38 protein-coding genes and 2 tRNA genes are annotated in these 47,935 nt (G+C 71.2%); 31 read left to right on the top strand and 9 right to left on the bottom strand.

All coding sequences use genetic code 11. The annotated features are described in order from the left end of the window. Positions 1-238: 238 nt before the first annotated feature. The 4 genes from ACFVDP_RS26745 to obgE all read left to right on the top strand — a co-directional run bounded on the left by ACFVDP_RS26745 (position 239) and on the right by obgE (position 3,933). Positions 239-1,564 (top strand): phospholipase D-like domain-containing protein, encoded by a 1,326-nt coding sequence (locus ACFVDP_RS26745; RefSeq protein ID WP_383494557.1) that lies wholly within the window; start codon positions 239-241, stop codon positions 1,562-1,564. Between the two features lie 194 nt (positions 1,565-1,758). Then, a complete protein-coding gene (gene rplU, locus ACFVDP_RS26740) occupies positions 1,759-2,079 on the top strand; it encodes a 50S ribosomal protein L21 (RefSeq protein ID WP_383494554.1) in 321 nt (106 codons plus the stop codon). An 11-nt stretch (positions 2,080-2,090) separates the two neighbouring features. Continuing rightward, positions 2,091-2,348 (top strand): 50S ribosomal protein L27, encoded by a 258-nt coding sequence (gene rpmA, locus ACFVDP_RS26735; protein WP_026245994.1) that lies wholly within the window; start codon positions 2,091-2,093, stop codon positions 2,346-2,348. A 136-nt stretch (positions 2,349-2,484) separates the two neighbouring features. Then, positions 2,485-3,933 (top strand): GTPase ObgE, encoded by a 1,449-nt coding sequence (gene obgE / locus ACFVDP_RS26730; RefSeq protein ID WP_383494549.1) that lies wholly within the window; start codon positions 2,485-2,487, stop codon positions 3,931-3,933. A 65-nt stretch (positions 3,934-3,998) separates the two neighbouring features. Here the strand turns inward: obgE and ACFVDP_RS26725 are convergent, their stop codons facing one another. Beyond that, the gene (locus ACFVDP_RS26725) at positions 3,999-6,107 is read right to left on the bottom strand and encodes a hypothetical protein (protein WP_383494547.1); all 2,109 of its coding nucleotides are present in this window, start codon (positions 6,105-6,107) and stop codon (positions 3,999-4,001) included. Between the two features lie 263 nt (positions 6,108-6,370). On the opposite strand from ACFVDP_RS26725, the gene proB reads away from it, so the two are divergent. From proB to ACFVDP_RS26700, 5 genes are all read left to right on the top strand, one after another. After that, positions 6,371-7,522: a glutamate 5-kinase gene (gene proB, locus ACFVDP_RS26720; protein WP_383494544.1), complete on the top strand. Its 1,152-nt coding sequence runs from the start codon at positions 6,371-6,373 to the stop codon at positions 7,520-7,522. A 191-nt stretch (positions 7,523-7,713) separates the two neighbouring features. Further along, positions 7,714-8,205: a hypothetical protein gene (locus tag ACFVDP_RS26715; protein WP_383494541.1), complete on the top strand. Its 492-nt coding sequence runs from the start codon at positions 7,714-7,716 to the stop codon at positions 8,203-8,205. Positions 8,206-8,385: 180 nt separating this feature from the next. Continuing rightward, complete coding sequence (locus ACFVDP_RS26710; RefSeq protein WP_383494538.1) at positions 8,386-9,672, top strand: glutamate-5-semialdehyde dehydrogenase; 1,287 nt, start codon at positions 8,386-8,388, stop codon at positions 9,670-9,672. A 77-nt stretch (positions 9,673-9,749) separates the two neighbouring features. Continuing rightward, positions 9,750-10,337, top strand: a complete 588-nt coding sequence (locus tag ACFVDP_RS26705) for a hypothetical protein (RefSeq protein WP_383494535.1) — start codon at positions 9,750-9,752, stop codon at positions 10,335-10,337. 88 nt (positions 10,338-10,425) lie between these two features. Continuing rightward, positions 10,426-11,505 (top strand): hypothetical protein, encoded by a 1,080-nt coding sequence (locus ACFVDP_RS26700; RefSeq protein WP_383494531.1) that lies wholly within the window; start codon positions 10,426-10,428, stop codon positions 11,503-11,505. 21 nt (positions 11,506-11,526) lie between these two features. Here ACFVDP_RS26700 and ACFVDP_RS26695 read toward each other — a convergent pair whose 3' ends face one another. After that, positions 11,527-12,642 carry a M48 family metallopeptidase gene (locus ACFVDP_RS26695; protein ID WP_383494528.1) on the bottom strand — a complete coding sequence of 372 codons (1,116 nt, stop codon included), beginning with the start codon at positions 12,640-12,642 and terminating at the stop codon, positions 11,527-11,529. A 99-nt stretch (positions 12,643-12,741) separates the two neighbouring features. Between ACFVDP_RS26695 and ACFVDP_RS26690 the strand changes: the two genes are divergently transcribed. From ACFVDP_RS26690 to ACFVDP_RS26660, 7 genes are all read left to right on the top strand, one after another. Beyond that, entirely contained in the window at positions 12,742-12,870 is a 129-nt protein-coding gene (locus ACFVDP_RS26690; protein ID WP_351444222.1) for a hypothetical protein, read from the top strand. A 146-nt stretch (positions 12,871-13,016) separates the two neighbouring features. Then, a complete protein-coding gene (locus ACFVDP_RS26685; protein ID WP_383494524.1) occupies positions 13,017-13,181 on the top strand; it encodes a hypothetical protein in 165 nt (54 codons plus the stop codon). Positions 13,182-13,225: 44 nt separating this feature from the next. Beyond that, on the top strand, positions 13,226-13,888 hold the full coding sequence (gene nadD / locus ACFVDP_RS26680; protein WP_383494521.1) for a nicotinate-nucleotide adenylyltransferase: 663 nt from the start codon (positions 13,226-13,228) through the stop codon (positions 13,886-13,888). Positions 13,889-13,913: 25 nt separating this feature from the next. Beyond that, positions 13,914-15,644, top strand: a complete 1,731-nt coding sequence (locus tag ACFVDP_RS26675) for an LCP family protein (RefSeq protein ID WP_383494518.1) — start codon at positions 13,914-13,916, stop codon at positions 15,642-15,644. A 160-nt stretch (positions 15,645-15,804) separates the two neighbouring features. Beyond that, complete coding sequence (gene rsfS / locus ACFVDP_RS26670; protein ID WP_383494515.1) at positions 15,805-16,263, top strand: ribosome silencing factor; 459 nt, start codon at positions 15,805-15,807, stop codon at positions 16,261-16,263. Further along, entirely contained in the window at positions 16,260-16,907 is a 648-nt protein-coding gene (locus ACFVDP_RS26665) for a histidine phosphatase family protein (RefSeq protein WP_383494513.1), read from the top strand. The genes rsfS and ACFVDP_RS26665 overlap by 4 nt, the downstream gene beginning before the upstream one ends. 142 nt (positions 16,908-17,049) lie before the next feature. Beyond that, positions 17,050-17,122: transfer RNA gene (locus tag ACFVDP_RS26660), tRNA-Ala, on the top strand. Positions 17,123-17,142: 20 nt separating this feature from the next. Here ACFVDP_RS26660 and ACFVDP_RS26655 read toward each other — a convergent pair. Further along, positions 17,143-18,045 (bottom strand): helix-turn-helix transcriptional regulator, encoded by a 903-nt coding sequence (locus tag ACFVDP_RS26655; protein ID WP_383494510.1) that lies wholly within the window; start codon positions 18,043-18,045, stop codon positions 17,143-17,145. 105 nt (positions 18,046-18,150) lie between these two features. Here ACFVDP_RS26655 and ACFVDP_RS26650 point away from each other — a divergent pair, with 105 nt between their 5' ends. The 3 genes from ACFVDP_RS26650 to ACFVDP_RS26640 all read left to right on the top strand — a co-directional run bounded on the left by ACFVDP_RS26650 (position 18,151) and on the right by ACFVDP_RS26640 (position 20,180). Continuing rightward, on the top strand, positions 18,151-19,617 hold the full coding sequence (locus tag ACFVDP_RS26650; protein WP_383494507.1) for an MFS transporter: 1,467 nt from the start codon (positions 18,151-18,153) through the stop codon (positions 19,615-19,617). A gap of 88 nt (positions 19,618-19,705) precedes the next feature. Next, a complete protein-coding gene (locus ACFVDP_RS26645; RefSeq protein ID WP_383494504.1) occupies positions 19,706-19,936 on the top strand; it encodes a hypothetical protein in 231 nt (76 codons plus the stop codon). Between the two features lie 10 nt (positions 19,937-19,946). Continuing rightward, positions 19,947-20,180, top strand: coding sequence for a hypothetical protein (locus ACFVDP_RS26640; protein ID WP_383494501.1), 234 nt, complete (start codon positions 19,947-19,949; stop codon positions 20,178-20,180). On the opposite strand, the gene ACFVDP_RS26635 is transcribed toward ACFVDP_RS26640, so the two are convergent. Continuing rightward, entirely contained in the window at positions 20,149-21,339 is a 1,191-nt protein-coding gene (locus ACFVDP_RS26635; RefSeq protein ID WP_383494498.1) for a glycosyltransferase 87 family protein, read from the bottom strand. The two genes, ACFVDP_RS26640 and ACFVDP_RS26635, sit on opposite strands and share 32 nt — an antisense overlap. Positions 21,340-21,497: 158 nt before the next feature. Between ACFVDP_RS26635 and ACFVDP_RS26630 the strand changes: the two genes are divergently transcribed. Continuing rightward, positions 21,498-21,570: transfer RNA gene (locus tag ACFVDP_RS26630), tRNA-Ala, on the top strand. Between the two features lie 53 nt (positions 21,571-21,623). Here the strand turns inward: ACFVDP_RS26630 and ACFVDP_RS26625 are convergent. Both ACFVDP_RS26625 and ACFVDP_RS26620 read right to left on the bottom strand, forming a co-directional pair. Further along, positions 21,624-23,198: an NADH-ubiquinone oxidoreductase-F iron-sulfur binding region domain-containing protein gene (locus tag ACFVDP_RS26625; protein WP_383494495.1), complete on the bottom strand. Its 1,575-nt coding sequence runs from the start codon at positions 23,196-23,198 to the stop codon at positions 21,624-21,626. Continuing rightward, positions 23,195-24,529, bottom strand: a complete 1,335-nt coding sequence (locus tag ACFVDP_RS26620) for a cytochrome b/b6 domain-containing protein (RefSeq protein ID WP_383494492.1) — start codon at positions 24,527-24,529, stop codon at positions 23,195-23,197. The genes ACFVDP_RS26625 and ACFVDP_RS26620 overlap by 4 nt, the downstream gene beginning before the upstream one ends. Before the next feature lie 407 nt (positions 24,530-24,936). Between ACFVDP_RS26620 and leuS the strand changes: the two genes are divergently transcribed. From leuS to holA, 8 genes are all read left to right on the top strand, one after another. After that, positions 24,937-27,861, top strand: a complete 2,925-nt coding sequence (leuS, locus tag ACFVDP_RS26615; RefSeq protein WP_383494489.1) for a leucine--tRNA ligase — start codon at positions 24,937-24,939, stop codon at positions 27,859-27,861. A gap of 152 nt (positions 27,862-28,013) precedes the next feature. After that, a complete protein-coding gene (locus tag ACFVDP_RS26610; RefSeq protein WP_383494485.1) occupies positions 28,014-28,763 on the top strand; it encodes a hypothetical protein in 750 nt (249 codons plus the stop codon). Between the two features lie 84 nt (positions 28,764-28,847). After that, complete coding sequence (locus ACFVDP_RS26605) at positions 28,848-29,696, top strand: DegV family protein (protein ID WP_383494482.1); 849 nt, start codon at positions 28,848-28,850, stop codon at positions 29,694-29,696. 289 nt (positions 29,697-29,985) lie between these two features. Continuing rightward, a complete protein-coding gene (locus ACFVDP_RS26600; RefSeq protein WP_383494479.1) occupies positions 29,986-30,921 on the top strand; it encodes a helix-hairpin-helix domain-containing protein in 936 nt (311 codons plus the stop codon). Then, the gene (locus ACFVDP_RS26595) at positions 30,918-33,572 is read left to right on the top strand and encodes a ComEC/Rec2 family competence protein (RefSeq protein ID WP_383494476.1); all 2,655 of its coding nucleotides are present in this window, start codon (positions 30,918-30,920) and stop codon (positions 33,570-33,572) included. Before ACFVDP_RS26600 ends, ACFVDP_RS26595 begins: the two co-directional genes overlap by 4 nt. Positions 33,573-33,830: 258 nt before the next feature. Beyond that, a complete protein-coding gene (locus ACFVDP_RS26590; protein ID WP_383494473.1) occupies positions 33,831-34,712 on the top strand; it encodes a YceI family protein in 882 nt (293 codons plus the stop codon). A 31-nt stretch (positions 34,713-34,743) separates the two neighbouring features. Then, positions 34,744-34,989, top strand: a complete 246-nt coding sequence (locus tag ACFVDP_RS26585; RefSeq protein ID WP_383494470.1) for a hypothetical protein — start codon at positions 34,744-34,746, stop codon at positions 34,987-34,989. 74 nt (positions 34,990-35,063) lie between these two features. After that, a complete protein-coding gene (holA, locus tag ACFVDP_RS26580) occupies positions 35,064-36,047 on the top strand; it encodes a DNA polymerase III subunit delta (protein WP_383494467.1) in 984 nt (327 codons plus the stop codon). Between the two features lie 273 nt (positions 36,048-36,320). Here holA and rpsT read toward each other — a convergent pair whose 3' ends face one another. Further along, the gene (gene rpsT / locus ACFVDP_RS26575; RefSeq protein ID WP_383494464.1) at positions 36,321-36,587 is read right to left on the bottom strand and encodes a 30S ribosomal protein S20; all 267 of its coding nucleotides are present in this window, start codon (positions 36,585-36,587) and stop codon (positions 36,321-36,323) included. A gap of 236 nt (positions 36,588-36,823) precedes the next feature. On the opposite strand from rpsT, the gene lepA reads away from it, so the two are divergent. Then, a complete protein-coding gene (lepA, locus tag ACFVDP_RS26570; RefSeq protein WP_383494461.1) occupies positions 36,824-38,689 on the top strand; it encodes a translation elongation factor 4 in 1,866 nt (621 codons plus the stop codon). A gap of 235 nt (positions 38,690-38,924) precedes the next feature. Continuing rightward, positions 38,925-40,814: an AMP-dependent synthetase/ligase gene (locus ACFVDP_RS26565; RefSeq protein ID WP_383494459.1), complete on the top strand. Its 1,890-nt coding sequence runs from the start codon at positions 38,925-38,927 to the stop codon at positions 40,812-40,814. A 33-nt stretch (positions 40,815-40,847) separates the two neighbouring features. Here ACFVDP_RS26565 and ACFVDP_RS26560 read toward each other — a convergent pair whose 3' ends face one another. Continuing rightward, positions 40,848-41,426 carry a response regulator gene (locus tag ACFVDP_RS26560; protein ID WP_383494457.1) on the bottom strand — a complete coding sequence of 193 codons (579 nt, stop codon included), beginning with the start codon at positions 41,424-41,426 and terminating at the stop codon, positions 40,848-40,850. Positions 41,427-41,438: 12 nt separating this feature from the next. Next, on the bottom strand, positions 41,439-45,644 hold the full coding sequence (locus tag ACFVDP_RS26555) for a HAMP domain-containing protein (RefSeq protein ID WP_383494454.1): 4,206 nt from the start codon (positions 45,642-45,644) through the stop codon (positions 41,439-41,441). A 75-nt stretch (positions 45,645-45,719) separates the two neighbouring features. On the opposite strand from ACFVDP_RS26555, the gene ACFVDP_RS26550 reads away from it, so the two are divergent. Beyond that, positions 45,720-47,789: a SpoIIE family protein phosphatase gene (locus tag ACFVDP_RS26550; RefSeq protein WP_383494451.1), complete on the top strand. Its 2,070-nt coding sequence runs from the start codon at positions 45,720-45,722 to the stop codon at positions 47,787-47,789. Positions 47,790-47,935 lie beyond the last annotated feature (146 nt).

Here is a 47,935-nt window from a genome sequence, read left to right as displayed (position 1 = left end):
GAGCCGGTCGTCGAGGCGCCCACGGCGCAGGAGACGCCCGAGCCCGTGGTGGAGCAGGCCGCCGAGGCCCCGGCCCCGCGGACGCGCCGTCGTGCGTCTGTAAGGAATGACGCATTTCGCCCCCCGCCCTTGGAGCGGGGTCAACTACCTGTAAAACTCAAGCAGTAGCGCATGTACATGAGAAGCAGGGGTGCCCGTTGGGGAGACGGCCGCGCTCGTGCTCAGGGGAGGGAACACGATGACGCACGTGCGTCTCAGAGGTACGGGCAGACACCGGGCGGCCAAGCCGGTCAAGGGCGCCCGGCAGGCGGTGGCCCTCGCCACCGTGCTCTCGGCGGCGGGAGTGCAGGCGGGCATCGCCGCGGACACCGCGTCGGCGGACACCAGGACCTGGACCGAGGGGCCCATCTTCAACGACCCGCTGGGGACGGTGGACGCGCAGTACGCGATCCGCACCCGGCTCGTCGAGCTGACGGACGCCGCGCTGCCCGGCTCGACCATCAAGGTCGCGGTCTACCACGTGTGGGAGCAGACGATCGCGGACGCGCTGATCCGGGCCAAGGCCCGCGGCGTGAACATCCGGATCGCGCTCGACTCCTCCAGCGTCAACGACCGCCCCACGAACACCATCTACAGCCAGCTGAAGACGGCGTTCGGCACCAACATCGCGGCGGCGTCCTTCGTGACGCTCTGCCCGAAGGACAAGTCGTGCCTGGGTGACCCCAAGTTCGGCAAGTCGATCATGCACAACAAGTTCTGGCTGTTCTCGGCGGTCGACGGCGCCAAGAACGTCGTCGTGCAGACCACGGCGAACTCCACGCCGTCGGCCAGCACGCGCTTCTTCAACGACGCGCTCCAACTGCCGAACAACCCGGTCCTGTACGGCGCCTACTCGGACTACTTCGACGACATCGCCGCCAAGGACTGGAAGAACTGGGACTACCGCACGGTCAGCAACGGCCACTACAAGGCGTACTTCTATCCGCGGGCCGGCACCACGAACTCCACGGACACCCTGTACTCGGTGCTCAACAACGTCTCGTGCACCTACAAGGACGCCGCGGGGGCGACACAGCACACGGTCGTACGGGCCGCGATCTTCCAGATCACCCGGCAGGCCATCGCCGACAAGCTGGTCGCGCTGAAGAAGGCGGGCTGCACCGTCTCCATCGAGTACGCGACGTCGGACAGCGGCACCTGGAAGTCGATGCACGCCAGCGGCGCCCCGCCACGGCGCTGCTACAACGACGACCGGGACCCGCTGAACCCCGGCACCAAGCTCGGCACGCCGTTCATCATCCACACCAAGTACGTGGCGATCGACGGCATGTACGACGGCGCCCGCAACAAGGTCACGTTCACCGGCTCGCAGAACGCCTCGAACCCGGCGCTGCGCGAGAACGACGAGGCGTACGTCAAGATCGACGACGACTCCGTGCACGACACGTACCGCACGCACTTCCTCAAGGTGTGGAACGTCGCGTACCCGGGGACGAACGACAACACCAACCTCTGCAAGGGCGTCAGCACGCTGCCGCAGGACGGTGAGCCCAAGACGACCTGAGGGTCCGGGGAAGGGGCCGGTTTGACCCTTCTGAGGGGTGCCCCGTAACCTTGACCGTCGGCGTGTCCATCGACGCGCCTCACTCCCGTAAACCTTCTTCCTCCAGATTTTCGGCAGAGATGCCGAGATTCCGGAGAGGCCGCCTCGTGCGGCTGGACTGCGGGGGTCCCGTTCCGAGCGAAAGAGAGATCCGCGTGTACGCCATCGTGCGCAGCGGTGGTCGCCAGCACAAGGTTGCTGTCGATGACATCGTTGAGGTTGACAAGCTTCCCACCGCCAAGGTTGGCGACACCGTAGAGCTCTCTACGCTGCTCGTCGTCGACGGCGACGCCGTGACCAGCGACCCGTGGGTGCTGGCCGGCATCAAGGTCCAGGCCGAGGTCGTGGACCACCACAAGGGCGCGAAGATCGACATCCTTCGCTACAAGAACAAGACCGGTTACCGCCGTCGTCAGGGCCACCGCCAGCAGTACACGGCGATCAAGGTCACTGCGATCCCCGCGGCTGCGAAGTAAGGGACTGAGACATGGCACACAAGAAGGGCGCATCGTCCACTCGGAACGGGCGCGACTCCAATGCTCAGCGGCTCGGCGTGAAGCGCTTCGGCGGTCAGACCGTCAACGCCGGTGAGATCCTGGTCCGCCAGCGCGGCACCCACTTCCACCCGGGCAACGGCGTGGGTCGTGGCAAGGACGACACGCTGTTCGCGCTCGACGCCGGTGCGGTGGAGTTCGGTACCCACCGTGGCCGCAAGGTCGTGAACATCGTTCCGGTCGCCGCCTGAAAGGCAGCTCCACCGGTTTAGTTTTCGCGAGGCGGACCTCACTTCCCTTCCGGGAAGCGGGTCCGCCTTTCGCGTGTTCTTAAATAGGACACAGCACGTAGTAGACATTTCCGTTCGTTTCTGGAGGCACTGACCCATGACCACCTTCGTGGACCGCGTCGAACTGCATGTCGCCGCGGGTAGCGGGGGCCACGGCTGTGCCTCCGTCCACCGTGAGAAGTTCAAGCCGCTCGGCGGCCCGGACGGCGGCAACGGCGGCCGTGGCGGCGATGTGATCCTGGTCGTCGACCAGGACGTCACGACGCTCCTCGACTACCACCACTCCCCGCACCGCAAGGCCACCAACGGCGCGCCCGGCGCGGGTGACAACCGCTCCGGCAAGGACGGCCAGGACCTGATCCTGCCGGTCCCGGACGGCACGGTCGTCCTCGACAAGCAGGGCAACGTGCTGGCCGACCTGGTCGGTCAGGGCACCACCTTCATCGCCTCCCAGGGCGGCCGCGGCGGCCTGGGCAACGCGGCGCTGGCCTCGGCCCGCCGCAAGGCCCCCGGCTTCGCGCTGCTCGGCGTGCCCGGCGACGAGAGCGACGTCGTCCTGGAGCTCAAGACCGTCGCAGACGTGGCCCTGGTGGGCTACCCCAGCGCCGGCAAGTCCTCCCTGATCTCGGTGCTCTCGGCCGCCAAGCCGAAGATCGCCGACTACCCGTTCACGACGCTCGTCCCGAACCTGGGCGTGGTCACCGCGGGCTCGACCGTCTACACCATCGCCGACGTCCCGGGCCTGATCCCGGGCGCCAGCCAGGGCAAGGGCCTCGGCCTTGAGTTCCTGCGGCACGTGGAGCGGTGCAGCGTGCTGGTGCACGTCCTCGACACGGCGACGCTGGAGTCCGACCGCGACCCGGTCTCCGACCTCGACATCATCGAGGCGGAGCTGCGGGAGTACGGCGCGGGCCTGGAGAACCGCCCGCGCATGGTCGTCCTGAACAAGATCGACGTGCCCGACGGCAAGGACCTCGCCGAGATGGTGCGGCCCGACCTGGAGGAGCGCGGCTACCAGGTGTTCGAGGTCTCCGCCGTGGCCCACAAGGGCCTCAAGGAGCTCTCCTTCGCCCTCGCCGAGCTGGTGTCCGCGCACCGCGCCGCGCAGCCCAAGGAGGAGTCGACCCGCGTCGTCATCCGTCCGAAGGCCGTGGACGACGCCGGGTTCACCGTCACCCGCGAGGACGTCGACGGCGAGCCGCTGTACCGGGTGCGCGGCGAGAAGCCGGAGCGCTGGGTGCGCCAGACCGACTTCAACAACGACGAGGCCGTGGGCTACCTGGCCGACCGCCTCAGCCGCCTCGGTGTCGAGACCGAGCTGATGAAGGCGGGCGCCCGCAACGGCGACGGCGTGGCCATCGGCCCCGAGGAGAACGCGGTCGTCTTCGACTGGGAGCCCACCATGATGGCGGGCGCCGAGATGCTCGGCCGCCGTGGCGAGGACCACCGCCTGGAGGCCCCGCGACCGGCCACGCAGCGCCGCCGCGACAAGCAGGCGGAGCGGGACGAGGCACAGCAGGAGTTCGAGGACTTCAAACCGTTCTAGGACGTGCACGCCGAAGGGCCCGGGAGATCACTCCCGGGCCCTTCGGCATGTCTCGGTGTGGGCGGCTACGCCGTGAGGGAGTCCTCGGACTCGGCGGAGTCCTGCGTGTCCGCGCCCTCCGCCTCCATGACCTCGGCCACCTGCTCCTCGATCGAGTCCTCGCGCTGTATCGGAATCTCCGTCTCACCTCGCGCGGCCATCCGCACCCGGCGCTCGTCGGCCCGCGTGCACAGGGCGCGCACGGCGTCGTTGAAGCGGTCCATGGACGGCGGGTCCGAGGGGCCCAGGAGGTGCTCCTTGAGCTCCAGACGGGCCTCGGCGTACTTGTCCTCGGCCTCGCCGCGAACGGCCGCGAGAAGGGCGGGCACGCCCTTCGCCTTCGGGGTGAGGATCGTCGCCGCGCTCACCGTCGGGAAACCGGTGCGGAAATCGGCCTCGGACAGCCCCGAGGTGTTGGCGACCGCGTACGGCTTCTCGCTGCTCAGCCAGTCGGAGACGACCGAGGAGACGTCGGAGATCAGCACGTCGGCCTGGTTGAAGCAGGTGAAGATCGCCGGGCGGGCCTCGGTGACGATCAGGTGCTCCCACTCGGGGAAGGACGCCCAGTAGGCGTCTTCCCAGGCGGTCGTCGCCTCGGCCACGGCAGCGGCCCGGCCGCCCTCGGGGGCGCCCTGGAGCAGCATCTTCTCCATCTCGTCCGCGCTCGTGCGGAAGGCGGTGGAGGTGAGCCTGTCGAGGACGGCGGCCGCGCGGCTCAGCTCGGCGGCGGCCTCCGCGCCCGGGCGGGCGCCGGAGCGGCGGGTGTTGGCCTCGCGGATCATCGCCATGATGCGCTCGTTGGCGGCGCCCGCGGCGGGGACCTGCGAACCGGTCATCGGGTGCGGCTTGTAGATCAGCCGGACCTTGTCGTCGGCGAGCAGGTGCCGCACGATGTTCTCGCCGGCCAGGATCACCGAGGTGTTGCCCGGGTTGCCGTCCCAGCCCTCCCAGGTGGGGGCGTACAGGACCGTGGTGTACGCGCCCGTGGCCGGGCCCGTGCCGACCTTGATCGGGGACAGCTGCGGGCGGCCCACCTCGACGACGTCGCGGTCGTCGACGCCGACGTCGGCCAGCTGGTAGCGGTCGCGGGCCGCGGGGCCCGCCACCCACACCTCGTCGTACGCCTTCGCGTACGGGTTGCACGACGACAGCTTGTCGGACTCGCCGTGGTTGGTGAACGCGTGCTTGATCGTCGGGATGCGCAGCACCTGCGAGGTCTTCGCCGCGTTCGCCGGGTGCAGCATCATCTTCAGCGTCGAGTTCTCCAGCGAGAACATCGTGGCGACCTTCGGGAAGCAGATGATCGGCACGTCGGTCGCGTCGATCTTGTTCACCATGAAGCGCTCACGCAGCACGATCAGCGGCTTGCCGTCGACGTCGGCGAGGGTGGAGAGCCACATGTTCGCCTGGTACGCGGAGGTCGTGCCGCCGGAGAAGTACATGGCCACGGTCGGCTTGTAGTCGGCCAGCCAGCGGTCGAGCCACTCGATGGTCTGCTGGTCGTTCAGCGGACGCTTCTTCGGCAGCAGCCAGGTCGCCAGGTAGGCGGCGCCGCCGCCGAGCAGCACGATCGAGACGCCGATGCCGATGCCGCCCCACAGGGCGTTCGTCGTCGCGGCCGTCACCAGCAGGCCGGCCGTGGCCGGCACCGAGAAGGCGAGCAGCCGGTGGCTGGAGCGCCGGGCCAGCAGGCGCGGCGGGGCCGCGGACAGCCGCAGCGGGGTGGAGTCGATGTTGCGCGTGACGATCGGCAGGGTCCGCGTGCGGCGTACGAGAACGGCCGCGGCCTGGCAGGCAAAGTGCAACACGTACACCGCGAGCACCATGATCAGCAGGGGAGCCTGCTCGCCCAGGGGGTCGATGCCGTCGATGCGCAGCAGGCCGACGAAGATCAGCATGTCCCGCAGCAGCTGACGCACGGTGACGTCGAAGCGGATCTTGCCCAGGAGTGACAGCAGGCCCGGCTGGCGGAACTGCAGATACGTGTCGAGGGCGAGGCCGGCGGCGCTCGCGGCGACGAACACGGGAACGTACGGAACGAGCGCGCTCACGAGCTGGGCCGCATAGAGCGCAAACATCGCGAACAGCGCTGAGAGCTGCAGGATGCGGCGGGGGGCAAGTCCGGCGGAGGGCACGGGCTGGGCTCCTGGCAGGGATCGGAGGAGGACGAGGAGGACCGTGGGGGGCTGGTCCGCCCCGGTGAAGAGGCTGACCACTGACCGTATGACTTTGAGCGGTCCCGTAGCAATCCTCGGTGAAATCAATCACGGCAAATAGGGGCAAAAGTCATCGGCTCCGAAGGCTCACGTCCCCTGAAGTGCGCCGGCCCCGGACCGCGGGCGTCCGCTCCTCGAAACCCCTGAGCGTCCGCCCGGTCACGTCCCGTAGATTGCGGAGCATGTCAGGGGCAACAACAGGGGCAGCTCGTTCGGCGCGGCAGGGCGTCGTGGAAGCGCGCCGGATCGTGGTCAAGGTCGGATCGTCGTCGCTCACCACGGCCGCGGGCGGTCTGGACGCGGACCGGGTCGACGCCCTGGTGGACGTCCTCGCCAAACACCGCGGCGGGGGAGCGAAGGAGATCGTCCTCGTCTCCTCCGGCGCCATCGCCGCCGGACTCGCCCCGCTCGGCCTGACCCGCCGCCCCAAGGACCTCGCCCGCCAGCAGGCCGCGGCCAGCGTCGGCCAGGGCCTGCTCGTGGCCCGCTACACCGCCTCCTTCGCGCGCTACGGCGTCCGCGTCGGCCAGGTCCTGCTCACCAGTGACGACATGGCCCGCAGGGCGCACCACCGCAACGCCTCGCGCACCCTCGACCAGCTCCTGGCCATGGGCGCCCTCCCCGTCGTCAACGAGAACGACACCGTGGCCACCGACGAGATCCGCTTCGGCGACAACGACCGGCTGGCCGCGCTCGTCGCCCACCTCGTCCACGCCGACCTGCTGGTGCTCCTCTCCGACGTCGACGGCCTCTACGACGGCGACCCCAGCAAGCCCGGCACCTCCCGCATCGCCGAGGTGCGCGGCCCCGCCGACATCGCGCACGTCAGGATCGGCTCGGCCGGCAAGGCGGGCGTCGGCACCGGCGGCATGGTCACCAAGGTCGAGGCCGCCTCCATCGCCGCGGCCGCCGGCATCCCCGTCGTGCTGACCTCCGCGTCGTCCGCCGCCGACGCCCTCGCCGCCCGCGACACCGGCACGTACTTCCACCGCACGGGCCGGCGCAGCGCGGACCGCCTGCTGTGGCTCCAGCACGCCTCCACCCCGCAGGGCTCGATCACCCTGGACGACGGCGCCGTCCGCGCCGTGGTCGAGCGGCGGACCTCCCTGCTGCCCGCCGGGATCGCCTCCGTGGAGGGCGAGTTCAGCGCCGGCGACCCCGTCGAGCTGCGCGACGGGAGCGGGCGCGCGGTCGCCCGCGGCCTGGTCAACTTCGACGCCAAGGAGATCCCGCAGCTGATCGGCCGTTCAACACGGGAACTCGCGCGCGACCTCGGCCCGGCCTACGAACGGGAAGTCGTACACAGGGACGATCTGGTCCTCCTCCGGGCTTGAAACACCGCCCGTCACCTTGGAAACCGCCTGTGTAATCGGCCGAAAGCCTGCCACCCGTGGGGGACCTTCCCCAAAACCACCCCATGAGGCCTCGTGTCCTGCTCAACTCTTGAGGCAGGGAGTTACATGCAGGGAGTTCAGCCGGAGTGGTTCCGCACGACCATCACGACCATTGCGCAAAGGAGGCCGTCGTGAGACGAGCGCGCCCGGGGGCCGTATCCAAGGGGTCCCGAGGGTCGGCGGAGCGAGCCCTGACGAGTGTGGCCGCGGGGGACGCGTACCAGGAGCGCACCGGTGAGACCGCCGACGCCACCGGGGGACCCGCGGGAGACGCCGAGGAAGGCCCCCGTCTGTGGCACATCACGCTCAGCGTCTCCGGCGCCGAGGCACCGCTGGCCGAAGTTCGCCGTGGCCTCGAACAGCTCGCCCACGACCATCCGTTCCTGCTGACCAGCCGCTACGCCGTGGACCACGCCGAGATCCGCTACTGGGAGGAGGCCCGCGACCTGCACGACGCCGCGGCCGTCGCCCTGCGCCTGTGGGGTGAGCACCGCCAGACGTCACAGCTGCCGCCGTGGGAGATCGTCGGCCTGGAGGTCATCGACCGCCAGACCTACCACCAACGCATCGCAGAGGGCTACGGCCCCCTCCCGGCGACCCCGGTGGGCGTGCACCCGTTCTAGCGCCCCGCAGGGGCGCGGGGCTGTATCGATATGCGGCTCCGCCGCGTGGGCGCGAGCAACCCCGACGAACGGTCATCCGGCGACGAAACAGAACCCCCCACCCACGAACCGTTTTCAGCCATGTCTCACCCCCCGAAACAAGCGCTGGACACCCCCCACACCCCCGTTACCCTGCGGAGCATGACGCCTTCGCTGAACCCGTACGACTCGATGACCCCGGTCACCCGGGCCGCCTACCGCGCCCGCGCCGCCGCGAACACCCTCGCCCCGCTGCCGCGCGCGGAGAAGGACGACGTCCTGGCCGCGATCGCCGACGCCCTCGAAGTCCGTACGGCCGAGATCATCGAGGCCAACGCCAAGGACATCGCCAAGGCCCGCGAGGCCGGCACCAGCGAAGCGATCATCGACCGGCTCACGCTCACCGCGGAGCGCGTCCGCGCCATCGCCTCCGACGTGCGCGACGTCATCGCGCTGCCCGACCCGGTCGGCGAGGTGGTGCGCGGCAGCACCCTGCCCAACGGCATCGACCTGCGCCAGGTCCGCGTCCCGCTCGGCGTCGTCGGCATCATCTACGAGGCCCGGCCCAATGTGACGGTCGACGCAGCCGCCCTCTGCCTCAAGTCCGGCAACGCCGTCCTGCTGCGCGGCAGCTCCTCCGCGTACGAGTCGAACACCGCGCTCGTGCGCGTCCTGCGCGACGCCGTCGGCGGCGCGGGACTGCCCGCCGACGCGATCCAGCTGGTGCCCGGCGAGTCCCGCGACTCGGTGACCGAGCTGATGCGCGCCCGCGGCCTCGTCGACGTCCTCATCCCGCGCGGCGGCGCCGCCCTCATCAAGAACGTCGTCGAGAACTCGATCGTGCCCGTCATCGAGACCGGCACCGGCAACTGCCACGTCTACGTCGACAAGGACACCGACATCGACATGGCGGTCGACATCCTCGTCAACTCCAAGGCCCAGCGGCCCTCCGTCTGCAACTCCGCCGAGACGCTCCTCGTCCACGCCGACGTCGCCGACACCTTCGTGCCGCGCGCCCTCGACGCCCTCGCCGACGCCGGTGTCACCGTCCACGCCGACGCCCGGATCCTCGCGTACGCGGAGCGGTCCAAGGCCACCGTCGTCGAGGCCACGCCCGAGGACTGGGAGACCGAGTACCTGAGCTACGACATCGCGGCCGCCGTCGTCGACGACCTCGACAGCGCCGTCGAGCACATCCGGCTGTGGTCCTCCGGGCACACCGAGGCCATCGTCACCACCTCGCAGGCGGCGGCCCGCCGCTTCACCCAGCTGGTCGACTCCACGACCGTCGCCGTGAACGCCTCGACCCGCTTCACCGACGGCGGCCAGTTCGGCTTCGGCGCCGAGATCGGCATCTCCACGCAGAAGCTGCACGCCCGCGGCCCCATGGGACTGCCGGAGCTGACGAGCACGAAGTACATCGTCACGGGCGACGGGCACACCCGTTAATCACCGGGTCGTGCGGTTCGTGCGGTGAATTTCCTTACTGTCTGCCCAAATTGACCCCTCAGGTCTACTCTGGACGAGTGCCGGAGGACGTGGGGGGTACGCCGTTTCCCGACGGCTGGGAGCCCGACGACGACCACGACCGCGGGGGATCGGACGATGCGTTCGCCTCCGTGGTCTTCGACGAGGACTTCGTGCAGGCGGCGAAGGTCCATGAGCCCACCGCGGTCGAGCGTCTGCTCGCCGCGGCGCAGGCCCGTGCCGAGGCCCAGGAGGCCGAGGCCCGCAGGGCGCGCATACGGCGTGGCCCCGACGACGACTTCTACGACGAGTCGGACCCCGAGGGGTTCGGCCCGGACGACGCATCCGACTTCGGCCGGGAGCTCGACGATCTGTACGACGACGAGCCCGACGGGACCGGACGCGGCGCCGCCCGCCCCGGCCGGATGCGCTGGCGCCGGCCCGTCGCCTGGGCGCTCGCCCTGCTGATGGGCGTCGGCATGGTCGCCCTCGCCTTCACCGCCGTCTACCGCGGCGCCTCCGCCGGCCGCCAGGACGACCGGGTGCCCCCGCCCGCGACGACGGAACTGGAGAAGAGCGTTCCGGGTCCGTCCGCCTCCGCCGACTACTCGCGGCCCGCGGTGTCGGCGGTTCCCCGTACGCCCTGAGCGGTCTGCGCCGCCCCGGTGGGCCGCTGTCAGAAGTTGTCGTGTACCAGGGCGTTTACCTGAGGCCCCAGGGACCTACCCTGAAGGTATGGGCGGGCCAGCAGACCCACCGGAGGGGACCCCGGAAGGCAGCCCCGGCGCCGGCGGTGGGAGCGAGGACGAATACCGATCCGTCGTGTTCGACGAGTCGTTCGTCCGGGCTGCCCGGCTCCAGGAGTTCTCCGCGCAGGAGCGGATAGCCGACCACGCCCCGGCCGTGCGCCGCACGCCCGCGCTGCGCCGCGGACTGACCCGGCAGGCCGTCATCCTCGTCGTCATGATCGTGCTCGCCTTCGGCACCGCGATCTACATGGGCGTCCGCAGCCCCTACCGCACGACCCAGGCCGTCCGGCACGTCGAGCCGCTGCGGATGACCGTCATCCCGCTCTCCCCGGCCGGCAAGGTGCCCGGCGCCGCCTCGGCCGCCGAACTGTACAAGCACAGTCCCGCCGCCCGGTTCCACATCGCCGCCGACGGCATCGCGCTGCCCACCTCGACGAAGCGCACCGCGCATTTCTCCGACAGCCAGGTCGTCGCCGCGCTGACCACGTCCAAGGACTATCTCGTCGACTCCTCGCTCGACCCGGACGTGCTCACCGGCTCCACCCTGCGGCCGGTGCGCCGGCTCGTCGACCCGCAGCAGCTCGACCAGTTCGACCAGAGCTTCGACCACCCGGCCGCCGACGGCCGGCACGCGGCCACCGGCTGGCTGGTCCGCTTCGACCCGGCCGTGGCCGCGCTCGCCGACCCCCGGATCCGGGTGACCGGCACCCTGCACGTCGCCGAGACGGACGCCGACACCCTGGAAGTGACCTCGGACCACACGTTCGTGTACGCGCTGCGGCCCGTCGACCGGCCGGGCGCCGACGCGTCCCTGTTCACCGTCCGCCGCGAGCTGCACTTCCGCTACGACCGCGACGACCTGCGCGACCACCAGGCCGAGGTCCTCGTGTCCTACGTGCAGGCCGGGCCGCTGTCCTGCTCCGTCGACCCGGCCACGCACCTGCACCCGCTGCTCGCCGGGGAGCGGGCCACGAAGGACGGTCCGGCGGGCACCGACCCGTACGCCACGGGCAGCGCGACCGCGCTGTGCGGCGCGCTCGCGCCCAGTGCCCAGCCGTCCGTCTAGCGGCCTGCTCCTGCGGGCTCCCTAGCTCTCGTCGTCGCGGGTGCCGTGGTTGCCGTTGTTGCCCCCGCCGCCCTTGCCCCCGTCGCCTTCGCCGCTCGGACCGCCGCCGAAGTTCCCGAAGCCGCGCCGCACCCGGCCGCCCAGGTCGCCCGCGCCGCCCGCGATGTCGCTGACCAGCTTCATCAGCGGGTCCTTCGAGTTTTTCACGTGCGTCGAGTAGTGCGCGGCCGACTCGCGGAAGGAGTCGCCCACCGAGGTGTCCTTGTCCTCGGTGCGGCGCGGGTAGTGGCCGTCCATCAGCCGCTGGTAGTCGCGGCTCTCCGCCCACTTCTTCAGCTCGGCGGCGCGCACCGTGGTGAATGGGTGCGAGCGCGGCAGCACGTTCAGGATCTTCAGGACGGAGTCGCGCAGGTCGCCCCCGGCCTCGTACTCCTCGGCCTGCTTGAGGAACGCGTCCACGTTCATCTCGTGCAGGTGGTTGCCGCCCGCGATCTTCATCAGGCCGCGCATCGAGGAGTTGAGGTCCTGGCCGACCAGCAACCCGGCCCGGTCCGCGGAGAGTTCGGACTTGCGGAACCACTCGCGCAGCGCCGTCACGATCGCCATGATCGCGAGGTTGCCCAGCGGGATCCACGCGACGCGCAGCGCCAGCGTCGTCAGGAACAGCAGTATCGTCCGGTAGACCGCGTGCCCGGACAGCGCGTGGCCGACCTCGTGGCCGACGACCGCCCGCATCTCCTCCTCGTCGAGCAGCTCCACGAGACCGGTCGTGACGACGATGATCGGCTCGTCGAGGCCGATGCACATCGCGTTCGGCTGCGGGTCCTGATTGACGTACATCGGCGGGACCTTCTCCAGGTCCAGGATGTAACAGGCGTCCCGCAGCATCGAGTTGAGGTGCGCGAACTGGTCGTCGGAGACCCGCACCGAGTCCGACAGGAACAGCAGCCGCAGGCTGCGCTCGGGCAGCAGGCCGCTCAGCGCCTTGAAGACCGTGTCGAACCCGGTGAGCTTGCGCAGCGCCACCAGCGCCGAGCGGTCCGCGGGGTGCTCGTACGCCCGCGAGGAGATCCCGGGAAAGCGCCTGCGCTGCCTGCTGGGTACATGATCATGCTGCTCGTTCGGTACGTCGGGCATGCGGCCCCCCATGTCTGTCGTCCGGTCGTGCCCCCGAGATGGGCACCACACTAGGCGGAGATACCGTGACAGGTCAGCAGACAGAAGGAGCGAACCGTCATGGATCACATCATCGCCGCGTCCGACCAGGGCGCCGGCAACCTGTTGCGCATCGTGCTCGTCGTCGGTGTGCTCGGGGCCGTCTTCCTGGCCTGGTTCCTGCTGCGCGGCTACAAGCGCGACGACTGACGGCGGCCGGCAGCGACCGGCGGCTACCCGACCAGGCGTATGCGCAGGCCCGTACGGCAGAGTCGGCGTGAGCGCCGGGAGGGCCCCCGCTTACGATGGGTCGGAAATCTCTGTCCCGATCCCACACCGGATAGGTCCTGCTGAAGATGAGCCTCCACGCCTCCGCTGCCCAGCTGGCCACTCTCGCCTCCGAGGGCGGCGAGCACGGCGGCAACCACCCGAGCCTCAGCCCCTACGTGACGGGCGGCGCCGCCTTCATCATCCTGCTCCTGCTGCTGTGGATCGTCACTCGCTTCAACCGCGACCGCTGATCCCGGGGCGGACCATCCGGATCGGGCCAGTAGGCTCTGCACGCATGGGAGCGCAGGACATGCCTACCGGCCCGGTCAACAGCCCGACCGGCGGCCCGGATCACGAGTGGGCCTCACCGGCCAAGAGACGCCTCGGCGTCATGGGCGGAACGTTTGACCCGATCCACCACGGACACCTGGTGGCGGCCAGTGAGGTCGCCTCGCAGTTCCACCTCGACGAGGTGGTGTTCGTGCCGACCGGGCAGCCCTGGCAGAAGAGCGACAAGAAGGTCTCGCCCGCCGAGGACCGCTATCTGATGACGGTCATCGCGACCGCCGAGAATCCGCAGTTCTCGGTCAGCCGCATCGACATCGACCGCGGCGGGGCCACCTACACCACGGACACGCTGCGCGATCTGCGCGCGCTGAATCCGGACACAGACCTCTTTTTCATCACGGGCGCCGACGCCCTGGGTCAGATCCTCACCTGGCGTTACACCGAAGAGCTCTTCTCCCTGGCACACTTCATCGGCGTGACCAGGCCGGGTCACCCGCTCGCGGACCCCGGCCTGCCGGAGGGCGGTGTCTCGCTCGTCGAGGTGCCCGCCCTCGCGATCTCGTCCACGGACTGTCGTGACCGAGTCGCCAAGGGCGACCCCGTCTGGTACCTGGTGCCGGACGGTGTGGTGCGCTACATCGACAAACGCCAGCTGTACCGAGGCGAATGACCCTGCACCGCCGAGAGGGGCATCGGTGAACGACCGATACGACGGTTACGACCAGCAGAATTACGAGCTGGTCGGCTATGACGAATTCGGCCAGCCGGTTTACCGGCAGGCGCCGTCGTACGAGCAGCACGCGAACAACTCCCCCACCTCGGGCAACCCCGGTGACGCGGCGTACGGCTACGGATACGACCCGTACGCGACCGGGCAGCAGCAGCCGGTGCTGCCGCAGTCGTACGACCCCTACGGCGGGGCGCAGCAGGGGAGTTCGGGCGGCTACGACCCTTATGGCCCGGCCGCCGGGAGCGGGCAGCAGCCGCGCGTCGGGTACCACCCCGAGCAGCAACAGCAACAGCAACACCAACAGCAGCAGGCCCAGGCCACCGCGTACATCCCGCAGCAGGCGCCGCCCGCCCCGCAGCAGCAGCCGCGGCCCGCTGCGCCGCCGGAGCCGCAGCAGCAGGCTCGGCCCCGGCAGCAGGACGAGTCGGAGCCGCGCGACTACCGCACCGAGCAGTTCGAGTTCGTCGAGGAGCCGGACGAGAACTCCGAAGACGTCATCGACTGGCTGAAGTTCACCGAGTCACGCACCGAGCGGCGCGAGGAGGCCCGGCGCCGCGGCCGCAACCGGATCGTCGCGCTCGTCGTCGTCCTCGCCCTGTGCCTGGCCGGCGGCATCGGCTACCTCTGGTCCGCGGGCAAGCTGCCGTTCCTGTCCGACGACGCCGCCAAGGCCGGCGGCGCGGCCGCCGCCGGACCGCAGAACCGTGACGTCATCGTCGTCCACCTGCACAACACCAAGGGCGGCGGCACCTCCACGGCGCTGCTGGTGAACAACACCACCACCAAGCAGGGCACGACCGTGCTGCTGCCCAACACCCTCGGCGTGACCGACGAGGAGGGCAGCTCGACCACGCTCGCCAAGTCCGTCGACGCCGACGGCTCGTCCGGCACCAGCGACTCGATCGACACCCTGCTCGGCACCGACATCGAGGGCACCTGGCGGCTCGACACCCCCTTCCTCAGCAACCTCGTCGAACTCGTCGGCAACATCGACATCGACACCGACACCGATGTCCCGGACCCGGCCAAGAAGGGCACCGTCCTCGTCCACAAGGGCAAGGAGCAGACGCTGAGCGGCGCGCCGGCCGTGGCCTACGCCACCTACCGGGCCAAGGGCGAGGCCGAGACCGCGCAGCTCATGCGGTTCGGCCAGGTCATGCAGGGCATCCTGCGCAAGATCTCCTCGGACCCGCAGGCCGCGACGACCACCGTGCAGACCCTCACCCAGATCATCGAGCCGCCGCTCACCGAGAAGGACCTCGGCGCCTTCCTCGCCAAGCTCGCCGACCACGCCAAGGAGGGCGACTACAAGACCGCCCTGCTCCCGGTCCAGCAGGACGGCAGCCTCTCCAAGGCGGCCGCGGACTCCGTGGTCAAGGACGTCCTCGGCGGCACCGTGAAGGCCCCCTCGTCGGGGGACTCGCTGCGCGTCTCCGTCGAGAACGCCACCGGGGTCAAGGCCCGCACCGAGCTGGCCCGCGTGGCCCTGGTCAACGGCGGCTACACCTACGTCTCCGGCGGCACGGACACCGCGGCGGCCGCCTCCTCGGTCACGTACGCGGACGCGGACAGCAAGCAGGACGCGGTGGAGGTCGCCAAGACCCTGAACCTGCCGACCTCGGCGGTGAAGAAGGGCGAGACCACGGCGAACGCGGACGTGTCCGTCGTCCTCGGTCAGAACTACACCGGCAAGTGACACCGGCGCCGGCGCCCCCGCACGGGGGGTGCCGGCAATGCCGTGAGGGTGTCCGGCGGTCCGTGAGACCCTTGGGGGTATCCCCGTAAGGCCCGGTGAGGGACAGTCCGGGGGAATCCCGGGGGAATCCGCCCCGAGACCGCCGACCGAAAGCCTTGTAGTGACCGCCACTGACCGTTCCATCGAGCTCATCAACGTCGCCGCACAGGCGGCCGCCGACAAGCTCGCGCACGACATCATCGCCTACGACGTCAGCGACGTGCTGTCCATCACGGACGCCTTCCTGCTGGCCTCGGCGCCCAACGACCGCCAGGTCAAGTCCATCGTGGACGAGATCGAGGAGCGCCTGAGCAAGGACCTCGGCGTCAAGCCGGTCCGCCGCGAGGGCGACCGCGACGCCCGCTGGATCCTCCTCGACTACGTCGACATCGTCGTCCACGTCCAGCACAGCGAGGAGCGTGTCTTCTACGCCCTGGAGCGGCTGTGGAAGGACTGCCCCGAGCTGGACCTGCCCGAGGAGGCCAAGGCCACCCGCGGCAAGGGCGCCGAGCACATCCAGCGCCAGGAGGCGGCGGCCGAGGCCGAGGACATCCGGGACCTCGGTGGTGAGGTCCTTTGACCGCTGCTCCGCGCGGCCGCCGGGTCATCCTGTGGCGGCACGGCCAGACCTCCTGGAACCTGGAGCGCCGCTTCCAGGGCACCACGGACATCGAGCTGACCGAGACCGGCGTCGGGCAGGCCAGGCGTGCCGCCCGGCTGCTCGCGTCCCTGAAGCCGGACGCGATCGTCGCCTCCGACCTCCAGCGGGCGGCGGCCACCGCCGGTGAGCTGGTCCGGCTGACCGGTCTCGACCTCACGTACGACGAGGGTCTGCGCGAGACGTACGCCGGCACGTGGCAGGGCCTCACGCACGACGAGATCCAGGCGCAGTACGGCGAGCAGTACGCCGCGTGGAAGCGCGGCGAGTCCGTGCGGCGCGGCGGCGGCGAGCTGGAGACCGAGGTCGCCGACCGGGCCGCGCCCGTGGTGCTGCGTCACGCGGACAAACTGCCGGACGGCGGTCTGCTCGTCGTGGTCAGCCACGGCGGCACCATCCGCACCACCATCGGTCGCCTCCTGGGCCTGGAGTCCCACCACTGGGAGGGGCTCGGCGGTCTGTCGAACTGCTGCTGGTCGGTGCTCGGCGAGGGCGCGCGCGGCTGGCGCCTGCTCGAGCACAACGCGGGCACCCTGCCGGAGCCGGTCCTCGGCGACGACGACTGACGACGGCTGAGGCCCCCGCGAGGCACGTTCGTGGCCGGTCCCCGGGGCACGGGGGCCGGATTTCACTTTCTGGCAGGTCGCAGGCTAAAGTTCTTCTTGTTCGGGCCGCCGGGGAAACCGGCGGGAAACCGAATGGAAGCAAGGGGCTATAGCTCAGTTGGTAGAGCGCCTGCATGGCATGCAGGAGGTCAGGAGTTCAATTCTCCTTAGCTCCACATAAAGAAATCCCGTCCCGTCAGGGGCGGGATTTCTCGTTGTCCGGCTCGTTGTCCCGTTCGGTGTCCAGATAGGCGCGGGTGGCGTCGTCCGCGGGCGAGTACACGACGATCCGGCACTCCGGCATCCCGTCGATCGACAGGGACGTCGACGTCATCCGCAGCTCGCCCGGCGCCCGGTCGCACCGGAACGTCTTCACACGGGGCCCCGGCGGCACGACGTCGCCGCTCTCCCACAGCCCGGCGAAGTAGGGGCTGGCCGCCGCCAGCTCGCCGATGAAGCCCTCCCAGGCGGGCTCGCCCACATGGCGTCCGTAGCCGGAGCGCAGGGTCGCCACCATCACCGGCAGCTCCGCCTCCCGGTTCACCAGCGGACAGGTCCCCTCGGGGGCGAGGAAGAGCGTCCGCAGCGCATTGGCGATCCGGGGCGGCGGGGTGGGGACGACGATGAACAGCGCCCGGTAGGCGGCATTGGTCGCCAGCAGGTCGAACCGGCCGTTGTAGACCACCGCGGGCATCGGGTACACCGAGTCGAGGATGCCCTGCACCTGGGGGCTCACCGACTGCCCGGGGTCCTCGTGCGCGGACGCGAACGGGACGTCCGCCAGGTGGTACAGGTGCTCGCGCTCCGGCCGGTCGAGCCGCAGGGTGCGCGCGACCGCGTCCAGGACCTGCGGCGAGGCGTTGATCGGGCGGCCCTGCTCCAGCCACGTGTACCAGGTGACGCCGACGCCGGAGAGCTGGGCTACCTCCTCGCGGCGCAGGCCCGGGGTGCGCCGGCGCGGGCCCGCCGGCATGCCCATGTCCTCGGGGGTGACTCTGGCGCGGCGACCGCGCAGGAAGGCGCCCAGCTCCGGCCTGCGGCGGTCCGGCGACCTGCCCGTGGTCCGCTCCGTCGTGGTCATCGTCGTCACATCCCCCATCGTCCGTCCCCGGTACCGGACCCCGGAAGGCACGAACCGGGTGGTGCCGGTACCAGCATCAGTGGGCTCTCGGTACCCGTGTCCGATCGCCGTCACGCTCCAGGCATGACGACAACCGTCCCGGAAAGTCCCCGATCCCCAACTCCCGGATCCAGTAAAGCGCCTGGCACCGACAACGGCCCCGCGACCGGTCGTGGACGGCTGCTCGCGGTGGTGCTGGCCGCGCAGTTCATGGCGGTCCTCGACGTGTTCATCGTGAACGTCGCCGCCCCCACGATCCGCACCGAGCTCGACGCGTCCGGCGCCGCGCTGCAACTGATCGTCGCCGGGTACACCATCACGTACGCCGTCCTGCTCATCACCGGCGCCCGGCTCGGCGACCTGTTCGGGCACCGGCGGGCCGTGCTCGGCGGGCTCGCCCTGTTCACCGCGGCCTCGCTCGCCTGCGGCCTCGCGCAGAGCGGCGGTCAGCTGATCGCCTTCCGCATGGTGCAGGGAGCCGGTGCCGCCCTGCTGGTGCCGCAGGTGCTCAGCCTCGTCCAGCGGCACTTCGCCGGCGAGGCCCGCACCAGGGCGCTCGGCCTGTACGCGGCGGTCCTCGCGGTGGGCGCCGCCGCCGGGCAGGTGCTCGGCGGGCTGCTGGTCGGCGCCGATCTGTTCGGCACCGGCTGGCGCGCGGCGTTCCTGGTGAACGTGCCGGTCGGCGCCGCCCTGCTGGTCCTCGGCCGGGGCGCGCTGCCCGCCGACGCCGACCGCGGCGCGGGCCGCCGCCTCGACCTCGTGGGGCTCGTGCTGCTCGGCGGCTCGGTGTCGCTGCTGACCGTGCCGCTGGTGCTCGGCCAGGAGGCGGACTGGCCACTGTGGTCCTGGCTCTGCCTGGCGTCCTGTGCCGTGCTCTTCGCCCTGTTCCGCGGCTACGAGTCCGCGCTCGCCCGGCGCGGCGGGGCGCCGCTGATCGCGCCGCGGGTGCTGCGGCTGCCCGGCATCCGCCCGGCCGCCTTCCAGGTGCTCGCCGTGATGGCCGTGAACGCCGGCTATCTCTTCGCGCTCACTCTGCACATCCAGAGCGGCCTCGGCTACGGCCCGCTGCGCGCCGGGCTGACCGTCGCCCCCACCGCGGTCGCGTTCGGCGCCGTGGGGCTGACCTGGCGGCGCTGGCCGGCGCGGTGGCAACGCGCCCTGATCCCGGCCGGGTTCGGGCTCGCGGCGGCCGGAGCACTCGGCACCGGGCTCGCCCTGCACGGCGGGGGCGACGGCGGAGCCGGGCTGTATCTCGCCTTCGTGGTGATCGGCGCGGGCCTCGCGCTCGCCTTCAGCCCGACGCTCACGGGGGCTCTCGCGACGGTGCGGCCCGAGGACGCGGCCGACGCCAGCGGACTGCTCACCACCGTGACCCAGCTCGGCATGCTGATCGGTGTAGCCGGGTTCGGGACACTTTTCCTCGGCCGCGTTGAGACAGAGCGGCCCCTCGGCGCGTACAGCTCTTCGGACGCGCTCCTGATCTGCGCCTATGCGCTGGCCGCGGTGGCGGGTGCGGGTGCCGTGTCCGGACTGGTACGCAGGCGTCGCTGACCGTATTGCTCCGGCCGTGGCAGAATCGGACGGCCGGGAGGGGGCTGCGTCCGACCGATGAAGACGGCCCGACGGGAGGGAGTGCGCGATGCCCGCGAGCATCAACGAGGAGGCCGACCGCCTCCTTGGCGTGACCGCGACGCCCGCCGAGCCCCTGTTCCCGTCCGCGGCCGAGCCCCCTGCCCGGGAGGTCGCCTCGCGCGGCACCCGGGTGCTTCTCAACTGTCCGTCCTGCGGTTCCTCCCATGTCGCCCAGATGCTGGGTGACAACGGCGGGGTCTCGTACGTGTGCACGGCCTGCGGCCACAGCTGGAGCTGAGCAGATCGACATGGGGTCTCACAGGAGGAAGTGCGACTGGTGCGGCAGGGGTACGCCCATCGTGCGCGACATGGAACCCCTCAACCCCGAGTACCAGTACTGGTGCGAGGAGTGCGCGCGGGCGCTGATCATAAAAGGCGACCCGATCGAGACCTACCGGGAGTTGGAGGGCGAGCCGATCTACGGCCGCCTGCTGGACGAGCACTGCACCCTCAAGCGGTTCTACTCGTTCGCCACAGCCTGACCCCCGCGGACGCCAGGAAGGCGCAGCTCACTCCTACGTAGAGCGCGGACAGAACCAACTGGACACCGTTCTGGTGCAGTTCGGGCCGGTCCCCGCCGTGCGGCACCCACCACAGGGCGTAACTGCAGAACAGCACCCCCAGGACGGCCGCGGTACGGCGCCGGCCCGCCTCCCACACGACAAGGACCAGCGGCACGCACCACACCCAGTGGTGCGACCAGGACACCGGACTGACCAGCAGCGCCGTCGTCGCGCACACCACCACGGCGAGCGCCCGCCGTCCGCGCAGCGCCGCCGCGACCGCCACCGCGAGGCCCGCGGCACCCGCCGCGGCCGCCACCAGGACCCACCACAGGCCCGGGTCGTCGGTGTGCAGCAGTCGCGCCAGTACGCCGCGCAGCGACTGGTTCGCGGTCTCCTCGGCGTGCCCGACCCGGCTGGCCTCGAAGACCGTACGGGTCCAGAAGCGGCGTGAGTCGTGGGGCAGGACCACGGCCGTCAGCGCCGTGACCCCGGCGAACGTGCCGGCCGCCACGCACGCCGCCCGCAGCCACGGCCGCCACGCGCCACGGGTGACCGCCAGAGCGAGGCCCGTGCAGAGCAGGAACACCGCGAACAGCGCCGGGGTCAGCTTGATCGCCGCGGCCACCCCGATGCCCACCCCCGCCCACCGGTGCCCGGGGCGCCGGGTCAGGTCCCCCAGGACCAGCACCGCGAGCAGCAGGTTGACCTGGCCGTAGCGCAGGGTCGTCCACACCGGCTCGCACCACACGGCGCCCGCCGCCACCCACAACGAGTGCTCCACGCGCGCGTGCCGTCGTACGAGCAGCAGGGAGAGATGGACGAACGCGACGAGCAGGCCGAGGTTCAGGGCTGTCGCCGCGGCGCGCAGGGACGCGAGGTCCAGCAGGGTCAGCGGGGTGAACAGCAGTGCGGCGAACGGCGGGTAGGTGGTCGGCAGTCCGGCCGGGGTCGCTCTGAGCGCGTACAGGTCGCCGCCCGCCCGTACGGTCGCGCCCTCCGCCCGGTAGACGAGCAGGTCGATCATGGAGACGTGAGCCGCGCGCTGGGCGATCCAGAAGCTCACGAAGGAGAGCAGACAGACTCCCAGGGATACGGAGACACGGCGGTGGGTACGGGGCAGGACGAGCGCGGTCACGGGACGCACCGTAGTGGCCGCATAAGGATCTTTTCCCAACAAGGTGGGGCAGATGGGAAACGATTTGGTGGTGCACCCAGGGGACCGTGTAATGTTGGCGTCGCCGCCGGGGAAACCGACAGGGACGACCTGAAGGACACCACGGCAGTACATCGCAAGGGGCTATAGCTCAGTTGGTAGAGCGCCTGCATGGCATGCAGGAGGTCAGGAGTTCAATTCTCCTTAGCTCCACAGGAATTGAAAGCGGGCCATCCGATTCGGATGGCCCGCTTTCGTGTGTCCGGCTACCTGCGCGCGCGGCTGCGGCCCGGTGGCAGTGCGGGTGGCAGGGCCGGGCGTGGCGGGAGCGCCGCGGGGTCTCCCTCGATGCGCAGGGCGAGGGCCGGGCAGCGGCGTACGGCCCGCACCGCGTTCGCCTCCGAGTAGCGCGGCACCGCCGCCTCCGCGACCGAGGGGAAGCCGTCGGGGCCCAGCTGGATCAGCTCCGGCACGATGTCCGCGCACAGGCCGTGGCCCTGGCACAGCGTCCAGTCGACGGCGAGCCGCTTGCCGCTGGGCGCCGCGCTGGCCGGTGCCTCGGTGTGCAGCGGCAGCACTCCGCGCACCGGCCGGCCGCACCCGGCGCCCAGGACGTGCGCGGCGAGGTCGTCGGTGAACGCCGAGATCGTCGACTCGATGAACGCCGCCGACCCGTCGGGGTGCTTGCAGGCGCCCCGGCGCTTCACCGCGCGGGTCACCTCCCGCAGCGCCTCCAGGGCGGTCGGGCCGCCGCCGTTCAGGACGTCCTCCAGGCCGCGCGCCGCCGCGGGGAGCCCGAGATAGCAGGGACCGCACTGGCCCGCGCTCTCCGCCGCCAGCCACTGCGCGACCTTCAGGGACTCGCCGAGCGGGCAGGTGTCCGGGCCGATCGGCAGGATCGCGCCCGCGCCCAGAGCGCCGCCACAGGCCTCCAGGGAGGCCCGCGAGACGATCGCGTCCTGCGCCCCGACACCATCCAGCCACCTGCCGTGATAGCCGCCCGTGAGCACGCCCTGGGGGAGCGGGGGAGCGCCGGCCAGCTGAAGGACGTAGCGCAGCGGGACGCCGGAGGGGACCTCCAGGACCATGGGGCGGGAGACCGCGCCGGAGAGCGTGAGCAGGACCGTGCCGGGCTCGTCGTGCAGACCGGTGCGGCAGTAGCGCTCGGGGCCCGTGCGGGCGGCGATGGCGAGCTGCGCGAAGGTCTCCGCGTTCGACAGGAGCGTGGGGGCGCCGCCCACCCCGGAGTCGGAGGCGCGGACCTTGCGGCCCGGCGGCATCGGCGGGCCGCCGTCCGCCGAGCGGATCAGCGCCGAGGACTCCCCGGTCACCATGCGCACCGGATTGCGCTGCACGCGCGCGCGGAGCGGGGCGTTTCGCCGGTTGCCCAGGCCGCGCTCGGCGAAGGCCGCCTGCATCGAGGCCTCGGTGGAGTCGCGGGTCACACCCACGACGAGGGTGCGCGCGCCCAGCGCCTCGGCGACCAGCAGCGCGCCGTCGAGGATCAGGTGCGGCGCCCGGTTGAGCAGCACGGTGTCCTTGCGGCAGGCCGGCTCGTCCTCGCTGCCGTTGACGACGACCACGGGGCGCACCCCGCGCCGGATCGCCGACTCGGCGACCGCGCGCAGCTTCTTGGCGAAGGGGAAGCCCGCGCCGCCCCGGCCGCGCAGCGACACCGCCTGGGCCAGTTGCGCGAGCTGCTCGCCCGCCAGGGGCTCCAGCGGGCCGTGCACCTTCAGATGCATGTCGAGATCGAGCCGCTCCACCAGGTCGAACCCGGCGGTGAGCTGGGGAAGCCCGACGACGCGCACTTCCGGGACGTCGGGCAGTGCCGTGTTCACTGCGGTCCTCCGTAGGGCGTGGACCAGGGCTCACCGGAGGACGGCGGCTGGAAGGGGTCCGGGGGCGGTGCGGCGGGTGCGCCGCTGCCGGTGGTGTTCTGAGCGGGGTTGCCGTAGGCCCCGTAGGCGGCGTCGTTCCCGTACGCGCTTCCATAGGTGGCCTCGTACTGAGGCACGCCTCCATAAGGCGTGTCGTACGCGGGGTCGTACGCCGACGGCGGGGCCTCGGCCGGTGGCGGCGGGGAGGGCGCGGGCCAGCGCTGGGTGGCGGCCGGTTCGACGCTGCTCAGGGGGGCCGTCAGGGGGTCCATGGCCTCCATGTCCTTCAGGGGCTCCCTGGAGGGCGGCGGTTCCGTGGGCGCCGGGTAGGGCGTCGCCTGTACGTAGGGGATCGACTCGGTGACCGCCTCCGCGTGCGGGGCGGCGGCGGACACGGCGCGGTAGGCGGCCGCGAACCCGGCGTCGGACGGCGCGGGGCGCGCCGGGACCTCGTACCCCGACAGGGGGCGCTCGGCCGCGAAACCGTCCGGGCGCGGGGCACGGGCGACCTGGTCGGCCAGGCTCTCGCGGCCCGTACCGTCGGCGCGCCCGCCTCGGGCGCCGCGCAACCCGCGTGAGCCGCGCACCGCGCGGGCGTCACGGTCGAGGAGCGTGAGGATGCGGGCCGCCACCTTCGCCTTCACGGGCCTCGGCGCCGCGCGCAGGGCCACGGCGCCGGCGACCGCGAGCAGGCACAGGCAGTACAGGACGATCACGTACGTCTTCGGGGGCCTGCCCGCGTACAGGCCGTGCATCAGGGCGAAGCACCAGGCCGGATAGGCGAGCATGTGGGTCGCGCGCCAGCGGGCGGCGAGCCGGGCCGGGGAGGCCATCGAGCTGCGCAGCGCGCCGGTGATGCCGGTGGTCACCATCAGGAGCCCGGCGAGCACGCCCAGGCCGATCAGCCCGCTGCTGCCGGTGACGCCCGTGCCGAAGGGGATGAGCGCCCCGATGAGCGTCACGTGCGCGAGCGCCAGCTTCACGCTGACGTGCAGCAGCAGGAAACCCAGCGAGGCGACCGCCGTGGCCCGGTGGACGGCCTGGGACAGCAGCCGCTGCCGGGAGGTGAGGAACAGGCGGTCCGAGGCCACCAGGCCCCAGACGACGGACGCCGAGAGCGAGACCAGGGACAGCACCCCTGTGGTGAAGTCGAGCGCCGCTCTGAAGGCGTCGCTCCCTGTGACCACGATCAAGGGGCCGAGCAGGAGCACCGCCGCGCTGAACACCCCCGTGGTCGCGCGGCGGCTTTTACCGGTGGTGCGTGAACTCCTGCTCGTACGAGGGGAGTTCACTATGTGAGGGGTTCGAGGGTTCATGGGGGCGACTCCGAAAGGTTCGGCACAGTGGACCCACAGCCCGCACTCTAGGTCGCCGCATACCAGCCAGTACGAGGTTTGAGTTATCTCGCCGTTATCTAGAGGAAGCCTGGTATTTGTGATGCCCCGATAGAGGGTGGTACGCGGAGTAACCCCGCGTGTCCGGTGGGGCGCGGGGAAGTCCGTCGCGGCCCGATCGGGGGCTGCGGTACCCTGACGCCATGCGTGCCGTACGCCTTCTGCTTAGTGAGCCGCGCTGATCAGTCCCGACCCGCCCCTGGCGTGAGGTCGGCATCGGCGCGGCGTCCCCTCCTGTGCGAGGGGCTTTTTCATTTCTTGAGCACTGGCCGCCGGCAGAGACGATCGATGGAGCTTTGAGGATCATGAGCGAGACGAATACCGCCGCTGCTTCCGAGGCGGCGGTCGCGCCGCACCGCTACACGGCGGCCATGGCCGCCGACATCGAGGCACGCTGGCAGGACTTCTGGGACGAGAACGGCACCTACGAGGCGCCGAACCCGAGCGGTGACCTGGCCGGGGACACCGACGAGGCCAGAGCGGTCGCCGCCCGCCCGAAGAAGTTCATCATGGACATGTTCCCGTACCCCTCGGGTGCGGGCCTGCACGTCGGCCACCCGCTGGGCTACATCGCCACGGACGTCTTCGCGCGCTTCCAGCGCATGAACGGCCACAACGTGCTGCACACCCTGGGCTTCGACGCGTTCGGCCTGCCGGCCGAGCAGTACGCCGTGCAGACGGGCACCCACCCGCGCACGTCGACCGAGGCCAACATGGCGAACATGAAGGCGCAGCTGCGCGGCCTGGGCCTGGGCCACGACAAGCGCCGGTCGTTCGCCACGATCGACCCGGAGTACTACAAGTGGACGCAGTGGATCTTCCTGCAGATCTTCAACTCCTGGTACGACGACGAGCTGGACAAGGCCCGTCCGATCGCCGAGCTGGTCAAGCAGTTCGAGACCGGTGAGCGCGCCGTCCCCGGCGGCGGTTCCTGGAGCGCGCTGAGCGAGGCCGAGCGGGCCGACATCCTGGGCGAGTACCGCCTGGCGTACGCCTCCGACGCGCCCGTGAACTGGGCGCCGGGCCTGGGCACCGTCCTGGCCAACGAGGAGGTCACCGCCGACGGCCGCTCCGAGCGCGGCAACTTCCCCGTCTTCAAGGCCAAGCTGCGCCAGTGGAACATGCGCATCACCGCCTACGCGGACCGCCTGATCGACGACCTGGACGGCCTGGACTGGCCCGAGGCGATCAAGCTGCAGCAGCGCAACTGGATCGGCCGCTCCGAGGGCGCCCGGATCGACTTCGGCTTCGACGCGGGCTCTGCTTGTAGCGATGACGTCATCACCGTCTTCTCGACCCGCCAGGACACCCTGTTCGGCGCCACCTACATGGTGCTGGCACCCGAGCACGACCTGGTCGAGAAGATCACCCCGGCCGCCTGGCCCGAGGGCACCCACGACGTGTGGACCGGCGGCCACGCGACGCCCGCCGAGGCCGTCGCCGCCTACCGCAAGCAGGCCGCCTCGAAGTCGGACGTCGAGCGTCAGGCCGAGGCCAAGGACAAGACCGGCGTCTTCACCGGCGCGTACGCGATCAACCCGGTCAGCGGCGAGCAGGTCCCGGTCTTCATCGCCGACTACGTGCTGATGGGCTACGGCACCGGCGCGATCATGGCCGTGCCCGCGCACGACGCCCGCGACTTCGCGTTCGCGCGCGCCTTCGAGCTGCCGATGCGCTGCGTCGTCCAGCCCTCCGACGAGCGCGGCACCGACACGACGACGTGGGACGACGCCTTCGTCGCGTACGAGGCGAAGCTGGTCAACTCCTCGAACGACGAGGTCGCGCTGGACGGCCTGGGCGTCGCCGACGCCAAGGCCCGGATGACCGAGTGGCTGGCCCGCAAGGGCATCGGCCACGGCACGGTCAACTTCCGGCTGCGCGACTGGCTGTTCAGCCGGCAGCGCTACTGGGGCGAGCCCTTCCCGATCGTCTACGACGAGGACGGCATCGCCCACCCGCTGCCCGAGTCGATGCTGCCGCTGGAGCTGCCGGAGGTCGACGACTACACCCCGCGCACCTTCGACCCGGACGACGCCGACACCGAGCCCGAGACGCCGCTGTCGCGCAACGAGGACTGGGTCAACGTCACCCTGGACCTGGGCGACGGCCGCGGCCCGCGCCCGTTCCGCCGCGAGACCAACACCATGCCCAACTGGGCGGGTTCGTGCTGGTACGAGCTGCGCTACCTGGACCCGCACAACAGCGAGAAGCTGGTCGACCCGGCCGTCGAGCAGTACTGGATGGGCCCCCGCGAGGGCCAGCCCACCGGCGGTGTCGACCTGTACGTGGGCGGCGCCGAGCACGCCGTGCTGCACCTGCTGTACGCCCGTTTCTGGTCGAAGGTGCTGTTCGACCTGGGCCACGTCTCGTCGGCCGAGCCGTTCCACAAGCTGTTCAACCAGGGCATGATCCAGGCCTACGTCTACCGGGACGCGCGCGGTATCGCCGTACCCGCCGCCGAGGTGGAGGAGCGCGACGGCGCGTACTTCTACCAGGGCGAGAAGGTCTCCCGGCTGCTGGGCAAGATGGGCAAGTCCCTGAAGAACGCCGTCACGCCGGACGAGATCTGCGAGGAGTACGGCGCGGACACGCTGCGCCTGTACGAGATGGCGATGGGCCCGCTGGACGTGTCGCGGCCGTGGGACACGCGCGCGGTCGTCGGCCAGTTCCGGCTGCTGCAGCGCCTGTGGCGCAACGTCGTCGACGAGGAGACCGGCGAGATCACCGTCGCCGACGTCGCCGAGGCGGACATCGACGAGGCCGCGCTGCGCGCCCTGCACAAGGCGATCGACGGGGTGCGCGGCGACCTGGCGGGCATGCGGTTCAACACCGCCATCGCCAAGGTCACCGAGCTGAACAACCACCTGGTCAAGTCGTACGCGGGCGGTGCGCTGCCGCGCTCGGTCGCCGAGCGCCTGGTGCTGCTGATCGCGCCGCTGGCCCCGCACGTCGCCGAGGAGCTGTGGCGCAAGCTGGGCCACACCGACTCGGTCGTCCACCAGGACTTCCCCGTCGCCGACCCGGCCTACGTGGTCGACGAGGCCGTCACCTGCGTCGTCCAGATCAAGGGCAAGGTCAAGGCGCGTCTGGAGGTCTCCCCGTCGATCTCCGACGAGGAGCTGGAGAAGATCGCCCTGGCGGACGAGAAGGTCGTCGCGGCGCTGGACGGCGCCGGTATCCGCAAGGTGATCGTGCGGGCGCCGAAGCTGGTGAACATCGTGCCCGCGTGACGTGAACGGGGTGCCCGCCGAAGGCACTCAGGGTTGTTCCCTACGGGCAGGTTGGGGGTTCCGCTGGAACCCCCGGCCTGCCCGGTCCGTTTACGGTGGGAGTACGGGTCCGAAGGCTCGGACGGGGCGGGCGGACGAATCGGAGGAGCGCCGTGGAAGCTGTGCTGGTGATCGTGGCGCTGATCTTCATCGCGTTCGTGGCCCTCGGCGCGTACGCGACGGTGAAGGCGGTCGGCGCGGCCAAGCGCGGGGTGGACCGCACCGTGGCGCAGGCGCGCAGGACCGTGGAGGACACCACGCTGCGGGCCAAGAGCTTCCAGCCCGGCGCGGCCAGCGAGCTGGCTCAGCTGCGGCTGAGGCTGCGCGGCTCCATGCGCGCCACGCAGGACGCGCTGCACGCGCGCGTGGCGGAGGACGCCAGCCTCAAGGAGTCCCTCGACCTCTTCGGGCGGCTGAGCGCGCACGGACACGAGCTGGACGACGAGCTCAAGCGGCTGGAGGGTGAGCCCGACAAGAAGCAGGTCGCGCGGGTGCTGCCGGAGCTGAAGGCACGTACGGAACAGATCGCGCAGTCCGCCGACGCCCTGCGGCACGCGGCCCGGGACCGGGCCACCCGGTTCGCGAGCGACGACCTGGACTCGCTGCGGAGCCAGATCGACGTGGAGGCGGGGGCGCTGCGGCACTGGACGAGTGCCGAGACCACCTCCGACTCCTCGGCGGCACCGGGTTCGGATGCGAGTTCGAGTTCGCGTTCGGGCTCGGGTTCGGGTTCGGGTTCGGCCGGGTCCACCGGGTCCGCCGCGGCCGGGCGGAAGAAGCCGGACCGGTCCGCGATCACGCCGCCAGGTGTACGTCCGGTGTATCCGTGGCAGAAGAAACCCCGTCCGGAGAGTACGACTTGATCCCCGGCCGCTCGCTGGCCGACAGAGACCGGTCGTCGGGGGCCGGGCTGCCGACGGCGGGCCCCGCCGGGTAATCTCCGGTGCATGTCCCGCCATGTCGCGATCGTCACCGATTCAACGGCCTACCTGCCGCAGCGGACGATGGAGCGCCACGGCATCACGGCGGTGCCGCTGACCGTGGTCCTGGGCGACCGGGCGCTCGAGGAGGGCACGGAGATCTCCGCGCGCTCGCTCGCCGAGGCGCTCCAGAAGCGCCGCCCGGTGACGACGTCGAGACCCAGCCCCGAGCTGTTCGCCGAGACCTACCGCAAGGTCGCCGAGTCCGGCGCCACCGACATCGTCTCGCTGCACCTGTCGGCCGAGTTCTCCGGGACCTACGACGCGGCGGTCCTCGCCGCGCGCGAGGCCCCCGTCCCGGTGCGGGTGGTGGACACCGGGATGGTCGCCATGGCGCTCGGCTTCTGCGCGCTCGCGGCGGCGGAGACGGCGGACGCCGGCGGCACCGTCGACGAAGCGGTCACCGCGGCGGAGAAGCGGGCCGCGGGCACCTCCGCGTACTTCTATGTCGACACCCTGGACTATCTGCGCCGGGGCGGGCGGATCGGGGCCGCGCAGGCCCTGTTCGGCTCGGCCCTCGCGGTCAAGCCGCTGTTGCAGCTCGACGGCGGCCGCATCGAATTCCTGGAGAAGGTCCGTACGGCGTCGAAGGCGATCGCGCGGCTCCAGGAGATCGTCGCCGAGCGGGCGGGCAGCGGGCAGGTCGACATCGCCGTGCATCACCTCGCGGCACCGGAGCGGGCGGAGGCCCTCGCGGACTGGCTGCGTGAGCGGGTGCCGGGCCTCGGTGAGCTGCATGTCAGCGAGGTGGGAGCGGTGATCGGGGCGCATACGGGGCCGGGGCTGCTCGGTGCCGTGGTGTCGCCTCGGACGTAGCCGGGGCGGTTGGTGCGTGGCTCGGGTCTGTAGCTGATGGCTGCTGCGGCTGTGGCTGCGGCTGGGGACTGTGGCTGTTGTCTGTAGCTGGTTCGGGTGGTGGAGTTATCCACAACTGGGCTGTCGTCCACGGGAATTGACCAAGATCCACTAAGTCGCGGCGCGGTCCCTACCGTCTCGTGACATGGCACTTCGATCACTGTCTCGGACAGCACAGACATCCAGCGGGCCGGGGCGCGGTCCCGCATCCGACAGCCGGGCCCGACAGCGTCGGCAGACGCGGCGCCGCGTGCGGCGCGGGCGAGTTCGTACCGGGGCCGACGAGGCGACGCGGCTGCGGGCGGAGGCCCTGTTCGCCCCGCCGCGCCGGGACGGTCCCTCGGCGCGGGACCCCGTGCCCGGGGGGTTCGCGGGTGTGGGGCCCGCGTCGGTCCGGGAGCCTGCGCCGGACGTGGTTCCCGAGCCGCCCGGGGCCGCCGGGGGGAGCACCTCGTCGTGGCGGTCGCGCACCGCTCTGGCCGTGCGCGACCGGCTGCCGCTGTGGGTGCAGACCCGCTGCGGTGTCGAGCGGCGGGGCGCGCTGGCCCTGGTCGTGGTCCTCTGCGTCGCGGCGCTCTTCGCCGTGCAGCACTTCTGGGCCGGCCGTACGCAGCCGGTGCGAGCGCCGGAGACCGTGCGGGTGGCGGCTCCGGCGGCGGCCGGGGCGGGCGCCGATCCGGTGCCCTCGCCCGCTCCCGGGCCGGAGCCGGGGTCCCCTCCGACGTCCGCGCCGACGGACGGCGCGGGGATCGTCGTGGACGTCGCCGGGAAGGTGCGCCGCCCCGGCATCCAGCGGCTGCCCGCCGGGTCCCGGGTCGCGGACGCGCTGCGGGCGGCCGGTGGGGTCCGCCCCGGCGCGGACACGGCGGGGCTCAACAGGGCGCGGCTGCTGACCGACGGCGAGCAGGTCTTGGTCGGTGAGCCGGTGACCGCCGGCGCTGCCCCGCCGGGTGGGAGCGGGGGCACGGGCGGGAGCGCGGCCGCTGCGCCCGCGGGGCCGATCGGCCTGAACACCGCCAGCGCCGAGCAGCTCGACACCCTTCCCGGCGTCGGCCCGGTGCTGGCCCAGCACATCGTCGACTACCGCACCGAGCACGGGGGCTTCCGCTCCGTGGACGAACTGCGCGAGGTCAACGGCATCGGGGACCGCCGCTTCGAAGACCTCCAGAACCTGGTCCGGCCATGACCCGCACGGCCGATCCGGGCCAGGAGGACCCCGCGGACCTGAGGCTCGTGGCGCCCGCACTCGCGGCGTGGGCGACGACGGCGCTGCTGCTGACGGCCCCGGGTCGGTGGGCGGCAGCGGTGGCGGCGGTGTGCGCGCTCGCAGGTGCGGGCCTGCTGGTGGCGGGCCGCCCCGCACGGACGCGCCCCGAAGGGGCGCGGGGAACTGCGCGCTCAGCCACCCACGACCCGCACCCTGCCCCGCACGGGACTCCGCACTCGGCCTCGCACGGGACTCCGCACTCTGCCCCGCACGGGACCCGGCACCCCCGTGCCAGCGAACCCCGTACCTGGCGGAGTCCCTCAGCCGCGCTGCTCCTGCTCTGCACCGCCGCCGCGGCGGCGGCCTCCGCGGGGCTGCACGGAGCCGATCTGCGCCGTGGCCCGGTGCCGGAGCTCGCGGCCCGGTACGCCCGGGTCGACGCCGAGGTGGAGATCACCTCCGCTCCCCGGCCCACCCGGCCGCGGGTCAGCGGGGATCACGTCGCGCAGGCCGCCGTGCTCGTCGAGGCGGACGTGGTGCGGCTGACGGCGCCGGACGGGACGGTGTACCGGACCCGGACCCCGGTGCTGGTCATCGCGGACGCGCCCCGGGCGGCAGCGGGCGACCGGAACGCCGACCGGAACGCAGATCGGAACTCCGACCGGAGCGCCGGACCGCGCGGCAGTCCCTGGCTGTCCCGGCTGCCGACCACCCGGCTGCGGGTCGCGGGTTCGCTCGCGCCGCCCCTGAACGACGGCGACCGGGCCGCTGCGGTGCTGCGCGTCGGGCCCGGTGAGCGGCCTCGCGAGGTGGGCGCGCCGAGCGGGCCGCAGCGGCTGGCCGGCGTCCTGCGCGCGGGGCTGCGCCGGGCGACGGACGGGCTGCCCGCGGACGCGCGCGCCCTGTTGCCCGGTCTCGTCGTCGGGGACACGGCACGGGTCACGCCGGAGCTGCACGCCGCGTTCGAGGCGACCGATCTGCTTCATTTGACGGCTGTCAGCGGTGCGAACTTCACGATTCTGCTGGCCCTGCTGATCGGACCGCCGGGCACCGCGCACCTCGTCGAGAGACGGGGGCTCGCACCCCGGGTCGGCCTGTCGCTCAGGACGACCGCGGTGCTCGGCGGCGGGCTGACGCTCGGGTTCGTCGTGGTGTGCGGGCCGGAGCCGAGCGTGCTGCGGGCCGCGTCGTGCGGGCTGATCGCGCTGCTCGCCATCGCCACCGGGCGCCGCAGATCCCTGATCCCCGCGCTGGCCACGGCCGTGCTGCTGCTCGTGCTCTACGACCCCTGGCTCGCCCGGAGTTACGGATTCCTGCTGTCGGTGCTCGCCACCGGGGCGCTGCTCACCCTCGCCCCGCGCTGGAGCGCGGCCCTGCGCGGGCGCGGGGTGCCGGGACGGCTCGCCGAGGCGCTCGGGGCGGCGGCCGCCGCGCAGGCCGTGTGCGCGCCCGTCGTCGCCGTCCTCGCGGCGCGGGTGAGCCTGGTGGCGGTGCCGTGCAATCTGCTGGCGGAGTTCGCCGTCGCGCCCGCGACCGTGCTGGGGTTCGCGGCGCTCGTGGCGGCGCCGGTGGCCATGCCGGTGGCGACGTTCTGCGCGTGGTGCGCGAGTTGGCCCGCGGGCTGGATCGCCGGGATCGCGCGGACCGGGGCCGCGCTGCCGGGCAGCGGTGTGGACTGGCCGGGCGGCTGGCGCGGGGGAGCGCTGCTCGCCGTCGGCACGGCGGTCCTGGTCGTCGTCGGACGCAGAGTGCTCAAGTCCGCCTGGATCTGCGGGGCCTGCGCGCTGCTGCTGCTTCTGGTCGTGGTGCAGCCGGCGTCCCTGACCCGCGTGATCACCGGCTGGCCGCCGCCGGGCTGGCGGCTGGTGATGTGCGACGTCGGGCAGGGGGACGCGCTGGTCCTCGCGGCCGGGGCGGGCGCCGGGATCGTGGTGGACGCCGGGCCCGACCCGCTGCGCGTCGACCGGTGTCTGCGGTCGCTGGGCATCACCCGGATCCCGTTGGTGCTCCTCACCCATTTCCACGCCGATCATGTGGCGGGCCTGCCGGGGGTGTTGCGGGGACGGTCGGTCGGGGCGATCGAGACGACGGGCTTCGCGGAGCCGGCCGACCAGGCCGCCTTCGTCCGGCGGCTCGCGGCGGCGCGCGGCCTTCCGATGGTCCGGGCGGTCGCGGGGGAGCGGCGCGGCAGCGGACCGCTCGACTGGCAGGTGCTGTGGCCCCCGCCGCGCCCGGCGCCCGATCCGGACGGGCCGAACGACGCGAGCGTCACGCTGCTGGTGCGGACCGGAGGGCTGACCCTGCTGCTGCTCGGCGATCTCGAACCGGCCGCGCAGCGCGCCCTGGCGAGAAGCGCCGCGGGGGCCGGGCTGTCCCGGGTGGACGTGCTGAAGGTCGCCCATCACGGTTCGGCCTACCAGGACCCGGGGCTGCTGCGGCGGCTCGCGCCCCGGCTCGCGTTGATCAGCGTAGGGGCCGACAACCCGTACGGGCATCCGGCGCCGCGGACCATGGCGGTGCTGAGGGCGCAGGGTGCGGCGGTGCTGCGGACGGACCGGGACGGAGCGGTCGCCGTCGTGAGCGCAGGGCGGGGAGGAGCGGGGCTGGAAGTGGCGCACAGCGGACCCTGAGAGCGTTGGACCGGCGAACCCGGAAGCGGTGTCGTCCGGCACGGCGCGTCCAGGAAGCGAAGGCTGCGGAATGCCGCGGGTCACTGTGGGTGTGCTGTGCGTGCGATGTGGGCCGCGCGGGCTCCGTTACGTGGCCGCCGAATTGCTACCCGTGAGTAGAAATGGTCCCGTGTTGCCTCGAATGCCGCAACGGTGGTCGAATGCTTCTTCGTTGAAGAAGTGACGACACTTGTCAAGGCGCACTGGGGTGGGTAAGTCATGTTCGGCCGCAGGCTGGGAAACCGTACGAACCGGGCTCAACGGGTAAATCCCTTGGCGGCGGTGACGGTGCCGCCCAGTGCGGGCGTCCTGAGCTGTCGGGTTCTCGACCCGGTCAACGAGCCGGTGCGCGGCGCCGAGTTCACGGTCAACGACGCGATGGGGCGCAAGGTGGTGAGCGGCGGCACCGACCCGTTCGGCACGTTCATGGCGACCGTGCCCGCCGGTGAGTACCGCCTCGCCGTCTCGGCCGAGGGCTTCGCGCCCCACCGGGTCAGCGCCACCGTCGCCGAGAACGCGCACGCCTCGCTCGGTGACGTCACGCTCCAGGTCTCGCCGCCGCCCCAGCTGCCCGAGCCCGGCGAGTGGGAGATCGAGCCGACGCACTCCTCGATCGCGTTCACGGCGCGGCACATCGGGCTCGCCCGGGTGCACGGCCGGTTCAACACCTTCGCCGGAGCGCTGCGGGTCGCCGACCGCATCGAGCAGTCCGCGATGCACGTGGTCATCGACGCGTCGTCCATCGACACCAACGTGAAGATGCGCGACGACCACCTCAGGTCCGGTGACTTCCTCGACGTCGACCACTTCCCGACCCTGGAGTTCTACAGCGACCGTTTCGTGCACCGCGGCGGCAACCGCTGGGGGATCACCGGCGCGCTCTCGCTGCACGGTGTGACCCGCACGGTCACGCTCGACGCCGAGTACCTGGGGCTCGGCAACGGCATGGAGGGCGAGACCCGCGCCGCCTGCCGGGCCACCACCGAACTGCACCGCGACGACTTCACCGTCAGCTGGCAGACCATGCTGGCGCGCGGCATCGCCGTCGTCGGCTCCAGTGTCCGCATCGAGCTCGACGTGCAGATCGTGCCCCAGGGCTGAGCGGTCCGTGCGAGTGCCCGAAGATGGTGTCGTGAGCGATGTGAGACACGTGCTGGTGCTGCCCGACCGCGACGCCGCGGAGGCGGCCGCCGAAGCACTCGCCGAACGGTTCGGCGTGGCCGAGGAGCCGCAGCTCGTACGGGACGCGCTGGCCGGTGAGGACGATGCCGAGGACGCGCAGTGGCTGCTCGTCGTGGAGGACGCCGAGGGGCGGCTCGACCCCGAGGAGCTCGACGGGTTCGCGGGGGAGTGGGACGGGTGGCGCGAGGAGCCCTGATCGCCCGTCCCTGAGCCCGGCTTCCCCTCCGGGCGGGGGTGGGTTGTCAGTGCCGCGTGGGATGCTGGACCGCGATGGCCAGGAAGACTGCAAACGACGATCCCCTCGCCCCGCTCACCGTAGCGGTGGGCCAGGAGGACCTGCTGCTCGACCGCGCGGTGCAGCAGGTGGTCGCCGCCGCGCGGGCCGCCGACGCCGACACCGATGTCCGCGACCTCACCTCCGATCAGCTTCAGCCGGGGACGCTCGCCGAGCTGACGAGCCCGTCGCTGTTCGCCGAGCGCAAGGTCGTCGTCGTACGCAATGCGCAGGACCTGTCGGCGGACACCGTCAAGGACGTGAAGGCGTATCTCGGCTCGCCCGCCGAGGAGATCACGCTCGTCCTGCTGCACGCCGGCGGCGCCAAGGGCAAGGGGCTGCTCGACGCGGCGCGCAAGGTGGGCGCGCGGGAGGTCGCCTGCCCGAAGATGACCAAGCCCGCGGACCGGCTGTCGTTCGTGCGCTCGGAGTTCCGCACGCTCGGCCGGTCGGCCACGCCCGAGGCGTGCCAGGCGCTCGTCGACTCCCTCGGCAGCGATCTGCGGGAGCTGGCGTCCGCCGTCTCGCAGCTCGTCTCCGACATCGAGGGGACCATCGACGAGGCCGTCGTCGCCCGCTACTACACCGGGCGGGCCGAGGCCTCCAGCTTCACCGTGGCCGACCGGGCCGTGGAGGGGCGGGCCGCCGAGGCGCTGGAGGCGTTGCGGTGGTCGCTGTACACAGGGGTCGCGCCGGTGCTGATCACCAGTGCGCTGGCGCAGGGGGTGCGGGCCATCGGGAAGCTGTCGTCCGCGCGCGGGGGGCGGCCGGCCGATCTGGCGCGGGAGCTGGGGATGCCGCCGTGGAAGATCGATCGGGTGCGGCAGCAGATGCGGGGGTGGACCCCCGACGGGGTCGCTGCCGCGCTGATTGCCGTTGCCGAGGCGGATGCCGGGGTCAAGGGGGGCGGGGACGATCCCGAGTACGCCCTGGAGAAGGCCGTCGTCAGTGTGGCGCGGGCCGCCCGGGCCCGGGGCTGAGAGCCGGAGTCGCCCCCGCCGCCCCTTCCCGTCCCGTCCTGGGGGCTGCGCCCCCAGACCCCCCTTTTCGGCCTTCGGCCTCGTCCTCAAGCGCCGGACGGGCTTAAGGGACGCCGAAGGCCCCGTCTTCCTCTTCGGAAGGCGGGGCCTCGGGTTACGCATTCAGTGAGCCGCACCCGCGTGGCGAACGCAGTCGCGTGCGGCTCGGGGGCCGGTCGGGGGCGGATGAGAGAGGGCCCGCCCGGGTCCTACCGGCGTCAAATCAGGTCAGGTTCAGCCCTGGAGGGAAGCGACCTTCGAAGCAAGCGCCGACTTCTTGTTGGCGGCCTGGTTCTTGTGGATGACGCCCTTGGCGACGGCCTTGTCGAGCTGACGCGCGGCAGCGCGCTGGAGCTCGGTGGCCTTCGCGGTGTCACCCGCGGCAGCAGCCTCACGGGCCTTGCGGATCGAGGTCTTCAGGGAGGACTTGACGGCCTTGTTGCGCAGCCGAGCCTTCTCGTTGGTCTTGATCCGCTTGATCTGGGACTTGATGTTCGCCACGAAATGAGCCTTTGCAGGTTCAGGCACGGGGCCGGTGAAGGACCCGTACCGGTGAATTTCTCTGAGTGTGTGCCTCGCGCTGAGAGGGCATGAGACACAGCTGCCCACGGTACCAGCCGTACTCCCACCGGCCCAAACCGGTCCCAGTGCCCCGGCCATGGGACCATGGAAGCTACGTATCGATCCCAACCGAGGCCGACCTGAGGCAAACGGCGCCTCAAGAGACAGGACCCTGCGTGCCCGCGACCCCTAAGAATGTGCCCGAGCCGAGCCGTACCGACCCGGCTCTGATCCGCAATTTCTGCATCATCGCGCACATCGACCACGGCAAGTCCACGCTCGCCGACCGCATGCTCCAGCTGACCGGTGTGGTCGAGCAGCGGCAGATGCGTGCTCAGTACCTCGACCGGATGGACATCGAGCGCGAGCGCGGCATCACGATCAAGTCCCAGGCCGTGCGTCTGCCGTGGGCGCCCACCGAAGACCCCGGCAACACGCACATCCTGAACATGATCGACACCCCCGGGCACGTCGACTTCACGTACGAGGTGTCGCGGTCGCTCGCAGCGTGTGAGGGCACGGTCCTGCTCGTCGACGCCGCCCAGGGAATCGAGGCCCAGACCCTCGCCAACCTGTACCTGGCGATGGAGAACGACCTCAAGATCATCCCGGTGCTCAACAAGATCGACCTGCCGGCCGCCCAGCCCGAGAAGTTCTCCGAGGAGCTGGCGAACCTCATCGGCTGCGACCCCGACGACGTCCTCAAGGTCTCCGCGAAGACCGGCATGGGCGTCGACGCGCTGCTCGACAAGGTCGTCGCCGAGATCCCCGCGCCGGTCGGCGTCGCCGACGCCCCCGCCCGCGCGATGATCTTCGACTCGGTCTACGACTCGTACCGCGGCGTCGTCACCTACGTCCGTGTCGTCGACGGCCAGCTCAACAAGCGTGAGCGGATCCGGATGATGTCGACCGGCGCGACGCACGAGCTGCTCGAGATCGGTGTCTCCTCGCCCGAGATGACCCCGGCCGACGGCATCGGCGTCGGCGAGGTGGGCTACATCATCACCGGCGTGAAGGACGTCCGTCAGTCCAAGGTCGGTGACACGATCACCTCCCTGCACAACGGCGCGACCGACGCCCTCGGCGGGTACAAGGACCCCAAGCCGATGGTGTTCTCGGGTCTGTATCCGCTGGACGGCTCGGAGTACCCGGACCTGCGCGAGGCCCTCGACAAGCTGCAGCTCAACGACGCCGCACTGGTCTACGAGCCGGAGACCTCGGCCGCGCTCGGCTTCGGCTTCCGCGTCGGCTTCCTGGGGCTGCTGCACCTCGACGTGATCCGCGAGCGCCTGGAGCGCGAGTTCGGCCTCGACCTCATCGCCACCGCTCCGAACGTGGTCTACCGCGTGATCATGGAGGACGGCACCGAGCACACCGTCACCAACCCGAGCGAGTTCCCCGAGGGCAAGATCGACGAGGTGTTCGAGCCCGTCGTACGCGCCACGATCCTCGCCCCGAGCGAGTTCATCGGCTCGATCATGGAGCTGTGCCAGAACCGGCGCGGCGTCCTGCTCGGCATGGACTACCTCTCCGAGGACCGCGTCGAGATCCGGTACACGCTGCCGCTCGCCGAGATCGTCTTCGACTTCTTCGACCACCTGAAGTCCAAGACCCGCGGCTACGCCTCGCTCGACTACGAGCCCACCGGTGAGCAGTCCGCGCAGCTCGTCAAGGTCGACATCCTGCTGCACGGCGACAAGGTCGACGCCTTCTCCGCCGTCACGCACAAGGACGCCGCCTACGCGTACGGCGTGCGCCTGGTGGCCAAGCTGCGCGAGCTCATCCCGCGCCAGGCCTTCGAGGTGCCGATCCAGGCGGCCATCGGCTCCCGGGTCATCGCCCGCGAGACCATCCGCGCCATCCGCAAGGACGTCCTCGCCAAGTGCTACGGCGGTGACATCTCGCGTAAGCGCAAGCTCCTCGAGAAGCAGAAGGAGGGAAAGAAGCGGATGAAGATGGTCGGATCCGTGGAGGTCCCCCAGGAAGCCTTCATCGCGGTGCTGTCCAGCGACGACAGCGGTGGCGCGAAGAGCAAGAAGTAACACCGGCACAGCCCGGACGGCAGTCAGCGGTGGGCCCGGCACGCACAGGCGTGTCGGGCCCACCGCTTTTGTGTGGGCCCTGTGTGGGCAGGGACGGATGGGGCAGACCCCGGAGAAGTCGGAGGCCGGAGCCTCTTACGCGCCGGGGCAGTGGCCCTTACCCTGATCACTGCTCAATGGTTACTCGCCAGTTAAACAAGCCGCGTTTCAACAGTCGCGGGCCCCGGAGGACGTCGTGAGCGACACACAGACCCTGATCGAGAACCGGCCGCCTTCCGTGGCGTCTCTCTTCCTGGAGCGCGTGGCGGCCACACCTGATGCCGAGGCCTACCGCTACCCGGTGCCCGCGGCCGCGGGACCGGGCCCCGACGAGTGGAAGTCGCTGAGCTGGGCGCAGGCCGCGCAGCGCGTCTACGCGATCGCCGCCGGCCTCGTCGAGCTGGGGGTGCGGCCGGAGGAGCGGGTGGCGCTCGCCTCCTCGACGCGGGTCGAGTGGATCCTCGCCGACCTCGGCATCATGTGCGCGGGCGCGGCGACCACCACCGTCTATCCGCAGACCAACGCCGAAGAGTCGGCGTTCATCCTCTCCGACTCCGAGTCGAAGGTGCTCGTCGCCGAGGACGCGGCCCAGCTCGCCAAGGCCCGCGAGCGCCGCGCCGAGCTGCCCGAGCTGCGCCACGTCGTCGTGATCGACGCGACCGGCGTCGAGCCGGACGCCGCCGACCCCGACGGCTGGCTGCTCACCCTGGAGGACCTGGAGGCGCGCGGCGCCGCGTACCTGGAGAAGAACCCGGAGGCGGTGAAGGAGCTGGTCGGGGCGATCCAGAAGGAACAGCTCGCCACCCTCATCTACACCTCCGGCACCACCGGCCGCCCGAAGGGCGTCCGCCTCCCGCACGACAACTGGTCGTACCTGGCGAAGGCCATGGCCGCGACCGGGCTCCTCGGCCCGGACGACGTGCAGTACCTGTGGCTGCCGCTCGCGCACGTCTTCGGCAAGGTGCTGATCAGCGGCCAGATCGAGGTCGGGCACGTGACGGCCGTCGACGGGCGCGTCGACAAGATCATCGAGAATCTGCCGGTCGTGCAGCCCACGTACATGGCCGCCGTGCCGCGCATCTTCGAGAAGGTCTACAACGGCGTCGCGGCCAAGGCGCGGGCCGGTGGCGCCGCCAAGTACAAGATCTTCCAGTGGGCGGCCGGGGTCGCCCGCGAGTACGCGAAGGTCAGCCAGGACAACTTCCGCAGGACCGGCGTCGCGTCCGTGCCGTTCGCTCTCGCCTCGAAGCACAAGGCCGCCGACCGGCTCGTCTACGGCAAGCTGCGCGAGGCCTTCGGCGGGCGGCTGCGGGCCTGTGTCTCCGGCTCCGCCGCGCTGGCCCCCGACATCGGCTACTTCTTCGCCGGCGCGGGCGTCCACATCCTGGAGGGCTACGGGCTGACCGAGTCCTCCGCCGCGTCCTTCGTCAACCCCGGCGAGGCCTACCGCACCGGCACCGTCGGCAAGCCGCTGCCCGGCACCGAGGTCCGGATCGCCGACGACGGCGAGATCCTGCTGCGCGGCCCCGGCATCATGGAGGGCTACCACGGGCTGCCCGAGAAGACCGCCGAGGTGCTGGAGAGCGACGGCTGGTTCCACACCGGCGACATCGGCGAGCTGTCCGTCGACGGCTATCTGCGGATCACCGACCGCAAGAAGGACCTGATCAAAACGTCGGGCGGCAAGTACATCGCGCCCGCCGAGGTCGAGGGCCAGTTCAAGGCCGTCTGCCCCTACGTCTCCAACATCCTGGTGCACGGCGCCGACCGGAACTTCTGCACCGCCCTCATCGCGCTCGACGAGCCGTCGATCCTGGAGTGGGCGAAGGAGAACGGCCTGGAGGGCAAGACGTACGCCGACGTCGTCGCCGCCCCCGCCACCGTCCAGCTCGTCGAGGGCTATGTGGCGGAGCTGAACCAGGGGCTCCAGCGCTGGCAGACCATCAAGAAGTTCAAGCTGCTCCCGCGCGACCTCGACATCGAGCACGGCGAGCTGACGCCCAGCCTCAAGCTCAAGCGGCCCGTCGTCGAGCGCGAGTACAAGGGGCTGCTCGACGAGATGTACGCCGGTTCCCGCGAGGGCTGATCCCCGTACGGCACACCGCTGCGGCGCCCCGGCTCAGGGGCGCCGCAGCGCGCGCAACGTTTCCTCCATCTGCGAGACGCGGGTGCGCAGTTCGTGGACGTCGGGCTGCGGATGCTCGGCCAGCCGGCGCTCGATCGAGGACATCCGGGTGGCCAGCGTGTCGAGCTGCGCCTGCTCGCGCGCCAGCAGCCGCTCCAACTGCTGGTTCTTTCGGTGCAGATCGAGGAAGACGGTGACCTTGGCGCGCAGCACCCACGGGTCGAAGGGCTTGGTCAGATAGTCGGCCGCCCCGGTCGCGTAGCCGCGGAAGGCATAGCCGGCGTCCGCGTCCGTGCCCGTGAGGAAGATGATCGGGATGTCCTTCGTCTGGTCGAGGCGCTTGATGTTCGTCGCCGTCTCGAAGCCGTCCATCCCCGGCATCCGGATGTCCAGCAGGACGACCGCGAACCGGTGCCGCAGCAGCGCCTTCATCGCCTCCTCGCCCGAACGGGCCCGCACCAGTGGCTCGTTGAGCGATCCGAGGACCGCTTCGAGCGCGATCAGGTTGTCCTCCATGTCGTCGACCAGAAGGATGCTGGCCTGTTCGCTCGAACTGGCTTCAGTGATGGTCATGGTGACGGTGCCTCACTCCATCGTCGGCGGGGCCACGGAATCTCCCTCGTGCGGTGTCCCCGGGTCGGCGGCTTCCCCTGTGGCGGTGTCGACGGACTCCGGCGCCTTCGCGTCCGCGTCGTCCTCCGGGGCCAGCAGATCGCAGACGACGGTCAGCAACTGGTCGACGTCCACCGGTTTCGGTACGTAGTCGTTGGCGCCCTTGGCGATCGACTTCTCACGGTCGCCGGGCATCGCCTTCGCGGTCAGCGCCACGATGGGCAGTCCGGTCCACTGCGGCGTCGCGCGGATCACGGAGATGGTCTCGTAGCCGTCCATCTCCGGCATCATGATGTCCATCAGGACCAGCTCGATGTCCGGGTTGAGCTCCAGGGTGTCGATGCCCTCACGCCCGTTCTCCGCGTAGAGCACGGGCATGCCGACCCGGCCGAGGACGTGGGTCAGCGCGAAGACGTTGCGGATGTCGTCGTCGACGATCAGGACGCGGCGCCCGGCCAGCACCTGACCCGCGCGGCCCGTCTTCCACTGCTCCAGCTTCGTCGGCGTGGGCCAGTTGTCCTCCTGGTCGTGCAGCGGGTACGAGTCCGGGGCCAGGGTCTGCTGCTCCGGAATGTGCAGCGCCCGCCGCTCGGACTGCGGGGTGGCCGGCGGCTCCGCGACCGGCTCGTGGGGCTCGTGGCTGGGATGGCGCACGGGCACGTACAGCGTGAAGGTGGAGCCGTGGCCCGGCTCGCTCTCGGCGATGATGCGGCCGCCCAGCAGCCCGGCGATCTCCCGGCTGATGGACAGACCGAGGCCGGTGCCGCCGTACTTGCGGTTCGTCGTGCCGTCGGCCTGCTGGAACGCCTCGAAGATGACGGGGAGTTTGTCGCGGGCGATGCCGATCCCCGTGTCGGAGACGGCGAACGCGATCAGGTCGTCGCTGTCGCTCACGTACTGGTGCTCGGGGTCCTTGACCCGGGACACCCGCAGTTCGACCTTGCCGTTCGCGGTGAACTTGATCGCGTTCGACAGGAGGTTGCGCAGGATCTGCTGGAGGCGCTGCTCGTCGGAGAGCATCTCCCGCGGCACGTCCTCGCCGACCGTCACCTCGAAGGCGAGCCCGCGGTCGAGGGTGATCGGGCGGAACGTGGCGTGGACGTAGTCGAGGAGCTTGATGAGCGGGAGCTTCTTGGGGCGTACGTCCATCCGGCCGGCCTCGATCTTCGACAGGTCGAGGATGTCGTTGATGAGCTGGAGCAGGTCGGACCCGGAGCGGTGGATCGTCGTCGCGAACTGCACCTCCTGGTCGTTGAGATGGCCGTCCGGGTTGTCCGAGAGCAGCCGCGCCAGGATGAGCAGCGAGTTCAGCGGCGTACGGAGTTCGTGCGACATGTTCGCCAGGAACTCCGACTTGTACTGGGACGAGGTCGCCAGCAGGGCTGCCTTCTCCTCCAGTTCGGCGTTCGAGCGCTGCAACTTCGCCTGCTGGCGCTGGAGTTCGTTCGAACGTTCCTGCAACTGCGTCGCCAGTCGCTGCGACTCTCCGAGCAGGGACTCCGTGCGGGAGTTGGCGATGATGGTGTTGATCGCGACGCCGATGGTGTTCACGAACTGGTCGAAGAACGCCAGGTGGACATCCGAGAAGCGGGAGAACGACGCCAGCTCGATCACCCCGAGGAGCTTGTCCTCGAAGAGGATCGGGATGATGACGACCGAGGCGGGGGCCGCTTCCCCCAGACCGCTGTTGATCTTGATGTAGTCCGGCGGGGCGTCCTCGACGAGGATGCGCTTCTTCTCCAGAGCCGCCTGACGGACGAGCCCGTGCACCGGCATGCCGCCGGTGTCGACGACCGAGGCCGCCGCCGAGGCGTACCCCGCGATGTAGGCGAGGCCCTTGGCAGGGATGGAGGTGCGGATCGGGGTGTCGTCATCGTCGGGCTCGGCGAGGAAGAACGCGCCGTACTGGGCGTTCACCAGCGGCGTCAGCTCGCGCAGGATCAGGTCGGCGACCTCCATCAGGTCCCGGTGTCCCTGCATCAGGGCCGCCAGGCGCGCCAGGTTCGACTCCAGCCAGTCCTTCGCGCGGGTCGTCTCGCGCAGATTGGCCACCATCAGGTTGATGTTGTTCTTCAGCTCGGCGACCTCGCCCTGCGTCTCCACCGTGATGGAGCGGGACATGTCGCCCGAGGTGACCGCCGAGGCCACCTCGGCGATGGCGCGGACCTGGGTCGTCAGGTTCGACGCCAGCTCGTTCACGTTCGTCGTCAGGCGCTTCCAGGTGCCGTACACGCCCTCCACCCGCGCCTGGCCGCCGAGCTGTCCCTCGGAGCCCACCTCGCGGGCCACACGCGTCACCTCGGAGGAGAACGAGGACAGCGTGTCGACCATCGTGTTGATGGTCGTCTTCAGTTCGAGGATCTCGCCGCGCGCGTCGACGTCGATCTTCTTGGAGAGGTCGCCCTGCGCCACCGCGGTGGCGACCTGCGCGATGTTGCGCACTTGGGAAGTCAGGTTGTCCGCCATGTAGTTGACGTTGTCGGTCAGGTCCTTCCAGACGCCCGACACGCCGTGCACGGTTGCGCGTCCGCCGAGGCGACCGTCTGTTCCCACCTCGCGGGCCACACGCGTGACCTCGTCGGCGAAGCCGCGCAGCTGCTCCACCATCGTGTTGACGGTGTCCTTCAGCTCCAGGATCTCGCCGCGCGCGTCGACCGAGATCTTCTTGGAGAGGTCGCCCTGCGCCACGGCCGTGGTGACCTGCGCGATGTTGCGGACCTGGGAGGTCAGGTTCGACGCCATGAAGTTGACGTTGTCCGTGAGTTCCTTCCACACGCCGGACACGCCACGGACCTGGGCCTGACCGCCCAGGTTGCCCTCCGTGCCGACCTCGCGGGCGACGCGGGTGACCTCGTCGGCGAAGGCGGAGAGCTGGTCGACCATCGTGTTGATCGTCGACTTGAGTTCGAGGATCTCGCCCTTCGCCTCGACGGTGATCTTCTTGCCGAGGTCGCCCTGGGCCACGGCCGTGGACACCAACGCGATGTTGCGGACCTGCGAGGTCAGGTTGTCCGCCATGAAGTTGACGTTGTCGGTGAGGTCCTTCCAGACGCCGGAGACGCCGCGTACTTGGGCGCGTCCGCCGAGCTGGCCCTCGGTGCCGACTTCGCGGGCGACGCGGGTGACCTCGTCGGCGAAGGCGGAGAGCTGGTCGACCATCGTGTTGATCGTCGACTTGAGTTCAAGGATCTCGCCCTGCGCGTCGACCATGATCTTCTGGCTCAGGTCGCCGTTGGCCACGGCCGTGGTGACCTGCGCGATGTTGCGGACCTGGGAGGTCAGGTTCGACGCCATGAAGTTGACGTTGTCGGTGAGGTCCTTCCAGACGCCGGAGACGCCGCGTACTTGGGCGCGTCCGCCGAGCTGGCCCTCGGTGCCGACCTCGCGGGCCACACGCGTGACCTCGTCGGCGAACGCGGAGAGCTGGTCGACCATCGTGTTCACGGTCAGCTTCAGTTCGAGCAGTTCGCCCGTCGCCTCGATCGTGACCGTACGCGTCAGGTCGCCGCGGGCCACCGCCGTCGTCACGAGCGCGATGTCCCGCACCTGCGCGGTCAGCCGCGACGCCATCGTGTTCACGGCCTCGGTGACATCGCGCCAACTGCCCGACAGACCCTGGGCCTTGGCCCGGCCGCCGAGCCGCCCCTCGGTACCGACCTCGCGCGCCACCCGGGTCACCTCGCCGGTGAACAGGGAGAGCTGGTCGACCATCTTGTTGACGGCGCGGCCCAGACTGCGCAGGTCCCCGCGTAACTGACGGGTGCCGTCGTGCAGGTCGACACGCTGCGTCAGATCGCCGCCCGCGACCGCGTCGAGCACCCTCGTGGCGTTGGCCGTCGGGGCCACGAGCGCCCCGATGACGGTGTTCACGTCGTGGACCCGGGTGGCCCACGCGCCGTGCCCGGGGCTCGCCTCCATCCGCTCGTCGAGCCGCCCGTGCCGGACTATCTCCCGGCGCACCCGGGTCAGCTCGGAGCTGTAGTGGACGCTGCGGTCGATCAGTTGGTTGAACGTCGCCTCCAACTCACCGACCAGCCCCTCGCCGGGCTCGGGGACGGGCACGAAGTTCCCGTCCCGGGCGGCGGTGATGGCGGCCAGCAGCGGACGCAGATCGGAGGCGCGCAGCGAGGCGTTCTCAAGCCCGCTGGGATGCACACGCATAGCACTGTTCTCACTCATAGCGGCCCACTTCGGTGACTCGGCGCTTATGGGCATGGTCAGTCTGTCACTCTGTTCCTGTCGCCTGAGGCGTAAATGCCCGAACTGCTCAGGAGCCGAACCGTGGGGCCCATTCCACTTCAGCGGGAGACCACCGTGAGTGGCGCCGACCTGGCGAACGTCGGGTCGAACGAAGGACCGGTCGTGGTCCGGACGTCACTGCCGGGGAACCCCCTCGCGCCCGCGGCCGCCCGCCGTTTCGTCCGCGCCGCCTTCGCCGACTGGACCGAACTCGCCCTGCCCGTCGCCGCCACCCTCAGTGACCGCCTCGTCGACGACGCCGTCGTCGTCCTGAGCGAACTCGTCACGAACGCCGTCGTGCACGCCGGCACCAGCGTCGAGCTGCTGTGCCGGATGGAGCCCGCCGCGCCGGACGGCACCCCCGCGGGGCTCGTCGTCGAGGTCACCGACCACCACCCGGCCCGCGCCGTGCGCACCGACCGGGGCCTGCGCGCGCCCGAGACCCCCGAGTACGGCCGCGGCGTCCAGCTCGTCGCCAGCCTCGCCGAGGCGTGGGGGATCACCTACCGCGCGGGCACCAAGACCGTGTGGGCCCGCCTGCCCACCGACGGCACCGAGACCGCCGCGCCCGTACTGCTGGAGCAGCAGGCCGCAGGACAGCAGACCCCGGCGTCGCAGCACCCGGCGCCGCCGGCCACGGACCGGCAGGGCGCGGACGCCTCCGCCGCGTCCACCGTCGCCACCGCCTCCGCGCACGCCCTCCAGCGCGGACTGCGCGCCGCCGAGATCCTCGCGCCCGCGCCCCCGCGCGACCCCCAGGACCGCGACTGGATCAACCGCGGCGCGCTCTCCTTCCTGGCCGAGGCGTCCGACCTGCTCGCCGGGCAGCTCGACGAGGACATGGTCGCCGCGCTCGTCGGACAGCTCCTCGTGCCGCGGCTCGCCGACTGGTGCGCGATCTGGCTCTACGACGAGGAGGGGCGCGGCCTGCCGGGCATCGCCGACCACGACGCGCGCGGCGCCGACCCGCTGCACGCGCCGCGGCTCGCCCGCTTCTGGCACACCCACGAGAACCGCATCGAGGACCTGCGCCGGATCCTGGAGAAGGAGCCGCCCCGGCTGCCCGACGCCGTGCGCACCGCCGCCGTGCCCGTGCCCTGCCCCTTCGAGACCGCACCCGACGGCTCGGGCGCCGCGCTCGCCTACCGCCTGTCGGCGGGCGGCCGCACCCTCGGCATCCTGCTCATCGGCCGGGCCGGACTCCCGTGCTTCCCCGACGAGGTCACCGGCCTCGTCGAGGACTTCAGCCGCCGGGTCGCGCTCGCCGTCAGCGCGGCCCGCCGCTTCACCCGGCAGGCCACCATCAGCCGGATCCTCCAGCGCGGCCTGCTGCCCACCTCCATCGCCGAGATCCCCGGCCTCAAGAGCGCCCTCGTGTACGAACCGAAGGAGCAGGGCGGCCCCGGCGGCGACTTCTACGACGTCTTCCCGGCCGGCGACGGACGCTGGTGCTTCACGCTCGGCGACGTCCAGGGCAAGGGGCCCGAGGCGGCCGTGGTGATCGGGCTCGCCCGGCCCTGGCTGCGGCTGCTCGCCCGCGAGGGGTACGCCGTCCACCAGGTCCTCGACCGGCTCAACCGGCTGCTGCTCGACGACGCCACCGAGGCCGCCGACGCCGCGGCCCGCGCGCTCGCGTCGGTCGACGGCCAGGGGATGCCGTCGGAGGGCCCCACCTCCCGCTTCCTGTCCCTGCTCTACGGGGAGCTGACGCCCACCGAGACCGGGCTGAGCTGCACCATCGCCTCCGCCGGGCATCCGCTGCCGCTGCTGATGCGGCCCGGCGGCGAGGTCGTTCCCGCGGCCGGGCCGCAGGTGCTGCTCGGGGTCGTCGACGACCCCGACTACACCAGCGAGACCTTCGAGCTGTGCACCGGGGACACCCTGCTCTGCGTCACCGACGGAGTGACCGAGCGGCGTCGCGGGGCCCTCCAGTTCGACGACGGAGACGGTCTCGCTCTGGCGCTCGCCGGGTGTGCGGGGTTGACGGCGCCCTTGCTCGCCGAGCGGATCCGGCGCCTGGTCCACGCCTTCGCCGACACCCCGCCGGACGACGATCTGGCCCTGCTGGTGCTCCAGGCCCAGTAGAAGTACCGCCCCGTAAGGGGCGCGGGGCTGTATCGATATGTGGCTCCGCCGCGTGGGCGCGAGCAACCACGACGAAAAAAAAGGAAACATCCTCACGGTTTTCTCGGGTTTTCCCCCCCTTTCCCCCTCCCCCCCCCCTAGTGTTA

The sequence above is a fragment of the Streptomyces sp. NPDC057694 genome, assembly GCF_042799415.1.
In the GTDB taxonomy this organism is placed as follows: Bacteria; Actinomycetota; Actinomycetes; order Streptomycetales; family Streptomycetaceae; genus Streptomyces.
The sequence above is the reverse complement of the archived record's forward strand: the minus strand, read 5'-3'. Positions and strand labels throughout refer to the sequence as shown.

What these genes read in the sequence shown, in the direction of transcription:
- ACFVDP_RS26745 (WP_383494557.1), top strand. Translation starts at nt 239, where the DNA reads ATGACGCACGTGCGTCTCAGAGGTACGGGCAGACACCGGGCGGCCAAG.
- rpmA (WP_026245994.1), top strand. Translation starts at nt 2,091, where the DNA reads ATGGCACACAAGAAGGGCGCATCGTCCACTCGGAACGGGCGCGACTCC.
- obgE (WP_383494549.1), top strand. Translation starts at nt 2,485, where the DNA reads ATGACCACCTTCGTGGACCGCGTCGAACTGCATGTCGCCGCGGGTAGC.
- proB (WP_383494544.1), top strand. Translation starts at nt 6,371, where the DNA reads ATGTCAGGGGCAACAACAGGGGCAGCTCGTTCGGCGCGGCAGGGCGTC.
- ACFVDP_RS26710 (WP_383494538.1), top strand. Translation starts at nt 8,386, where the DNA reads ATGACGCCTTCGCTGAACCCGTACGACTCGATGACCCCGGTCACCCGG.
- ACFVDP_RS26700 (WP_383494531.1), top strand. Translation starts at nt 10,426, where the DNA reads ATGGGCGGGCCAGCAGACCCACCGGAGGGGACCCCGGAAGGCAGCCCC.
- ACFVDP_RS26695 (WP_383494528.1), bottom strand. Translation starts at nt 12,642, where the DNA reads ATGCCCGACGTACCGAACGAGCAGCATGATCATGTACCCAGCAGGCAG.
- ACFVDP_RS26690 (WP_351444222.1), top strand. Translation starts at nt 12,742, where the DNA reads ATGGATCACATCATCGCCGCGTCCGACCAGGGCGCCGGCAACCTGTTG.
- ACFVDP_RS26685 (WP_383494524.1), top strand. Translation starts at nt 13,017, where the DNA reads ATGAGCCTCCACGCCTCCGCTGCCCAGCTGGCCACTCTCGCCTCCGAG.
- nadD (WP_383494521.1), top strand. Translation starts at nt 13,226, where the DNA reads ATGGGAGCGCAGGACATGCCTACCGGCCCGGTCAACAGCCCGACCGGC.
- ACFVDP_RS26655 (WP_383494510.1), bottom strand. Translation starts at nt 18,045, where the DNA reads ATGGGGGATGTGACGACGATGACCACGACGGAGCGGACCACGGGCAGG.
- ACFVDP_RS26650 (WP_383494507.1), top strand. Translation starts at nt 18,151, where the DNA reads ATGACGACAACCGTCCCGGAAAGTCCCCGATCCCCAACTCCCGGATCC.
- ACFVDP_RS26645 (WP_383494504.1), top strand. Translation starts at nt 19,706, where the DNA reads ATGCCCGCGAGCATCAACGAGGAGGCCGACCGCCTCCTTGGCGTGACC.
- ACFVDP_RS26640 (WP_383494501.1), top strand. Translation starts at nt 19,947, where the DNA reads ATGGGGTCTCACAGGAGGAAGTGCGACTGGTGCGGCAGGGGTACGCCC.
- leuS (WP_383494489.1), top strand. Translation starts at nt 24,937, where the DNA reads ATGAGCGAGACGAATACCGCCGCTGCTTCCGAGGCGGCGGTCGCGCCG.
- ACFVDP_RS26605 (WP_383494482.1), top strand. Translation starts at nt 28,848, where the DNA reads ATGTCCCGCCATGTCGCGATCGTCACCGATTCAACGGCCTACCTGCCG.
- ACFVDP_RS26595 (WP_383494476.1), top strand. Translation starts at nt 30,918, where the DNA reads ATGACCCGCACGGCCGATCCGGGCCAGGAGGACCCCGCGGACCTGAGG.
- ACFVDP_RS26590 (WP_383494473.1), top strand. Translation starts at nt 33,831, where the DNA reads ATGTTCGGCCGCAGGCTGGGAAACCGTACGAACCGGGCTCAACGGGTA.
- holA (WP_383494467.1), top strand. Translation starts at nt 35,064, where the DNA reads ATGGCCAGGAAGACTGCAAACGACGATCCCCTCGCCCCGCTCACCGTA.
- ACFVDP_RS26560 (WP_383494457.1), bottom strand. Translation starts at nt 41,426, where the DNA reads ATGACCATCACTGAAGCCAGTTCGAGCGAACAGGCCAGCATCCTTCTG.
- ACFVDP_RS26555 (WP_383494454.1), bottom strand. Translation starts at nt 45,644, where the DNA reads ATGAGTGAGAACAGTGCTATGCGTGTGCATCCCAGCGGGCTTGAGAAC.
- ACFVDP_RS26550 (WP_383494451.1), top strand. Translation starts at nt 45,720, where the DNA reads ATGCCCGAACTGCTCAGGAGCCGAACCGTGGGGCCCATTCCACTTCAG.